At 71.6% G+C, this 44,154-nt stretch carries 49 protein-coding genes; 23 read left to right on the top strand and 26 right to left on the bottom strand.

The window, feature by feature from the left end:
- The first annotated feature begins 81 nt into the window (after positions 1 to 81).
- The 4 genes from ABFC67_RS07525 to ABFC67_RS07540 all read left to right on the top strand — a co-directional run bounded on the left by ABFC67_RS07525 (position 82) and on the right by ABFC67_RS07540 (position 3,507).
- Positions 82 to 465 (top strand): DUF423 domain-containing protein, encoded by a 384-nt coding sequence (locus tag ABFC67_RS07525; protein WP_346737428.1) that lies wholly within the window; start codon positions 82 to 84, stop codon positions 463 to 465.
- A gap of 86 nt (positions 466 to 551) precedes the next feature.
- Positions 552 to 1,226, top strand: coding sequence for a DNA-3-methyladenine glycosylase 2 family protein (locus tag ABFC67_RS07530; protein WP_346737377.1), 675 nt, complete (start codon positions 552 to 554; stop codon positions 1,224 to 1,226).
- A gap of 4 nt (positions 1,227 to 1,230) precedes the next feature.
- Positions 1,231 to 2,865, top strand: coding sequence for a sulfotransferase (locus ABFC67_RS07535; protein ID WP_346737378.1), 1,635 nt, complete (start codon positions 1,231 to 1,233; stop codon positions 2,863 to 2,865).
- A gap of 18 nt (positions 2,866 to 2,883) precedes the next feature.
- Positions 2,884 to 3,507, top strand: coding sequence for a class I SAM-dependent methyltransferase (locus ABFC67_RS07540; protein WP_346737379.1), 624 nt, complete (start codon positions 2,884 to 2,886; stop codon positions 3,505 to 3,507).
- A gap of 374 nt (positions 3,508 to 3,881) precedes the next feature.
- Here the strand turns inward: ABFC67_RS07540 and ABFC67_RS07545 are convergent, their stop codons facing one another.
- From ABFC67_RS07545 to ABFC67_RS07555, 3 genes are all read right to left on the bottom strand, one after another.
- Entirely contained in the window at positions 3,882 to 4,442 is a 561-nt protein-coding gene (locus ABFC67_RS07545) for a D-alanyl-D-alanine carboxypeptidase family protein (protein ID WP_346737381.1), read from the bottom strand.
- A 93-nt stretch (positions 4,443 to 4,535) separates the two neighbouring features.
- Positions 4,536 to 5,468, bottom strand: coding sequence for a hypothetical protein (locus ABFC67_RS07550; protein WP_346737382.1), 933 nt, complete (start codon positions 5,466 to 5,468; stop codon positions 4,536 to 4,538).
- Entirely contained in the window at positions 5,465 to 6,889 is a 1,425-nt protein-coding gene (locus ABFC67_RS07555; protein WP_346737383.1) for a transglutaminase-like domain-containing protein, read from the bottom strand. Before ABFC67_RS07555 ends, ABFC67_RS07550 begins: the two co-directional genes overlap by 4 nt.
- Positions 6,890 to 6,975: 86 nt before the next feature.
- Here ABFC67_RS07555 and purT point away from each other — a divergent pair, with 86 nt between their 5' ends.
- The 9 genes from purT to mddA all read left to right on the top strand — a co-directional run bounded on the left by purT (position 6,976) and on the right by mddA (position 13,272).
- On the top strand, positions 6,976 to 8,157 hold the full coding sequence (purT, locus tag ABFC67_RS07560; RefSeq protein WP_346737384.1) for a formate-dependent phosphoribosylglycinamide formyltransferase: 1,182 nt from the start codon (positions 6,976 to 6,978) through the stop codon (positions 8,155 to 8,157).
- Between the two features lie 133 nt (positions 8,158 to 8,290).
- Entirely contained in the window at positions 8,291 to 8,869 is a 579-nt protein-coding gene (locus ABFC67_RS07565) for a hypothetical protein (protein WP_346737385.1), read from the top strand.
- Between the two features lie 166 nt (positions 8,870 to 9,035).
- Positions 9,036 to 9,638: a hypothetical protein gene (locus ABFC67_RS07570; protein ID WP_346737386.1), complete on the top strand. Its 603-nt coding sequence runs from the start codon at positions 9,036 to 9,038 to the stop codon at positions 9,636 to 9,638.
- 106 nt (positions 9,639 to 9,744) lie between these two features.
- Positions 9,745 to 10,278: a GNAT family N-acetyltransferase gene (locus tag ABFC67_RS07575; RefSeq protein WP_346737387.1), complete on the top strand. Its 534-nt coding sequence runs from the start codon at positions 9,745 to 9,747 to the stop codon at positions 10,276 to 10,278.
- Positions 10,279 to 10,384: 106 nt separating this feature from the next.
- Entirely contained in the window at positions 10,385 to 10,636 is a 252-nt protein-coding gene (locus ABFC67_RS07580; RefSeq protein ID WP_346737388.1) for a hypothetical protein, read from the top strand.
- A gap of 124 nt (positions 10,637 to 10,760) precedes the next feature.
- Positions 10,761 to 11,153 carry a hypothetical protein gene (locus ABFC67_RS07585; RefSeq protein WP_346737389.1) on the top strand — a complete coding sequence of 131 codons (393 nt, stop codon included), beginning with the start codon at positions 10,761 to 10,763 and terminating at the stop codon, positions 11,151 to 11,153.
- Between the two features lie 5 nt (positions 11,154 to 11,158).
- The gene (locus ABFC67_RS07590) at positions 11,159 to 11,659 is read left to right on the top strand and encodes a GNAT family N-acetyltransferase (RefSeq protein ID WP_346737390.1); all 501 of its coding nucleotides are present in this window, start codon (positions 11,159 to 11,161) and stop codon (positions 11,657 to 11,659) included.
- 90 nt (positions 11,660 to 11,749) lie between these two features.
- Positions 11,750 to 12,280 carry a GNAT family N-acetyltransferase gene (locus ABFC67_RS07595; RefSeq protein ID WP_346737391.1) on the top strand — a complete coding sequence of 177 codons (531 nt, stop codon included), beginning with the start codon at positions 11,750 to 11,752 and terminating at the stop codon, positions 12,278 to 12,280.
- Between the two features lie 257 nt (positions 12,281 to 12,537).
- Positions 12,538 to 13,272, top strand: coding sequence for a methanethiol S-methyltransferase (gene mddA, locus ABFC67_RS07600; protein ID WP_346737392.1), 735 nt, complete (start codon positions 12,538 to 12,540; stop codon positions 13,270 to 13,272).
- A 41-nt stretch (positions 13,273 to 13,313) separates the two neighbouring features.
- On the opposite strand, the gene ABFC67_RS07605 is transcribed toward mddA, so the two are convergent.
- Complete coding sequence (locus ABFC67_RS07605; protein WP_346737393.1) at positions 13,314 to 14,285, bottom strand: AraC family transcriptional regulator; 972 nt, start codon at positions 14,283 to 14,285, stop codon at positions 13,314 to 13,316.
- Positions 14,286 to 14,540: 255 nt separating this feature from the next.
- Here ABFC67_RS07605 and ABFC67_RS07610 point away from each other — a divergent pair, with 255 nt between their 5' ends.
- Complete coding sequence (locus ABFC67_RS07610) at positions 14,541 to 16,214, top strand: AMP-binding protein (RefSeq protein ID WP_346737394.1); 1,674 nt, start codon at positions 14,541 to 14,543, stop codon at positions 16,212 to 16,214.
- A 238-nt stretch (positions 16,215 to 16,452) separates the two neighbouring features.
- Here the strand turns inward: ABFC67_RS07610 and azu are convergent, their stop codons facing one another.
- Together azu and ABFC67_RS07620 are read right to left on the bottom strand one after the other, a co-directional pair.
- The gene (gene azu, locus ABFC67_RS07615; RefSeq protein ID WP_346737395.1) at positions 16,453 to 16,911 is read right to left on the bottom strand and encodes an azurin; all 459 of its coding nucleotides are present in this window, start codon (positions 16,909 to 16,911) and stop codon (positions 16,453 to 16,455) included.
- 77 nt (positions 16,912 to 16,988) lie between these two features.
- Positions 16,989 to 17,624 carry a glutathione S-transferase family protein gene (locus ABFC67_RS07620; protein ID WP_346737396.1) on the bottom strand — a complete coding sequence of 212 codons (636 nt, stop codon included), beginning with the start codon at positions 17,622 to 17,624 and terminating at the stop codon, positions 16,989 to 16,991.
- A 281-nt stretch (positions 17,625 to 17,905) separates the two neighbouring features.
- Here ABFC67_RS07620 and ABFC67_RS07625 point away from each other — a divergent pair, with 281 nt between their 5' ends.
- The 4 genes from ABFC67_RS07625 (at position 17,906) to ABFC67_RS07640 (ending at position 21,177) form a co-directional block, all read left to right on the top strand.
- Complete coding sequence (locus tag ABFC67_RS07625) at positions 17,906 to 18,409, top strand: DUF1648 domain-containing protein (protein WP_346737397.1); 504 nt, start codon at positions 17,906 to 17,908, stop codon at positions 18,407 to 18,409.
- Between the two features lie 168 nt (positions 18,410 to 18,577).
- Positions 18,578 to 19,192 carry a GNAT family protein gene (locus tag ABFC67_RS07630; RefSeq protein WP_346737398.1) on the top strand — a complete coding sequence of 205 codons (615 nt, stop codon included), beginning with the start codon at positions 18,578 to 18,580 and terminating at the stop codon, positions 19,190 to 19,192.
- A gap of 42 nt (positions 19,193 to 19,234) precedes the next feature.
- Positions 19,235 to 19,564 carry a DHCW motif cupin fold protein gene (locus ABFC67_RS07635; protein ID WP_346737399.1) on the top strand — a complete coding sequence of 110 codons (330 nt, stop codon included), beginning with the start codon at positions 19,235 to 19,237 and terminating at the stop codon, positions 19,562 to 19,564.
- Positions 19,565 to 19,665: 101 nt separating this feature from the next.
- Entirely contained in the window at positions 19,666 to 21,177 is a 1,512-nt protein-coding gene (locus tag ABFC67_RS07640; protein WP_346737400.1) for an FMN-binding glutamate synthase family protein, read from the top strand.
- A 29-nt stretch (positions 21,178 to 21,206) separates the two neighbouring features.
- Here ABFC67_RS07640 and ABFC67_RS07645 read toward each other — a convergent pair whose 3' ends face one another.
- The 5 genes from ABFC67_RS07645 to ABFC67_RS07665 form a co-directional block, all read right to left on the bottom strand.
- On the bottom strand, positions 21,207 to 21,659 hold the full coding sequence (locus ABFC67_RS07645; protein ID WP_346737401.1) for a nuclear transport factor 2 family protein: 453 nt from the start codon (positions 21,657 to 21,659) through the stop codon (positions 21,207 to 21,209).
- Between the two features lie 81 nt (positions 21,660 to 21,740).
- Positions 21,741 to 22,442 (bottom strand): arginyltransferase, encoded by a 702-nt coding sequence (locus ABFC67_RS07650; RefSeq protein ID WP_346737402.1) that lies wholly within the window; start codon positions 22,440 to 22,442, stop codon positions 21,741 to 21,743.
- A gap of 301 nt (positions 22,443 to 22,743) precedes the next feature.
- On the bottom strand, positions 22,744 to 23,139 hold the full coding sequence (locus ABFC67_RS07655) for a DUF2007 domain-containing protein (RefSeq protein WP_346737403.1): 396 nt from the start codon (positions 23,137 to 23,139) through the stop codon (positions 22,744 to 22,746).
- Positions 23,140 to 23,148: 9 nt separating this feature from the next.
- The gene (gene tesB, locus ABFC67_RS07660; protein ID WP_346737404.1) at positions 23,149 to 24,018 is read right to left on the bottom strand and encodes an acyl-CoA thioesterase II; all 870 of its coding nucleotides are present in this window, start codon (positions 24,016 to 24,018) and stop codon (positions 23,149 to 23,151) included.
- A 46-nt stretch (positions 24,019 to 24,064) separates the two neighbouring features.
- Positions 24,065 to 24,625 (bottom strand): N-acetylmuramoyl-L-alanine amidase, encoded by a 561-nt coding sequence (locus ABFC67_RS07665; RefSeq protein ID WP_346737405.1) that lies wholly within the window; start codon positions 24,623 to 24,625, stop codon positions 24,065 to 24,067.
- Between the two features lie 199 nt (positions 24,626 to 24,824).
- Between ABFC67_RS07665 and ABFC67_RS07670 the strand changes: the two genes are divergently transcribed.
- From ABFC67_RS07670 to ABFC67_RS07680, 3 genes are all read left to right on the top strand, one after another.
- Positions 24,825 to 25,337, top strand: a complete 513-nt coding sequence (locus ABFC67_RS07670) for an alpha/beta hydrolase (protein WP_346737406.1) — start codon at positions 24,825 to 24,827, stop codon at positions 25,335 to 25,337.
- A 1-nt stretch (position 25,338) separates the two neighbouring features.
- A complete protein-coding gene (rlmKL, locus tag ABFC67_RS07675) occupies positions 25,339 to 27,513 on the top strand; it encodes a bifunctional 23S rRNA (guanine(2069)-N(7))-methyltransferase RlmK/23S rRNA (guanine(2445)-N(2))-methyltransferase RlmL (protein ID WP_346737407.1) in 2,175 nt (724 codons plus the stop codon).
- 62 nt (positions 27,514 to 27,575) lie between these two features.
- Entirely contained in the window at positions 27,576 to 27,971 is a 396-nt protein-coding gene (locus ABFC67_RS07680) for a hypothetical protein (RefSeq protein WP_346737408.1), read from the top strand.
- A gap of 66 nt (positions 27,972 to 28,037) precedes the next feature.
- On the opposite strand, the gene ABFC67_RS07685 is transcribed toward ABFC67_RS07680, so the two are convergent.
- The 13 genes from ABFC67_RS07685 to ccoN form a co-directional block, all read right to left on the bottom strand.
- A complete protein-coding gene (locus ABFC67_RS07685; protein WP_346737409.1) occupies positions 28,038 to 28,508 on the bottom strand; it encodes a DUF6491 family protein in 471 nt (156 codons plus the stop codon).
- Between the two features lie 170 nt (positions 28,509 to 28,678).
- Positions 28,679 to 28,954 carry a hypothetical protein gene (locus ABFC67_RS07690; RefSeq protein WP_346737411.1) on the bottom strand — a complete coding sequence of 92 codons (276 nt, stop codon included), beginning with the start codon at positions 28,952 to 28,954 and terminating at the stop codon, positions 28,679 to 28,681.
- Between the two features lie 190 nt (positions 28,955 to 29,144).
- Complete coding sequence (locus tag ABFC67_RS07695; protein ID WP_346737412.1) at positions 29,145 to 29,603, bottom strand: Rid family detoxifying hydrolase; 459 nt, start codon at positions 29,601 to 29,603, stop codon at positions 29,145 to 29,147.
- A gap of 72 nt (positions 29,604 to 29,675) precedes the next feature.
- The gene (gene mfd / locus ABFC67_RS07700; protein ID WP_346737413.1) at positions 29,676 to 33,290 is read right to left on the bottom strand and encodes a transcription-repair coupling factor; all 3,615 of its coding nucleotides are present in this window, start codon (positions 33,288 to 33,290) and stop codon (positions 29,676 to 29,678) included.
- A 99-nt stretch (positions 33,291 to 33,389) separates the two neighbouring features.
- On the bottom strand, positions 33,390 to 34,019 hold the full coding sequence (locus tag ABFC67_RS07705; protein WP_346737414.1) for a GNAT family N-acetyltransferase: 630 nt from the start codon (positions 34,017 to 34,019) through the stop codon (positions 33,390 to 33,392).
- 84 nt (positions 34,020 to 34,103) lie between these two features.
- Positions 34,104 to 34,832: a sulfite exporter TauE/SafE family protein gene (locus tag ABFC67_RS07710; RefSeq protein ID WP_346737415.1), complete on the bottom strand. Its 729-nt coding sequence runs from the start codon at positions 34,830 to 34,832 to the stop codon at positions 34,104 to 34,106.
- Positions 34,829 to 35,023 (bottom strand): cbb3-type cytochrome oxidase assembly protein CcoS, encoded by a 195-nt coding sequence (gene ccoS, locus ABFC67_RS07715; RefSeq protein ID WP_346737416.1) that lies wholly within the window; start codon positions 35,021 to 35,023, stop codon positions 34,829 to 34,831. Before ccoS ends, ABFC67_RS07710 begins: the two co-directional genes overlap by 4 nt.
- Positions 35,020 to 37,485 carry a heavy metal translocating P-type ATPase gene (locus ABFC67_RS07720; protein ID WP_346737418.1) on the bottom strand — a complete coding sequence of 822 codons (2,466 nt, stop codon included), beginning with the start codon at positions 37,483 to 37,485 and terminating at the stop codon, positions 35,020 to 35,022. The genes ccoS and ABFC67_RS07720 overlap by 4 nt, the downstream gene beginning before the upstream one ends.
- Complete coding sequence (locus ABFC67_RS07725; protein ID WP_346737419.1) at positions 37,482 to 37,691, bottom strand: hypothetical protein; 210 nt, start codon at positions 37,689 to 37,691, stop codon at positions 37,482 to 37,484. The genes ABFC67_RS07720 and ABFC67_RS07725 overlap by 4 nt, the downstream gene beginning before the upstream one ends.
- A gap of 1 nt (position 37,692) precedes the next feature.
- Positions 37,693 to 38,607, bottom strand: a complete 915-nt coding sequence (gene ccoP / locus ABFC67_RS07730; RefSeq protein WP_346737420.1) for a cytochrome-c oxidase, cbb3-type subunit III — start codon at positions 38,605 to 38,607, stop codon at positions 37,693 to 37,695.
- Entirely contained in the window at positions 38,604 to 38,780 is a 177-nt protein-coding gene (locus ABFC67_RS07735; RefSeq protein WP_346737421.1) for a cbb3-type cytochrome c oxidase subunit 3, read from the bottom strand. Before ABFC67_RS07735 ends, ccoP begins: the two co-directional genes overlap by 4 nt.
- On the bottom strand, positions 38,777 to 39,427 hold the full coding sequence (gene ccoO / locus ABFC67_RS07740; protein ID WP_346737422.1) for a cytochrome-c oxidase, cbb3-type subunit II: 651 nt from the start codon (positions 39,425 to 39,427) through the stop codon (positions 38,777 to 38,779). Before ccoO ends, ABFC67_RS07735 begins: the two co-directional genes overlap by 4 nt.
- A 10-nt stretch (positions 39,428 to 39,437) precedes the next feature.
- Entirely contained in the window at positions 39,438 to 40,904 is a 1,467-nt protein-coding gene (gene ccoN / locus ABFC67_RS07745; RefSeq protein WP_346737423.1) for a cytochrome-c oxidase, cbb3-type subunit I, read from the bottom strand.
- Positions 40,905 to 41,110: 206 nt separating this feature from the next.
- Between ccoN and ABFC67_RS07750 the strand changes: the two genes are divergently transcribed.
- Positions 41,111 to 42,019, top strand: coding sequence for a cation diffusion facilitator family transporter (locus ABFC67_RS07750; RefSeq protein ID WP_346737424.1), 909 nt, complete (start codon positions 41,111 to 41,113; stop codon positions 42,017 to 42,019).
- A gap of 60 nt (positions 42,020 to 42,079) precedes the next feature.
- Here the strand turns inward: ABFC67_RS07750 and ABFC67_RS07755 are convergent, their stop codons facing one another.
- Positions 42,080 to 42,604 carry a Slp family lipoprotein gene (locus ABFC67_RS07755; RefSeq protein ID WP_346737425.1) on the bottom strand — a complete coding sequence of 175 codons (525 nt, stop codon included), beginning with the start codon at positions 42,602 to 42,604 and terminating at the stop codon, positions 42,080 to 42,082.
- A gap of 128 nt (positions 42,605 to 42,732) precedes the next feature.
- On the bottom strand, positions 42,733 to 43,578 hold the full coding sequence (gene rlmJ, locus ABFC67_RS07760; RefSeq protein WP_346737426.1) for a 23S rRNA (adenine(2030)-N(6))-methyltransferase RlmJ: 846 nt from the start codon (positions 43,576 to 43,578) through the stop codon (positions 42,733 to 42,735).
- A gap of 210 nt (positions 43,579 to 43,788) precedes the next feature.
- Here rlmJ and ABFC67_RS07765 point away from each other — a divergent pair, with 210 nt between their 5' ends.
- Positions 43,789 to 44,148, top strand: coding sequence for a hypothetical protein (locus ABFC67_RS07765; RefSeq protein ID WP_346737427.1), 360 nt, complete (start codon positions 43,789 to 43,791; stop codon positions 44,146 to 44,148).
- Positions 44,149 to 44,154 lie beyond the last annotated feature (6 nt).

Genomic DNA, 44,154 nt, shown 5'->3' on the forward strand with positions numbered 1-44,154 from the left:
GGCGATGCCGGCGACGACGGCCGCGCCGGCGCCCGTGCCCGCCCTGGTGCTGGCGCCGTCGACGGACGGCGCATGAGCCGCATGCGCGGCCACGGCATCGCGGTCGGCGCGGCCGGCGCCAGCGCCGTGCTGCTCGGCGCGTTCGGTGCGCACGCGCTGGCCGGCGTGCTCGGCGCCGGCGGACTGTCGCTGTGGCACACCGCCAACGGCTACCACTTCTGGCATGCGCTGGGCATGGCGCTCGCCGTGCTGAGCGCGCGCGAAGGCCGCCGCGCGTGGCGGCTGGCGCTGTGGCTGTTCGGCCTCGGCCTGCCGCTGTTCTGCGGCAGCCTGTACGCGCTCGCGCTGGGCGCGCCGCGCTGGGTCGGCGCGATCGCGCCGCTGGGCGGGCTCGCGTTCGTGCTCGGCTGGCTGGCGCTGGGCAACGCGCTGGGGGCGGGGTTTCCGCGCGCCCCGTCGGAGTGAAGCCGCCCCGCAAGCGCCCCGGCGGCCCACTGGCGCCTGCGCCGGCGCCTCGCGACAATGGGCGCCGGCCCACGGAACTGTCGCCCATGCCCGCTGCCCGCCCCATTCCGCGCGGCTTCGATGTCGCCGCCGCGCAGGCCCACCTGGCGAAGCGCGATCGCCGCCTGGCGACGTGGATGCGCCGGATCGGGCCGATCGAGCGCGACTTCGCCCAGCCGTTCCAGCCGGTCGACGCGCTGGCGCACGCGATCCTGTACCAGCAGCTTTCCGGCAAGGCGGCGGCGACGATCGTCGGCCGCGTGCTGGCGCTGATGCCGCGCAGGCGCATCGACGCCGACGGCATCGCCGCGCAGTCCGACGAGGCGCTGCGCGGCGCCGGCGTGTCGCGCAACAAGATCGCCGCGCTGCGCGACCTCGCCGCCAAGGCGCAGCAGGGCGTCGTGCCGGACGCGCGCGGACTGGCGCGCATGTCCGACGCCGACGCGATCGGGCAGCTGACCCAGGTGCGCGGCATCGGCCGCTGGACCGTCGAGATGCTGCTGATGTCGCGGCTCGGCCGGCCGGACATCCTGCCGGTCGACGACCTCGGCATCCGCAAGGGCGCGCAGGTCGTGCACGGCTGGGACGCGCCGCCGAAGCCGCAGGCGCTGGCCGAGTTCGGCGAGCGCTGGGGACCGTACCGCACGCTGGCCAGCTTCTATCTCTGGCGCGTGGTCGAGGCGGCGCAGCAGGCCGCGCCGACGCGCTGCTCGCAGGACTGAACGCATGAACGCCGCCGCGCCGCTGGTTCCCGACGCCCTGCTGGCCGACTTCCACGCGCTGGCGCCGCGCGACGCCGCGGCCGCGTTCCGCGCGCTGGTCGGGCGCCTGGAAGCCGCGCGCGCGCCGGCCCCGGCCTGGGAGCGCGTCGTCGCCGGACTGATCGGCGGCGGCTTCGCGGTGGCGGCCACCGCGCTGGCCGAGCGCGGACTGGCGTTCCATCCGCACAACGCCGGGCTGCGCTACCTGCTCGGCAACGCGCTGCGCCTGCAGGGCGAGCGCGTCGCCGCCGAGCGCGAGCTGCGCGCCGCGCTGGCCGCGCAGCCGCAGCACGGCGACGCCGCACTGTCGCTGGCGCACCTGCTGCGCGAACAGGGGCGGCTGAACGGCGCGGCGGCGGCGGTGCAGATCCGCTGGAAGCACGCGCCGCGCACGCGCGACGAGGCGCTGGGCGCGGCCACCTTCCTGAAGGAATGCCAGCATCACGCCGAGGCGCTGGAGGTGTGCACGGAAGCGCTGAAGCAGGTCGGCGACGCCGCCGCGCTGCACGCGCTGACCGGCGAGCTGGCGCTGGCGCTCGGCCGCTTCGAGCAGGCGCGCGTGCAGTTGCGCCGCGCGGTCGAGATGGACCCGACGCAGGCGTCGTCGTGGCTGCGCCTCGCCGCCGCGCACAAGTTCCGCAACCGCGACGACGTCGACCTCGTCCTGCTCGAACGCGCCGCCGCCCAGGGCCTGGCGAATGCGGACGCGCGCGTCTGCGTCGGCTTCGCGCTGGGCAAGGCCTACGCCGACCTCGGCGACGTTCCCGCGGCGGCAGGCGCGCTGCGCGAGGCCAACGCGGCGATGGCCGCGCGCGCCGGCTGGTCGTCGAAGCTGTGGCAGAACTTCGTGGAGCGCCAGGTGCGCGCCGCGCCGCTGGCGCCGGTGGCGGTGCCGGACATCGTGCCGGTGTTCGTGGTCGGCCTGCCGCGCACCGGCACCACGCTGGTGGCGACGCTGCTCGGCAAGCATCCGCAGGTGCGCAACCGCGGCGAGCTGAACTGGCTGGCCGCGCTGGCCGCGCACGTCGAGGGGCAGCGCTGGTCGCCGGCGTCGCTGGCGCAGTCGGCCGCGCTGTTCGCCGCGCAGTTGCGCCAGGACGACGTCTCCGCGCGCTGCTACATCGACAAGAACCCGCTGAACTTCCGCCACCTCGGCCTGGCCGCCGCGCTGTTCCCGAACGCGCGCGTGATCCACTGCCGGCGCAACCGTCGCGACACCGCGCTGTCGATCTGGAGCCAGCACTTCGCGCACGCCGACAATGGCTACGCCTACCGCTTCGAGGACATCGCCGCGTTCGCCCAGGGCCACGACCGCCTGATGACGCACTGGCGCGCCACGCTGCCGCTGCCGGTGTACGACCTCAGCTACGAGAAGCTGGTGGCGCGCCCCGACGAGACCGTCGCCGACCTGCTGCGTTTCCTTTCGCTGGAAGCGCCATTGGCGCCCGCGCCCGTGGAGGCGAGGCCGCAGGCGATCGCCACCGCCAGCGTCTGGCAGGCGCGCCAGCAGGTGTACTCGAGTTCGGTCGGGCGCTGGCGCGCCTGGGCCGATCATCTACCCGAGCTGCTCGACGCCTTCCCCAACGAGCGCGCCAGCTGAGCACACGCGAATACGCCGATGAGCAACGAACGCACCGAACACTGGCAGCAGGTCTATGCCACCAAGGGCAGCGACGCGGTGAGCTGGTACCGCCCGCATCTGGACACGTCGCTGCGTTTGCTCGAACGCGCCGGCCTGGGCGCGGGCTCGCGGCTGATCGACGTCGGCGGCGGCGCCTCGACCCTGGTCGACGACCTGCTGGCGCGCGGGCTCACTGCGGTCACCGTGCTGGACATCGCCAAGTCGGCGCTCGACGCCGCGCGGCAGCGCCTCGGCGCGCGCGCCGAGGCGGTGACCTGGCTGGCGGGCGACGTCACCCGCGTTGCGTTGCCGGCTGCGGCCTACGACCTGTGGCACGACCGCGCGGTGCTGCACTTCCTCGTCGATCCCGCCGACGTGACCGCCTACGTCGCGCAGGTGCGCCGCGCGCTCGCGCCCGGCGGCCACGCGGTGATCGGCGGCTTTGCCGGCGACGGTCCCGAGCGCTGCAGCGGCCTGCCGGTCGCGCGCCGCGACGCGGCGGACATCGCCGCGCTGCTCGGCGCCGGCTTCGAGCTGCTGCACGCCGAACGCGAGGCGCACGTCACGCCGTGGGGCGCGCCGCAAGCCTTTGCCTACGCCTTGCTGCGCAAGTCCGCGTAGGGTGGAATCGCCGCGCAGCGGCGCTTCCGCCGTGGTGTCCGCGGCTGCACGTGACATGCGGCGGAAGCCGCTGCGCGGGTTCCGCCCTACGTTGCTTTTGCATGGCGAACGCGAGCCGCACCAGACGCCGTGGGGCGCGCCGCAATCCTTTGCCTACGCCCTGCTGCGCAAGTCCGCGTAGGGTGGAATCGCCGCGCAGCGGCGCTTTTGCCGTGGCGCCCGCGCCTGCACGTGACATGCGGCGGAAGCCGCTGCGCGGATTCCGCCCTACGTTGCGGAGGAATCCCATGGACGCGGATCGACGCGGGCCGCGGAATCCTGTCCGCGCACGTCCGCGTCGCCCCGCATTGCTCCTGGTAGCGTGAAGGGCGGGCTCAGCGCGCGTGCCAGCACCAGTGCCACGGCTCGTAGGCGATGCCGTGCGGATTGCCGCGCGGGAACGACAGCCGGAAGCCGTAGCGGTGCGCGTGCCGGTGCAGCCATCGATAGGCGGGCGAGTCCTCGAAGTCTTCCTCGAGCGGCGTGCAGCCGGGCGCGGTCAGGTCCAGCGCGCGGCCCGAGTGGTGCTCGCTGTAGCCGGGCGCGGCGCTGACGCGCAGGATCGTGGCGATATCCAGGCCGCGTTCGCGTTTGCGTTCGAGGATGCCGAGCTGGTACGCCACCGAGCGGAACGCCGACACCACCTGCAGCTCGACGCCCTGCTCGTTCGCGCCGCCGCGCATGCGCGCGAACGCGGCCGCCGCGCGCGGCGCAAGCCACTGCGGACGGCCGTGGATGTCGGCGCCGATGAAGGCCAGTTGCGACGGCTCGCGCACCGGGCGCAGCCCGTGCAGTCGTCCGTAGTTGCGCGGCACGCCCAGCGCGCGCGCGCGCTCCAGCAGCGCGCGCCAGTCCTCGGTGCGCGGCGGCGGTTGCGGCTGTGTCACGACTTCCATGCGGCTAGCTTAGGCGGCGCCGCGCGCGGCGTCACCTGCGGCGCGGTGTCCGCACGGGCCGCCTCGCGCTGCGCGTCGGGATCGCCGCCCCGCTCAATGCGTCGGCGGCGCGCCCGGGTCGAAGCGCAGCAGCGGCACCGGCAGGCCTTCGCCGGTGACCAGCAGGCTGCGCCCTTCGCGGTCGAAGCCGATCGCCTCGGCCTGCGGCAGCAGCGGCAGGCGCAGCAGCGCGGGCGCGGCGGTGAAGGCCTGCGCCCAGCTTTGGCCGTCCGCGCGCGTGAACACGTAGGCGTTGCGGTAGGTGAGCAGCGCGGCGCGGCGGCCGGGCGGGTCGATGTCGAGGCCGGTCGGCTCGTGGCCGTAGCGCGCGGCGTTGAGCTTCAGCGCGCGCTCGGCGGCGGTCGGCTTCGGGATGGCGGTGATGGTGGCGATGCGCGTCGCCACCTGCTCGCCGTCGCCGCGCGGGCGCAGCGGCAGCGAGTAGACCTGCGGCCGGTCGGTGCGCTTGGTGACCAGGATCACCGTCTGCGTCGTGACGTCGACGCCCACCGCCTCGCAGTCGTGCGCGCCGTCGGGGAAGCGGTAGCGGAGCTTCCACGCCGGCGCGACGCGCGCGTGCACGGGCAGCGGCAGCGCGGGCTCCGCGATCACCACCAGTTCGTAGTGGCCGCGCGTGGCGGCGTTGTCGCCGCTGTCAGCGACCATGAGGTACGGCGTGCCGTCCAGCACGAACGAGGCGATGTCCTCCCAGTCCACGTTGGCGGCGTCGTCGACGCGCACCTGGCCGAGCAGCGCGCCGCGCGCGTCCAGCGCGTACAGGAACGGCTCGTTGCCGGAATCGTCGTGCACCCAGTAGCGGCCGTCGGCGCGGCGTGAGGCGGCGATGCCGCTGATCTCGTCGAGGCGCAGGTCGGCGATGGTGCCGGCCACCTGCGGCGGGCCGAATGGCGCCTCGGCGAATGTCTGCGCCTGCGCGATGGCGCTGCCGAGCACGCAGCCCAGCAGCGCGACGAGGATGCGCCTCACTGCACGTCCTCGACGCGCTCGATGCGCAGCTTGCCCAGCGCGCCCAGGCCCGCAAAGAAGCGCCACGGATCGCCGTCGCCGACGCCGAGCGCGATGTGGCCGGCGTCGAAGCCGTCCAGCGCGGCGTCGTAGCTGCGCCAGCGGCCGTCCACCCAGGCCTGCACCCAGGCGTGCGGCACGAACACGTGCGCCTGCGCGCCGAATTGCGGCACGTACACCAGCCCGTCCAGCACGCGCGCCGGGATGCCCAGCGAACGCGCCAGCGCGGCCAGCAGCACGGCGTGCTCGGTGCAGTCGCCCTCGCGCGTCTGCATTACTTCCAGCGCCGAGGCGTAGCCGACGCTGAGATCCTTGCTGCGCACGTAGCCGTGCACGAAGGCTTCCAGCCGGCGCATGCGCGTGGCCGCGTCGGCCGCGCCCAACGTGGCGTGCCCGGCCAGCTCGCGCAGCGCCGGCGCGTCGGATTGCAGCCAGTCGTTGGCGGCGGTGTCGGCGCGCGTCGGCGGCGCTTCCGCGCCGGCGCGCGCCGTGCCGATGCGCAGGCGCAGCGTGCCGTCCGCCTTCTCCGCGCGCTGCTCGTCGGTGTTCGGCAGATCCAGTGCGGAACCGTCGGCGGTGGCGAGCGTGTAGCGCAGCGCGCCGGCGCGCTCGTTGGCGCTCAGCGCGCGCGGTGACGCGGCCAGCGTCGCGGTGAGGATGTCGGCGGACTGGTTGGGCGCCAGCGCGCAGGCGCGCGAGCAGGCCAGCGCGTCCAGGCGCAGGCCGCCGATCGGCAAGGTCATCTTCTGCGCATCGCCGGCGGCGTCGGTCCACACCGTCGCTTGCGTCGCGCCGCCGCCGATCTCCAGCGACTGCCGCACCTCGGTGAGCGTGCGCCGGCCTTCGGGCAACTCCACGTCGACCGCGCCCTGCACCAGGCCGCTCAGCGTGACGATCTGCACCGCGCTGGGATCGAACGCCGGCACCGTGTAGTGCGCGCCCTTGGCGCTGCCGGCGCGCAGCGCGGCGAGGCGCTGGCCTTCGGCGAGCCGCGCGCCGTCCGGCCAGTCCAGCGTGCGCGTGCGCGCCTGGCCGCCGACCTCGGTGCGCACCTCGAAGCGGCCATCCGGCAGGCGCTTGCCCTCGACGGTGCTGGCCACGCCGGACAGCTCCGTGCGCGAGCGGAACGCCAGCGGCGCGCCTGCGCGCGTCTCCACGCTGGCTTCCTCGTTGCGCATCGCCACCGAGGTGCCGGCGCGGTCGAGCACGATGTCGAGTGTCTGCGTAGTGGTGACGCGGTCGCCGTCGACCGCGCGCGTCTCGTGCAGGTGGCCGATCTTGCGGCCCTCCAGCAGCACGGTCATCCAGGTGTCGCTCGCCGGTGCGGCGAACGCGGGCAGGGCGGCGACGAGCAGGGCGAGGGCGGCGAACAGGCGGCGCATGGCGGTCTCCGGAGTCGGCCTATTCTGCCAGCGCGGCGGCGTCGGGCCAGCGGGTAGAATCGCCGCAACCCCACTGGAGTTCCCGCATGAAGCCGTTCGGCACGCCCTACACCGATACCGCGATCCGCGTGATGCTGCTCGGCTCGGGCGAGCTGGGCAAGGAAGTCGCGATCGAGCTGCAGCGCTTCGCGGTCGAGGTGATCGCGGTGGACCGCTACCCCAACGCGCCGGCGATGCAGCTCGCGCACCGCAGCCACGTGATCAACATGCTGGACGGCGCGGAGATCCGCCGCGTGATCGAGCTGGAAAAGCCCGACCTGGTGGTGCCGGAGATCGAGGCGATCCACACGCCGACGCTGGTCGAGCTGGAGAAGGGCGGATTGCGCGTGATCCCGACTGCGCGCACCGCGTGGCTGACCATGGACCGCGAAGGCATCCGCCGCCTCGCCGCCGAGACGCTGAAGCTGCCGACCTCGCCGTACCGCTTCGTCGACACCGAGGACGAATACCGCGCCGCCGTCGCCGCGCTCGGCCTGCCGTGCGTGGTCAAGCCGGTGATGAGCTCGTCCGGCAAGGGCCAGAGCACCGTGCGCAGCGCGGACGAGATCGGCCCGGCCTGGGAATACGCACAGTCCGGCGGGCGCACCGGCAAGGGCCGCTGCATCGTCGAGGGCTTCGTCGACTTCGACTACGAGATCACCCTGCTCACCGTGCGCCACCGCGACGGCACCAGCTTCTGCGCGCCGATCGGACACCTGCAGGAGCACGGCGACTACCGCGAGTCGTGGCAGCCGCAGCCGATGAGCGCCAAGGCGCTGGCCGAGGCACAGCGCCAGGCCAAGGTGCTGACCGACGACCTCGGCGGCCGCGGCGTGTTCGGCGTCGAGTTCTTCGTCAAGGGCGACCGCGTGGTCTTCTCCGAGGTCAGCCCGCGCCCGCACGACACCGGCCTGGTCACGCTGATCTCGCAGGACCTCTCCGAATTCGCCCTGCACGCGCGCGCCATCCTCGGCCTGCCGATCCCGGTCATCCGCCAGTTCGGCCCTTCGGCGTCGTGCGCCGTGCTCGCCGAAGGCGAAGGCAACCGCCCGCGCATCCACGGCATCGCCGACGCACTGGCCGAACCCGACACCATGCTGCGCTGGTTCGGCAAACCCGAAGTCAAAGGCAAGCGCCGCATGGCGGTGACGCTGGCGCGCGGCGAGGATGTCGATGCGGCGCGCGCGAAGGCGCGGAATGCGGCGGGGAGGTTACGGGTGGAGCTTTGAGGGGCAGGAGGATCGGTCGATGTATGGCGTGGATTCGGTGGGGTATTCAAACGCTCGTAAGTTAATCTGCCACCGTTTTCTTGTCGTTGTTCTTCGCTCAATTGCTGTTCTACATAGATAGGACGAGAGCCAAATGAGTGCTAGGGCCTTTGCAGCGCAGCTCAGAGATACCGTCGTAGATCTCAAGGCGAAGGGGACATTAACTATCGGTTGCGATACCCTGATCGCATACTTAGATGAAGTGTTGAAGTCGCCCTCCGCTGAAATCACGGAACCGGACTTGGCGAGGTACAGAGCCGAGCTAGAGCTTTGGGTGGAACGGCACAGGAATAGTCATTCGGCGAGCCTAGAGCTGTTCCGCTCGGTGATCGAATCCGGCCAAAATGCGATCCGCTCTTCGTTTCTGTTAAATGGAGGGGCCGCTGTTGCTGTGCTCGCATTCATCGGCCATCTGGCGGAGCATGAGCCAAGCAAGGTGTCAGTGTTTTCTGAGAGCCTCCTCTTCTTCGTGATCGGCGTGTTCACAATTGCGGTTACTTCTGGGGTGACGTACCTGAGTCAATGGCTCTATGCCGCCGAGGATGGCGATTGGAAGGAGAGGGCCGGCCGCTGGCTCAATATCGCTGCAATTGTGATAGGTTTATCGTCGTATGGATGGTTCATACTTGGAATGTGTCGTGCCTACACTAGTTTCAAGGACTTCGTGCATTAGCGCGTAGGGTCGGTTGAGCGCGTAGGATGGGCTGAGCGCAGCGAAACCCATCTTCTTGCGGGCGCGTCGGGTTCCGCTGAGCAGGAAACCGGGTATCACCGGATCATGATGGCGATGGAAGAAATGGATTGTGCGCTCGAATATTGAGCTGCATTCGGAGTGCAACATGCAGGGGTACATCGGCTACTTTGGCTTGGAGTCGTGGTGGCTGGAAGAGTTGGAACCACACGAACGCGAACTGATCTGCCAGCGCTACAGCGAGCGTGGCACATCGAACAGTGGTCAGCAATTGCTAGAGGAGACTCGATTCTCCTTCGTTGGAATGTCGCCGGTGCAATTCCTTAATGGTGTCGCAGGCTGCTTTCGCAAGGATGGCGAGCGAGACTTTGCCTACAGGGTTATAGATAAGGCGCAAGCATTAATTACAAGCGATACGCAAATTCTTGACGTGCATTTTCTCATGATGACAAAGATCGAGTTAACGTATCGAGACGTTCGATCTCCAGACGGCATCGAGAGGTGCATTGCGGCGTGCCGCGAGCAAATTGCGATTGCGCCGCAAGCCGCAAACGCATTTCAAAGTGAATATGCGGGACCACTGGTAGAGCACACGGGCTACAAACGGCTCGTCATGCTGCTGGAGGGCATCGGATATTACATCGAGTGTGTGCGAATTTGTGAGGAGGCATTGGCGGCCGGATGGTCGGGTGACTGGGAGAAGCGTGCTGCTAGGTGTCGGGCACGTACCAACCTCGTCGATGGGATCTAATCGTTCGGAATGGAGAGAAAAATGGGGTTAGGTTTATTTTTCGCTTGATTAACGCTCTGGGTTGGTGGGTTAAGCGATTGCATAGAGCATGACCGAAGGAAATGCCGTGACCGCAAGCCTGGACATTCGTGAAATCCGGCGGGAAGAGTTCGGGGTGCTCGGCCGGTTGATGGTCGAGGTGTACTCGCGGCTCGAAGGTTTTCCTTCGCCGGACGAGCAGCCGCGCTACTACGAGATGCTGGCCGACATCGGGCGCTTCACCGAGCGCAGCGGCGCGAAGGTGCTCGTGGCGGTGCTGGGCGGACGCGAGGTGGTCGGCGGCGTCGTGTATTTCGGCGACATGGCCGAGTACGGTTCGGGCGGGATCGCGACGACGATCCGGGACGCCTCGGGTATTCGCCTGTTGGGCGTCGATCCCAGGCATCGGGGCATGGGCGTCGGCAAGGCGCTGACGCGTGCCTGCATCCGGCTCGCCGAAGACGCGGGGCACGCGCAGGTGATCCTGCATACGACGCAGGCGATGCAGGTCGCCTGGGGCATGTACGAGAAGCTGGGCTTCGTGCGCGCGACGGACCTGGACTTCATGCAGGAGGCGCTTCCGGTGTTCGGCTTCCGGCTGCGGCTGGACACGCGCGCGTAGGCGACCCCACGGCGTGGGCGGCAATCGGCGCAATCGCGCAATCGCGCAATCGGAGACGGAGGCAATTAAGTAGGACGTTGATCACGTGTCCACCCGCGTTCGCCGCTTGCTGTATCTGATCGCCGCGCTGACGCTGCTGCTGGTAGCTGCGTGGTCCGCACTCTGGATGCTCTCGTCGTACAGCATGGCGTTTGCGGATTGCCAGGGTTCGTTCTCGCTGTTCGCCGAGCAATTCCGCTGCCGCCAGCCGCAGTTGACAGTGATACTCGGGGTCTCGTCGCTTCTTCTGGCTGCGCTGCTGCTCGCGTTGCGTGCGTGCATTCGGTCACAAGTAGGACGGGTCGAGCGCAGTGAGTAGGATGGGTTGAGTACAGCGAAATCCATCTGCTTGCGAGATGCGCCGGGTTGCGCTGCGGTCAACCGCCCGACGGGCCTCGGATCGGACGAATCCACACGCAGGTTGTTCTTCCGAAGGGGTGCGCATGAAGCCCATCAAGTCGTACTGGCTGCTGCTCGCCGCGGCGGCGAGCTTTTTCGCCGTCGGCATCCCGTACTGGCTGGTGCCATATCACGAGCTCAACCTTCCGAGCGGCTTGCTGACACCGGGGTTGGCCCTCGTCGCTGCCGCCCCGCTGCTGCTGCGCATGTTCCGCCTGGCTTCGTTTTGGCGGGCCACGCTCATGATCGGCGGGTCGGTCGGCGCGGTGGTCATGTCTCGCGTGCTGGTCGATGTCGTGCGCGATGCCACGTCCCACAATCTGTGGCCGATCGAACTCGTCATTGCGCTGGTGGTCGGCCTCGGCTGCGCGCTTGCCGGAGCCGTCGTTGGTACGCTGATGGCCAGGTTGCTGGCCAATGACGCCGAGGGTCATTGAACGTGATGAGCGTACGCGCAGCCGAGAGCGCCGACATCGCGCCCTTGGCGCAGCTCTGGTACGACGCCTGGCAGGACGCGCACGCGCAGATCGTGCCGGCGGAACTGGCGCGGCACCGCACGCTGGAGAACTTCCGGCAGCGGCTGGAAGCGGGACTGCCGCGCGTGCGCGTGACCGGGCCGGTCGGCGCGCCCAGCGGCTTCTGCGTGGTGAAGGGCGATGAGCTGGACCAGATCTTCGTCGCCCGCAGCGCGCGCGGGCAAGGCGTGGCGGCGGCGCTGATCGACGATGCCGAAGCGCGCATCGTCGCCGCCGGTTTCGACACCGGCTGGCTCGCCTGCGCGATCGGCAACGCGCGTGCGGCGCGGTTCTACGAGAAGCGCGGCTGGCGGCGTGCGGGCAACATGGTCGCCAGGCTGGAGATCCCAACGGGCGTGTTCGATCTTGAGGTCTGGCGCTACGAGAAGGCGCTTCGCGTTTGCGGGAAGATTGAACAAACCGACTGACGTCATGCCCGCGAAAGCGGGCATCCATTGCCAACATCGGGATGGGTTCCCGCTTTCGCGGGAATGACGGCTTGTCCAGGGGCTTCTTGGATGACGATCAGGCCACTCGACAACACCGACGCCGCGGCCTACCAGCGCCTGCGCCTGCTCGCACTGCGCGAGAGCCCGACCGCGTTCAGCGCCAGCTACGAGGATGAAGCCGGGCGCGCGCTCGACGACGTCGCGGCGCGCATCGCGCCGGCGGCGGATGGATCGGTCTGCATGCTCGGCATTTTCGTGCAGGACGAGCTGGCCGGCTTCGTCGCCATCATCCGCCCGCAGCGGGCGAAGCTGCGCCACGCCGTCGAATTTGCCGGCATGTACGTCGCGCCGGCACATCGCCGGCGCGGCCTGGGGCGCGCGCTGCTGGAAGCCGCCATCGCCCATGCGTGCTCGCTCGACGGCGTGCGCCACATCAAGCTCGGCGTCAACGCGGCGAACACCGCCGCCGTCGCGCTGTACCGCGCGGTGGGTTTCGAGCGTTACGGCACCGAACCGGACGCGCTGTGCGTGGACGGCACGTTCTACGACGAGGAACGCTACCTGCTGCGGATGGGCGACGGGTTGCCCACGGGCGTCTGAATCGACGCGCACGCCAACCCGACCGCGCTGCGCCGGTTCGGCGCCGGCCCCGTGAACCTTTTCCCGCGCGGGCGGCATCGTCCGGGGAGGGGTGTCGCGTTCGCCAGTCCGGCTTCGCCTGCCGGCCGGGGGCCGGCGCGAGAGGCGGAGCCGGCCGCCTTGCCGCGGCGTCCGGGTCAAACATCGCGGCGGGCAGGCAAATACAGGCGTCGCGAGGACGCCGAGAATGCCCGGCTCTGCCAACCGAGGAGCAACCCATGGGACTCATCGTCTTCGTCTACGGCGTGTTCGCCTACCTGTCGGGCGTGGCCGCGCTGCTGTACCTCATCCTGTTCGTGGGCAACCTGTGGGTTCCGATGACCATCGATTCGGTGGCCACGGGATCGCCCTCGCAGGCCGTGTTGGTGGATCTCGCCCTGATCGCGCTGTTCGGGCTGCAGCACAGCGTCATGGCTCGCCCGAGCTTCAAGGCCTGGTGGACACGCGGCGTGCCCGAGTCGATCGAGCGCAGCACCTACGTGCTGGCCACCGCGCTGGTGACGGCCCTGCTGTGCTGGCAGTGGCAGCCCATCGCCGGCACCGTCTGGAGCGTGGAGTCGCCTGCCGCCCGGCTGCTGCTGCAGGGCCTGTTCTGGTTCGGCTGGGTTCTGCTGCTCCTTTCCACCTTCATGATCAACCATTTCGACCTGTTCGGCCTGCGCCAGGTCTACCTGCGCCTGAAGCGGCGCACCTACACCCCGGTGCCGTTCGTGGAGATGGCCGTGTACAAGCTGATACGCCATCCCATCATGCTCGGACTGCTGCTGGGCCTCTGGTCGACGCCGGACATGAGCTACGGCCACCTGCTGTTCGCGGTGGGGGCCACGATCTACATCTTCATCGGCATCTGGTTCGAGGAACGCAACACGCGCGAGGCATTGGGCGCGGCTTACGAGCGCTACCGCCGCGACACGCCCATGCTGCTGCCGCTGCCGAGGCGCAAGGCGACCTGAACCTGGTTGCGGGGCGGGGCACCGCCGGGGCCGCGGGCTCGCTAGTGCGGGCTCGCGGCCCTTTCGTTGCGGCGCCAGGCGGCGGGCGGGACGCCGAACTCGCGCTTGAACGCGCGGTTGAACGCGGCTTCCGATTCGTAGCCGCAACGCTCGGCGATGCGGCCGATCGCTTCGGGCCCCGAGCGCAGCGCCTTGGCCGCCAGCCCCAGGCGCCAGCGCGTCAGGTACCGCATCGGCGGCTCGCCGATGAACTGGGCGAAGCGCTCGCCGAGCGCGGAACGCGACAGCGCCGACTCGCGCGCGAGGTCGTCCACCGTCCACGCGCGGCCGGGCTCGGCGTGCAGCAGCGCCAGGGCCTTGCCCACGTGCGGATCGCGCAGCGCCGCGAGCCAGCCGGTCTGGCCCGGCGCGAGCGTCGCGGTGTAGTGGCGCATGGCTTCCACGAAGATGAGTTCCGAGAGCTTGGCCAGCAGCGAGCTGGCGCCGGGGCGCTGCGCGCGCGACTCGCTGACGCCCACGCGCAGCAGTTCCACCAGCCAGGCGGCGTTGGGATCGTCCATCACCGGCACCCGCAACATGCGCGGCAGAGAGTTGAACAGGGGCTGGCTCACGCGGCGGTCGAAGGCGAGATAGCCGCAGACGAAGCGCGTCACGGCGCCGCCGCCGCCGTAGCGGATCACCGGCAGCGAGGCGGTGGGATCGCGCGGCAAGCCTTCGGTGCGGATGGCCGGGCACGCGAGGTCGCTACCGAGGAGGTGCGGGTAATCGCCCGAGAAGAGCACCAGGTCGCCGGCGTGCAGCTCCACCACTTCGTCGCCGTCCGCGAGCCGCGCCTTGCAGCTCCCCTCGACCAGGAAATGGAAGAATGCGAAGTGCTCGGAGGTGTCCAGGGCCTGCCTGGCATCGGGCAGGCCGTAGCTCGCCTCGGCGCACCAGGGCGCCGTGAATTCGCCGTCCAGATACACCGCGCCTTGCAGGTGTATGCCGGCGAGGACTTTCGACAATGCGTCCACGGGACTCCGCAACCTCCGGTTGGCCGCGTGCCGGCACCACGCAGCGGCACGGCTTGCGCGAAATATCGTCGCAAAACCGGGGCCGCAGCGCACTTTCCGGGCCAAGCATCCAGGCGCCGCTGCCGCGCGGCCTGGCCGGATGCGGGCGCGGGCGCGCGGCGTTGGCCCGTCGCCGCAGCCGCAACGCATTGTTTACGGCCCCCGGGCGCATACTGGACACAAGCGCTCCAAGCGTGCTCCCGAAGCGCGGCACCCATGTCCAGGCCATGGCTCGCCCAATATCCGCCCGGCGTTCCGGCGGAGATCGATCCCGACGCGTTCGCGTCGCTGAAGGACGTGCTGGCCGCGTCCTGTGCGCGCTTCGCCGATCTGCCGGCTTATCGCTCGATGGGCACGGCGATGACGTACCGGCAGCTCGACGACGCGAGCCGCGCGTTCGCCGCCTGGCTGCAGAAGGTGGGCCGGCTGCAGCGCGGCGACCGCGTCGCCCTGATGATGCCCAACCTGCTGCAGTACCCGGTGGCGCTGTTCGGCGTGCTGCGGGCGGGCATGGTGGTGGTCAACGTCAACCCGCTGTACACGCCGCGCGAGCTCGAGCACCAGTTGAACGATTCCGGCGCCACGGTCGTCGTGGTGTTGGAGAACTTCGCGCACACCCTGGCGCAGGTCATCGAATCCACGCAGGTGCGTATCGTGGTCACGACGCAGGTGGGCGACCTGCTGCCGCCGCTCAGGCGGCTGCTGACGAACGCCGTGGTCAAGTACGCCAAGCGGATGGTGCCGCCGTGGCGGCTGCCCGGTGCAGTGGACTTCAACCGCGCGCTGGCCGCCGGCCGCGCGCAGGCGTTCGACGAGGTGGCGCTCGGCCACGACGACCTCGCGTTCCTGCAATACACCGGCGGCACCACCGGCGTGGCGAAGGGCACGATGCTTACGCACGGCAACATGGTGGCCAACGTGCTGCAGGTGACCGCCTGGGTGTCGCCCAACCTGCGCGACGGCGAGGAGACGGCGGTCATGCCGCTGCCGCTCTATCACGTGTTCGCGCTGATGGGCTGCCTGTGCTTCCTCGGCATCGGCGCGCAGACGGTGCTGGTGGCCAACCCGCGCGACATGCCGGCGTTCATCAAGACGCTCAGGCAGGCGCGTTTCACCGCGATCATCGGCGTAAACACGCTGTTCCGCGCCCTGCTCGATGCGCCCGGCTTCGCCGACGTCGACCTGCGTTCCCTGAAGCTCGCGGTGGCCGGCGGCATGGCCGTGCAGCGCGTGGTGGCGCAACGCTGGAAGCAGCGCACGGGCGTGCCGCTGGTGGAAGGCTACGGCCTCACCGAGAGTTCGCCGGTGGCGATCGCCAACCCGGTCACCATCGAGGAATGGAGCGGCCAGATCGGCGTGCCGATCCCGAGCACCGAGGCAGCCGTCCTCGACGATGACGGCGCGCCTGTCGCGCTGGACGAGGTGGGCGAGATCTGCCTGCGCGGCCCGCAGGTGATGCGCGGCTACTGGAACCGGCCCGAGGAAACCGCCGAGGTATTCACCGCCGACGGCTGGCTGCGCACCGGCGACATGGGCTCGATGGACGAGCGCGGCAACATCCGCATCACCGACCGCAAGAAGGACATGATCGTGGTGTCCGGCTTCAAGGTGTTCCCCAACGAGGTCGAGGACGTGCTGGCGCTGCATCCCGGCGTGCTGGAGGCCGCGGCGATCGGCGTGCCCGATGTGCGCTCGGGCGAGGCGGTCAAGGTGGTGGTGGTGCGCAGGGACGCGATGCTGACCGAAGGCGACGTGCTCGCGCACTGCAAACAGCACCTGACCGCCTACAAGGTGCCGCGCATCGTCGAGTTCCGCAACGAGCCGCTGCCCAAGACCAACATCGGCAAGATCCTGCGGCGCGCGCTGCGCGAAGGTGCCGCCGCCGCCTGAGGAGCCCGCGGGCAAGCCATCATTCCCGCGAAAGCGGGACCGCGAGGCAGGCAGCCGCGGCGACGCCGCGGGCGGCGCGAAGGGCACGCCGCAGGAGCCGTGCGTCATCCCCGCCGCTGTTTTCGATAGGTGCCCGCTTTCGCGGGCATGACGCTCGTCGATTCGTCCGGACCTGCCCCGGGGCACGACGCGGGCCGGGCGCGGCGGCGGAGCCCCCAGCGCCGCCGCGCCCGCCGGCTCACTTGGTGACGACCAGCTTGCCCTTCATCACGGTCCAGTGGCCCGGCACCGCGCAGAAGAAGCTGTAGTCCTCGCCCGGCTTGAGCTTGCTGCCCGGGAACTTGGTCGTGGTGCTCTCGCCGCCGCCGATCAGCTTGGTCGCGGCGATCACCTTCGCGTCGCCCTGGGGCACGTAGCCGGCGGCGACGCCGGCCTTCGCGGCGGCGGTGGTCACCTCGGTCATGTCGGCGGTCTTGCTGATGACGACGTTGTGGCCCATCACCGCCACCGGCAGCTTGCCCGTGTGCGTGAGCTGGACGGTGATCGTCGGGCACGCGGCCGAGACCGTGGCAGTGTTCTTGTCGAACTGCATCTGGTCGTTGGCGTCGAGCTTGATCGTGCAGTTGGGCGCGGCCTGGGCGATGGCGGCGGCGCACAGCAGCGCCAGGCCGAGCAGGGTGCGTGAAGCGTGTTTCATGGGATGACTCCGTGGTGGGGGAGGGGAGGTGGCGATCGGAACGGTTGCCGATGGCGTTCGCGCGACAGGCGATGGCCTTAGTGCGCGCCGTGCGGCTGCCGGCTCTGCGCGGCGCTGGGCCGCTCCGCCACGCGCTCGAACCAGGGCGTGATGCGCGGCAGGCGGCGGTCGAACGGCTGCCGCACCGCCATGCCGAAATCCAGCCACACGTACAACCAGATGTCGGCGGCGGTGAAGCGCGGGCCGCACAGGTACGGGCCGTCGCCCAGCATGCCGTCGAGCCAGACCAGGCGATCCTGCGCGATGCGCTTGAGCCCGGCGGCCGCTTCGGGCGCGACCGGGATGCGGTTTTCGAAGCGCGCCAGGCCTTCGGCGTAGTGGTAGGCGTTGTGGATGAACTCGGTGACGTTGAGCTCGACGCGGCGCCACCACTGCCGCGTCTGCGCGCGCTCGGCGGCGCTGCTGCCGATCAGCGCGGGCGTCGGGTGCAGTTCCTCGAGGTATTCGGCGATCGCCACGGACTCCGCCAGCGACGTGCCGTCGTCGCACTGCAGCGCCGGCGTCTGCCCGGCCGGGTTGATCGCCAGGAACGGCGGCCGGCGGTTGTCGCCGGCGAACACGTCCACCGTCACGGCGGGCAGCGCCAGGCCCTTCTCCAGCAGGAACATGCGCAGGCAGCGCGGGGCGGGGCTATCGGCGTCGTACAGCAGCATCGCGTTCTCCTTGCACGCTTGTGCGCGAACGGACGCAGGTGCGCCGGCGCGCGCCCGCGGCGGCGAAGGGCGATGCGTTTCGCCGCGCGGGACGACACCGCACAGGCTAGACCCGCGCGCAGCGGACGTGGATGATCCGGGTCAATCGGGGTGACGATCGTAAGGATCGGAATCGCTTCGGCCCGCCGATGCAGGCTTGTCGCCGCAACGGCGTGCGCGAAGCGCTGACGTATCGCTGGTCGGTACGCAGCGCCTGGCCCCTCGTTTGACAGGTGGACGTCGTGAAATCCGATGCGTTGTCGAAATTTTTCCCGGTATTCGTGCTGGCGGCCGCCGCTTTCGTCTGGCTCTCCGGGCAGTCGATGCCTGCCGTGGTGGCGTCGCATTTCGGCGCGTCGGGCCAGGCGGACGCGTTCGCGCCGCGCGAGGGCTACGTGCGCTTCATGACGGCGCTGGTGCTGCTGCTGCCCGTGCTGGTGGTCTACCTGCCCAACTGGCTGCTGGCGCGCGTCGGTTTCGCCGTCAACCTGCCGAACAAGCGGTATTGGATGGCGCCCGAACGGCGCGAGGAAACCCTGGCCTACCTGCGCGGCAACGCATTCCGCCTGGGCTATCTGCTGGTCGGCCTGCTCGCCTACGTGCACTGGCTGGTCGTGCGCGCGAACGCGGCGGTGCCGCCGGCGCTGGACGCGGCGTGGCTGGTCGGCGGGCTGGTGGCGTTCGTGGTCGGCGCAGGCGCGTGCGTGCTGGCGCTCGTCCGGCGGTTCGCGCGCGTTCCCGGCTGACGCACACGCTGAACCCGCTGCGGCTTCCCGCCCGCGGCGGCAACGTCGCGGCGGCGTGCGCCCCTGCATCGCGGACATCGCCGCGTCCCGCCACCGAATCGGCAGACGACGCGCAGGCATCCCGCGGTATGCTGCGCGCCTCGCCGAACCGCGCCGGGAACTTCGATCGTGTCTGCTCCACTATCGACCGTCTCGCTCGCAGGTACCATCGTCCGCCTCGACCCGCTGACCCTCGCGCACGCCGCGCCGCTGGCCGAGGTCGGCCTGCATCCGGAGCTGTGGGCGCTGCAGCCGCGGCCGGTGGAAACGGAAGTCGACATGCGCCGCTACGTCGAGCTGGCGCTGGACGACCAGGCGCGCGGCGTCAGCCTGCCGTTCTCGGTCGTGCATCGCGGCGACGAACGCGTGATCGGCTCGACGCGCTACATGGACATCGCCATGGTGCATCGCCGCCTGGAGATCGGCGCCACCTGGATCGCGCCGGCCTGGCAACGCAGCGGCGCCAACGTCGAAGCCAAGCTGCTGCTGCTCGCGCATGCGTTCGAGACGCTCGGCGTGCAGAAGGTGGTGTTCAAGACCGAGACGCTGAACGCGCAGTCTCGTCGCGCCATCCTCGCACTGGGCGCGGTCGAGGAAGGCACCTTCCGCAAGCACCTGATCGCCGACAACGGCCGCGTGCGCGACATGGTCTATTTCTCCATCCTCGATACGGAATGGCCTGCGGCGCGCGATCGCCTGCGGGAACGGTTGCAACGCCACGTGCAGCCGCAGCCGAACACCTGACCGCGCCACGCGCATGGAACCTCCCACGCCGCAGGAATCGACATGCAGCTTTCCGATATTCCGTTCGGCACCACCGACTGGTCGGGCATCGAGCGCACCGAGCACAAGGGCGAGCGCGGCATGGCCTATTGGCGCACGCGCCAGTTCGGCGGCGTGCGCGTGCGCATGGTCGAGTACACGCCCGGCTATTTCGCCGACCACTGGTGCTGCAAGGGCCACATCCTGCTGTGCCTGCAAGGCGAGCTGCACACCGAACTCGAGGACGGCCGCAGCTTCACGCTGAAACCCGGCATGAGCTACCAGGTTGCCGACCAGGCCGAGCCGCATCGCTCTTACACCGACGTCGGCGCGACGCTGTTCATCGTCGACTGAGGCGCCGAGGCGACCTGCGTCGCCGCGCGCGTCGCGCTACCATCGAACCTTGCGCAACGCGACGCCGCCGCGCTGGCACGTCGGCGACGAAGGAGGGAGCGATGGAAGCCGGACTCTCGCGCTGGGTGCTGTTCGCGATCGAGCTGATGGCAGGCCTGTTCCTGCTGGCGCTGGTCGTGCTGCTGGTGTGCGGCGCGGTGCTGTACGTGCTCGACCGCAGCCAGACCGGCAATGCGATCCGCCGCAACTTCCCGGTGATCGGCCGCTTCCGCGCGCTGTTCGAGCACCTCGGCGAGTTCTTCCGCCAGTACTTCTTCGCCTTCGACCGCCAGGAACTGCCGTTCAACCGCGCTGAGCGCACCTGGGTGTACCGCGCGGCGGAGAACGAGGACAACACGCGCGGCTTCGGCTCGACGCGCGACCTCAGCATCGAGGGCACGCCGTTCTTCGCCAACAGCGCGTTTCCGGAGCTGGAGAAGGATGCGGTCGAGGCGCACCCGATCACGATCGGCCCGTATGCGCGCCAGCCGTACAGCCACGCCGCGTTCTTCAACATCTCGGCGATGAGCTTCGGCGCACTGTCGGTGCCGGCGGTGCGCGCGCTGTCGCGCGGCGCGGCCAAGGCCGGCATCTGGCTGGACACCGGCGAGGGCGGGCTGGCGCCGTACCACCTCGAGGGCGGCTGCGACCTGGTGTTCGAGATCGGCACCGCCAAGTACGGCGTGCGCACGCCCGACGGCAGGCTGGACGACGCCAAGTTGCGCGAGGTGTGCGCGCACGCGCAGGTGAAGATGGTCAGCCTCAAGCTCGGCCAAGGCGCGAAACCGGGCAAGGGCGGGCTGCTGCCGGGCGTGAAGGTGACGCCGGAGATCGCCGCGATCCGCGGCATTCCGGCGGGCCGGGACTCGCAGAGCCCGAACCGCCATCCCGAGATCGGCAACGTGCGCGAGCTGCTCGACATGGTCGCGCACGTGCGCGAAGTGTCCGGCAAGCCGACCGGCTTCAAGGCGGTGCTGGGCGACGTCGACTGGATCGCCGAGCTGTGCGAGGAGGTGGGGAAGCGCGGCGTCGAGAGCGCGCCCGACTTCATCATCGTCGACGGTTCCGAGGGCGGCACCGGCGCCGCGCCGCAGACGCTGATGGAGGGCGTCGGCCTGCCGCTGCGCGAGGCGCTGCCGATGCTGGTCGATACGCTGATCGCCGCCGGCCTGCGCGAGCGCATCAAGGTGATCTGCTCGGGCAAGTGCATCACCGCCTACGAGGTGGCGTGGGCGCTGTGCATGGGCGCCGACTTCGTCAACTCGGCGCGCGGCTTCATGTTCGCGCTGGGCTGCATCCAGTCGCTGCAGTGCAACCGCAACACCTGCCCGACCGGCATCACCACCCACGACCCGCGCCTGCAGCGCGGCCTGGTGGTGCCGGACAAGGCCGAGCGCGTCGCCTGGTACGCGAAGAACGTGATGCACGAGGTCGGCACGATCGCGCACAGTTGCGGCGTGCCCGAGCCGCGCGAACTGCGCCGCTCGCATTGCCGCGTGGTCTGCGACGACGGCCTGTCGCGCCGCCTCGACGCGCTGCATCCCTATCCGACGCCGCGCACGCACGCAGCGTGAGCGCGGCGGCTCGGCCGCGCAGGCGCCGCTCAGCGCATGGCCGTGCTGGCCGCGTCGTGGCGCGCGGTCTCCTGCGCCGACACCGCGCGCCAGCGGCCGGCGCGGCGCACGAACACGTCGGTGAACGGCACCTCCACGGTCCAGCCTTGGATGTCGGAATGGACCACGTTGATGCCGTTGGCGATCGCGCAGTCGCCGTAGATGCGCACGCGCAGCTCGCGCAGCGTCTGGGTGGAGCCGGGCGGCGTGTTGCCGCCGGCCAGCGCGTCGGCCTTGCTGCGGAACGTGCCGTTGGCGGACACGTCGACGAAATCGTCGGCGAGGATGCGCTCCAGCGTCGCGCGGTCGTGCGCTTGTGCGGCGCTCAGCCAGAGGTGTTCGAGGCGCTCGATCTCGTCGCGCTCGTGCGTCGCGCCTGCGGCGCGCGCGGCGGCGATCGGCAGGGCGGTCGCGCACAGGAGCGCGAGGACGAAGGTGCGCATGGCTGCGGGCATCGTCGGAACCTCCACGGAGAAGGGCGGCTGGCGGAACGCGCGCGGCGGCCGACGCCAGCGCCGATTTGCCTACAGCGGCTCCCAGCCGCCGCCGCGCAGCACTTCCAGCGGGCGGAAGCGGCGCTTGTAGTCCATCTTCGGATGGCGATCGATCCAGAAGCCGAGGTAGAGGTGCGGCAGCGCGCGCTCGCGGGCGAGCTGGATCTGGCGCAGCACCGCGTAAGTGCCGAGGCCGCGCGCGGCTTCTTCGGGATCGAAGAAGGTGTACACGGCGGAGACGCCGGTCGTGCACACGTCGGTGACCGCGACGGCCAGCAGCCGGCCGTCCTTGCGCAGTTCGAGGAACAGCGTCGGGCTCCACGGCGCGGTCAGGAAGCGGGTGAAGTCCTCGTCGCTGGCGTCGTCCATGCCGCCGCCGCGATGGCGGCCGTGCAGGTAGCGCGCGTACAGCGCGTGGCGCTCGGGGGTGAAGCCGGGCGCGGCGGGAACCAGTTCGAGGTCGGCGTTGCGCGCCAGGCAGCGGCGCTGGCTGCGGTCGGGCTCGAACGCGTCGACCGGGATGCGGCACGGCACGCAGGCGCGACAGCCGGGGCAGTGCGGAATGTAGACGTGGCCGCCGGCACGGCGGAAGCCGCGGCCCAGCGCGGTGGCGTACAGCTCGGGCAGGTCGGCCGCGGACGGATCCAGCACCAGGTTCTGCGCCGTGCGGCCGCGGAAGTAACCGCAGCCGTGGGGCAGGGTCTGGAGCAGCCGAACGCGGTCGGAGCGCATGGGCGGATTCTAGCCACATGCGGGGCCGGGCTGCAGCGGGCGGGCGTCACGGAAGCGAGGGCCGCGAGCCTGCCATTTTTCCCGGCGCGGGCGCAGGCCGCCGGGGGGGGCGCACCTCGTCCGCGGCAAGGCGCGCTGCGCGCGTCCCCCTCCCTCCAGCCCCGTTGAGGAGAGGGAGACAAGCGCCGCCGCCGCATTGATTTCCAGGCGCCCCCACGGGGAGCGGGGTGGGCGAGGCGCGCCGCCCGCGGGAAGGACGCGCTTTACCGCGGGAAAACGTACGCGGACGGACGCGGCGGTTTCAGAACACGCCCATCATCTTCAGCACCACCAGCAGGAACATGGCGCCCACCGCCGCTACCAGCGCCATGCGCACGCGCGCGGCGACGTAGGCGTGGCGCGCCGGGCCGGGCGCGCCGGGTTGGCGTTGCGCGGCCAGCTCGTTGGCGTAGCGCGTGGCCGGCTCGATGCCGATCTCGCGCAACACCTTGCGCGCGCGGGTCTGGTCCTCGGCGCGGGTGATCCACACCTTCGGCCAACCCTCGCCGGTGTCGCGCGCCGAGTAGCTGAAGCGGCTGTAGCTGGCCCGCTCGTAGACGCGGCGGTCGGTCACCGTGGTCTCGATGCCGTGCTCGGCGAGGAGCTGCACGACCCGCTCGATGTTCTCCGGGCGCGGCGAGGTGTAGATCTGACGCATGCGGCTATTTTACTCCGTCGCTCGCAGGCGGATCAGGCCTTCCTGCGCGGTCGAGGCGACCAGGCGGCCGTCGCGGCTGTAGACGCTGCCGCGCGCCAGGCCGCGCGCGCCCGACGCGCTGGGGCTGTCGCAGGAATACAGCAGCCATTCGTCGGCGCGGAACGGGCGGTGGAACCACATCGCGTGGTCGAGGCTGGCCATCTGCAGTTCCGGCGTGAGGTAGGAGATGCCGTGCGGCAGCGTGGCGGTGCCGATCAGGTGGAAGTCGGACGCGTAGGCGAGCAGCGCGCGGTGCAGCACCGGCGAATCGTCGACGCGGTCGCGCAGGCGGAACCAGACGTGCTGCAGCGGCGGCCGCTTGGCCGGCCGCAATTCGTCGCGCGGCCAGACGTGGCGGAATTCGAAGCCGCCCTGCATGCCCAGCCAGCGCTGCAGCTTCACCGGCAGGTGCGCGAATTCCTCCGCCGGCAGCGGCTGCGGTGGCGCCAGGTCTTCCGGCATCGGCACCGCGGGCATCGAGAGCTGGTGCTCGACGCCGGGTTCGGCGACCTGGAACGACACCGCGCAATTCAGGATCGGCTGGCCGTGCTGGATCGCCACCACGCGCCGCGCCGAAAAGCTGTGGCCGTCGCGCGCGCGTTCCACCGAGTAGACGATCGGCGCGTCGACGTCGCCGGCACGCAGGAAGTAGCCGTGCAGCGAATGCGCCTGGCGCTCGCCGTTGACGGTCTGCTGCGCCGCCGACAGCGCCTGCCCGAGCACCTGTCCGCCGAATACGTAGCGCGTGCCGATGTCGCGGCTCTGGCCGCGGAACAGGTTGTCTTCCAGACGCTCGAGCGCGAGCAGGTCGAGCAGTTCGGCGACGACGGGCAGGGGCATGGGGCGCGATCCGCGAAAAACGGCCTGCCAGTATAGCGGGCGATCGTTACGGCTTCAGGCGCTCGAGGCCGCTGTCGGCCAGCACCTCGGCCCAGGGGAACAGCGGCCCGGGGTCGCGCTTGCGATGGACGCGCCTGGCCGCGTCGTCGCTGGCCGCCACCTCGGCGGTGTCGAGGTCCTCGTGGCCGGCGATCAGGCGCAGGTCGGGATACTCGTTGCGCAGACGGCCGAGCAGTGCGCGCAGGCTGGCGATCTGCGCCGCCGTGTACGGCTCGGTCATCGCCTGGCGGCGCGAATCCAGCCAGTCCGGATAGCGGCCGGTGTTGACCAGTTCGATGCCGATCGAGCGCGGGTTGTAGCCGCGCGTGTGGTGGGCGACGCGCGTGCCGGCGACGAAGCGGTACACGTTGCCGTCGCGGTCGATGTAGTAGTGGCCGCTGTTGCCGGTGCCGTCCGCGTACAGCACCTTCTCGCCGTAGCTGCGCGCGGCGGCGAGATCGGGCAGCTCGGTGCAGTGGATCACGACGAGGTCGACCGCCGACGCGGGGCGCGCTTCGAGCCGCGTCTCGTAGGGCAGCGGCCAGTCCAGAATGACGGGTGCGGGCATGCGCCGAGTGTGGCATGTGCGCCGCACGCGCGGGTAGGGCGGGCCACGACCCGCCGGCGCCGGGCTTGGCCGCGCCGGGCGCGTGCTAGCATGCGCGCATGCCCAGAAGACTTCCCGCGCCGGCCCGACCGCTGGCGGCATTCTCGCGTCCTCGCCGCGCGGCGCCGCGCGTGCGCCCGGCCGCGGCCGGATGCGCCGCATGAGCGGCCTCGTCGTCCTCTCGCACGGCCTGGAAAGCGGGCCGGACGCGACCAAGGTCAGCGCCTTGGCCGCCGTCGCCGAATCGCTCGGCTGGCGCACGCTGCGCCCGGACTACCGCGACCTCGACGCACGCGGCCTCGCCGCTGCGGCGCAGCCGCGCCTCGAGCGCCTGGTCGCGGCGATCCCGCGCGGCGAGCGCGTGCTGCTGGCCGGCTCCAGCTTCGGCGCGTTCGTCTCCGGGCTGGCCTCGCTCGAGCGCGCGGTCGCCGGCCTGTTCCTGCTGGCGACGCCGCCCGAACTGCCCGGCTATGCGCGGCCGTTCGCGATGGCGCCGCGCGTGCGCGCGATGCTGGTGCACGGCTGGCGCGACGAGTTGTGCCCGGTCGATGCGGCGATCGCGATCGCGCGCGGCCACGGCGCCGACCTGCTGCTGCTGGACGACGACCATCGGCTGTCCGCGCACGTCGAGGACATCGCCGCGCAGTTCCGTCTGTTCCTCGGGTCGCCGTGACGTGACCGCGTTCTTCGCGACCTGCCCCAAGGGCCTCGAATACCTGCTGCGCGACGAGCTGGCCGCGCTCGGCGCCGACGCGCACGAGGCGCTGGCCGGCGTGCGCTTCGAGGGCACGCTGGAAACCGCCTACCGCGCCTGCCTGGAGTCGCGCCTGGCCAGCCGCGTGCTGCTGCCGCTGGCCGAGTTCGACGCGCCGGACGCCGACGCGCTGTACGCCGGCGTGCGCGCGGTCGACTGGTCACGGCACCTCGCCGCCGACGGCAGCTTCGCCGTCGACGCGGTGTGCGCGCAGAGCGCGCTGACGCACAGCCAGTTCGTCGCGCTGCGCGTCAAGGACGCGGTGGTCGACCAGTTCCGCGAGCGCTTCGGCGCGCGTCCGGACATCGACGTCGAGCGTCCCGACGTGCGCCTCAACCTGCGCCTGAAGAAGGATCGCGCCACGCTGTCGCTGGATCTCGCCGGCACGCCGCTGCATCGGCGCGGCTGGCGCCAGGGCCAGGGCGAGGCGCCGCTGAAGGAGAACCTCGCCGCGGCGATGCTGCTGCGCGCGCAGTGGCCGGCGATCCACGCCGCCGGCGGCGCGCTGCTCGATCCGATGTGCGGCTCCGGCACGCTGCTGATCGAGGGCGCGTTGATGGCGGCCGGCGTCGCGCCCGGCCTGCGCCGCGACTACTTCGGCTTCCTTCGCTGGCGCGGCCACGACGCCGCGCTGTGGCAGCGCCTGCGCGGCGATGCCGAGGCGCGCGCCGCGGAGGGGCTGCGCGGGCTGCGCGCCTGCTTCTTCGGCAGCGACGCCGATGCGGCGATGATCGCCGCCGCCAAGCGCAACGCGCAGGCCGCGGGCGTCGCCGGCTTCGTCAAGCTCGAGCGCCGCGACGTGGCGCATCTCGAGCGCCCCGCCGGGCTCGACGCGCCGGGCCTTGTGATCACCAATCCGCCGTACGGCGAGCGCCTCGGCGAGCGCAGCGCGCTGCCGGCGCTGTACCGCGCGCTGGGCGAGCGCCTGCGCGAAGGCTTTCCCGGCTGGCGCGCCGCGGTGCTGACCTCCGACGCCGAGCTGGGTCACGCGATCGGCCTGCGCGCCGAGAAGCGCTACACGCTGTACAACGGCGCGCTGGAGTGCGCGCTGCTGTGCTTCGACCTGACGCCGCGCGAAGAGGCGCCGCGCGAAGCGAAGCCGCTGTCGGCCGGCGCGGCGATGGCGAAGAACCGCATCCTCAAGAACGCGCGCCACCTGCGCAAGCGCCTGGTGCGCGAAGGCATCACCTGCTACCGCGTCTACGACCAAGATCTGCCCGAATACGCCGCGGCGATCGACGTCTATACGGCCGTACCGGAAACGGCGCCGCAGGCGTCGCCGCTGCCCTGGCTGCACGTGCAGGAATACCAGGCCCCGGCCGACGTGCCCGAACACGTCGCGCGCGATCGCCTGCGCGATCTGGTGCGCGCCGCGGGCGAGGCGCTGGAGGTGCCGCGCGAACGCATCGCGGTGAAGCAGCGCCGGCGCGGCAAGGGCGGCGCCAAGTACGGACGCTTCGACGAACGCGGCGAATTCCTGCTGGTGGAGGAGGGCGGGCTGCGCTTGCGCATCAACCTCACCGACTACCTCGACACCGGCCTGTTCCTCGACCACCGCCTGGTGCGCGCCAGGGTGCGCGAGCTGGCGCGCGGCCGGCGCTGCCTCAACCTGTTCGCCTACACCGGCACGGCCAGCGTCTACGCCGCCGCCGGCGGCGCGCTCGAGACGGTCAGCGTGGACCTGTCCGCGACCTACCTCGACTGGGCCTCGCGCAATCTCGCCCTGAACGGCTTCAGCGGACACGCGCATCGTCTCGTGCAGGCCGACGCACTGGACTTCCTCGCCAACGAGCGCGGCCGCTACGGCCTGATCTACGTCGATCCGCCGACCTTCTCCAACTCCAAGCGCGCCGACGACTTCGACGTGCAGCGCGATCACGCGCGCCTGCTGGCCGCCTGCGGGGAACGGCTGGAACGCGACGGCGTGATCGTGTTCTCGAACAACTTCCGCCGCTTCCGCCTGGACGCCGAGGCGCTGGCAACGCGCTTCGTGATCGAGGACTGGAGCCGCGCCAGCATCCCGTTCGATTTCGGGCGGCGCGCCGACATCCACGGCTGCTGGCTGCTGCGCCCGCTCGCCTCCGGATCGGGTTAACAAGCGTTTCAGTGGCGATTCAGCGCTGCGGCGCAAGCATCCTTCGCAAACGGAGGTGGCGCATGAACATGCAGCGTGTACGGGTGGCCGGGTTGGCCGCGTTTGCCCTGGCGGCGTTCGCGCTGACGCCGTCGGCGTTCGCGCGCGGCCACGTCAGCGTGGGCGTCGGCATCGCGTTGCCGGGCCTCAGCATCGGCTATTCCGACTGCCATCATTGCGGCGGGCGCGGCTACTACGGCGGTTATTACGGCGGCTACTACGGCGGCGGCTGGTACCGTCCGGCCTACGTGGCGCCGGCACCGGTCTATTACGCGCCGCGGCGGGTGTACTACGCGCAGCCGGTGGTGGTCGAACGCGTCTACGAGACGCGCCGCGTCTACCGCGACGACGACGATCGCTACGACCGCCGCTACCGCGACGACGACCGCCGCGGCCGCTACTACGACGACGGCGACTGAGAGCCGCGAGGCCGTCTCCCCGATACCCCGCGCGGCCCGGTCGGCGACGATCGGGCCGCGGCGTTTTCAGCCGCCCTTGAGCAGCGCCTTGTAGCCGTCCTTGTCCAGCGGCCGCACGCTGGCGACGCGGCACAGCATGCCGCTTTCCGGCACCACCGTTTCGCCGCTGTCGCCGCACATGCGGCCGTCGGTGGATGGCGTCGGGCGGAACATCAGCATGCCGCCGTCCCTGAGGCCGTCGCAGTCCACGTCGAGCTTGACGTGGTAGTAGCCGTCGCCGGTCTGCACGGCGATGTCGCGCGCATCGACCGCCGTCCAGTGGCGGATGCGGCCTGGGTCGAGGCACATCGAAACCGGGCGCAGCGGCCCGTCGGCCGCGGCGACCGGCGCGGCGTTGGTGGCGGATCCGGTGCCGGCCGGCTGCGGAGCGGCGGCGGTACTGGCGGTTGCGGCGGGATCCTGCGCGGACGCTGCGGCGGCGAGGCCGAGCGCGCACGCGCAGGCGGCGGTGACCAGGGTACGGCGTATGGCGGGCATGCTCCCCTCCGCATGGCCATGGGGCTCGGAGGCGCTTCGCCGCCCCACCCCGGGTCGACGCTGCTGCGGCAGACCTGCGGACAGGCGCCCGGCGCCTCGTGGGGCAAGCATACCCCGATGGGTTCCGGCATGCAGGCCGCGATCGCGGCGCGACGACGAACGCGCGGCGGTCAGCGCCGCCTGACCGCGCGGCCGAGGCGCTGCTCCATCTTCGCCAGCGTGGCGCCGTAGTAGCGGCGGTAGCCGTCCGCGCTCATCCAGCCGGCGGGGCAGGCGACGCTGCGCACGTCCGCGGCGTCGAACCAGAGGAAGCGATAGCGGCCGCTGCACGGATCGCGCAGGCGCACGCGCGCCCGTGCGCCCTCGACCGCGCGCACGCGGCCGATGCGGCCGTCGGGCACGCGCACGCAATCGCCGAAGGCGGGAAGCGCCGGCTTGCGGGGCATGCGCCGATCATCCGCGCGCGCCGGCGCGACGTCCAGCGGCGGCGCGACCGCGCCATCGCGGCGCGTCCGCGCCGGAATCCCCGATGGGTGCACTGCGCCGGTCGGCGCGGGCGCTGCGTGCGCTGCGCGCACGTCGGCAGCAGGCAACGTGCGCGGAGCGCATGCTGCGGCAGGTGCGGGTGATCCGGGATCACCTGCCCGTGGCGGCGATGCACTCGACCTCGACGCGCGCGCCCAGCGCCAGGCCGCTGGCCGCCATCGCGCTGCGCGCCGGCAGGTGGGCCTTGAAGTAGCCGCGGTAGACCGCGTTGAACGCGGGCCAGTCCTTGATGTCGGCGAGGAACGCCGTGCACTTCACCACGTCGTCCATCGACGCGCCGCTGGCGGCGAGGATCGCGCGGATGTTTTCCATCGCCTGCTTCGCCTCGGCCGTGATGCCGCCGGGCGCCAGCGTGGTGGTGCCCGGCAGGTTGCCGATCTGGCCGGACAGGAACAGCAGGTTGCCGGCGCGCACCGCATCGGAGAACGGCAGGTCGTGCTGTGCGGTGGCCGGCGCGCGGTAGAACCGCGGCGTGTCGGCGGCGCGCAGCGGTGCGGCGAAGACCAGTGTGGCGAGGGCGGCGAGGGCGATGCGTGGCGGCAGCGGCATGGCGGCGTCCCGGTGGCGTGCGTGGCACCCTAACGCGGACGCGCGCACCGCGCCAGCGCGACGGCGCCGGGCTCAGGCGGCCTTGCGCAGGCCCAGCGTGTCGAGCAGTTGCTGCGCGGCGCGCAGGCGTTCGGCGGCGCCGGGCAGCTCCATGGCGACCTTCAGCTTGTCCTGGCCATCCAGCCTGTAGGTGCGCGGCTGCTGCTGGATCAGGCGGATCACCGACAACGGGTCGACGTTCGGCTTCTCGCGGAAGGTCACGCGGCCGCCGGCGGGTCCGAAGTCGAGCTTGCGGATGCCGAGCGGGGTGGCGCGCAGCTTCAGCTCGGTGATCGCGAACAGGTGCTTGACCGCATCCGGCAGCAGGCCGAAGCGGTCGATCATCTCCACCTGCAGCTCGCGCAGCGCCTCGGCGTCGGGCGCGCTGGCGATGCGCTTGTACAGCGTCAGGCGCGCGTGCACGTCGGGGAGATAATCGTCGGGGATCAGCGCCGGCAGGTGCAGCTCGACTTCGGTTTCGTGCTCGCTGCTGAGATCGAAATCCGGCACCTTGCCGCTCTTCAACGCGCGCACCGCGCGCTCCAGCAGTTCGGTGTACAGCGAGAAGCCGACTTCCTGGATCTGCCCGGACTGCTCCTCGCCGAGCAGTTCGCCGGCGCCGCGGATCTCGAGGTCGTGGGTGGCCAGGGTGAAGCCGGCGCCCAGTTCCTCCAGCGAGGCCAGCGCCTCCAGGCGCTTGCCGGCGTCGGCGGTCATCGCGCGGCGGTCGGGCACGACGAGATAGGCGTAGGCGCGATGGTGCGAGCGGCCGACGCGGCCGCGCAACTGGTGCAACTGCGCCAGGCCGAAGCGGTCGGCGCGGTTGATCACGATGGTGTTGGCGGTCGGGATGTCGATGCCCGACTCGATGATGGTGGTGCACACCAGCACGTTGAAGCGCTGGCGGTGGAAGTCGAGCATCACCTGTTCCAGCTCGCGCTCGGGCATCTGCCCGTGCGCGATGCGGATGCGCGCGTCGGGGATCAGCGCCTGCAGCTCGCGCGCGGTCTTCTCGATGGTGTCGACCTCGTTGTGCAGGAAGTACACCTGGCCACCGCGCGCCAGCTCGCGCTGGAACGCCTCGCGGATCAGCGCGGGGTCGTGCTGGGCGATGAAGGTCTTCACCGCCAGGCGATGCGCCGGCGGCGTGGCGATGATCGACAGGTCGCGCATGCCCGCCATCGCCATGTTCAGCGTGCGCGGGATCGGCGTCGCGGTCAGCGTCAGCAGGTCGACCTCGGCGCGCAGCTTCTTCAACTGCTCCTTCTGGCGCACGCCAAAGCGCTGCTCCTCGTCGACGATCACCAGGCCGAGGTCCTTGAACTTCACGTCCGCCTGCAGCAGCCGGTGCGTGCCGATCATCACGTCGATCCGGCCGTCGGCGAGCCTGGCCAGCGCGGCCTCGATTTCCTTTTTCGACTTGAAGCGCGAGATCACCTCGACGCGGATCGGCCAGTCGGCGTAGCGGTCGCGGAAGTTGTCGTAGTGCTGCTGGGCGAGCAGGGTGGTCGGCACCAGCACGGCGACCTGCTTGCCGGCGCTGGCGGCGACGAATGCCGCGCGCACCGCCACCTCGGTCTTGCCGAAGCCGACGTCGCCGCAGACCACGCGGTCCATCGGCCGCGGCGCGGCGAGGTCGGCGATCACCGCCTCGATGGCGGTGAGCTGGTCGGGCGTCTCCTCGAACGGGAAGGTCGCGGCGAACTGCTCGTACAGCGTGCGGTCGACGGCCAGCGCGGTGCCCGCGCGCGCCTCGCGCTGCGCGTAGATCGCCAGCAGCTCGGCGGCGACGTCGCGCACCTTTTCCGCGGCCTTGCGCTTGGCGCGTTCCCAGGCGTCGCCGCCCAGCGCGTGCAGCGGCGCCAGCTCCGGCGCGGTGCCGGTGTAGCGGCTGACCAGCGCCAACTGCGCGACCGGCACGTACAGCTTGGCGCCCTTGGCGTATTCGATGGCGAGGAACTCGCCGGGCATGCCGCCGACGTCCAGCGCGACCAGGCCCTGGTAGCGGCCGACGCCGTGGTCGACGTGCACGATCGGCGCGCCCAGCGCCAGCTCGGTGAGGTCGCGGATCACCGCTTCCGGATCGCGCGCGGCAGTGCGGCGGCGGCGGCGTTCCTGGCGCACTCGCTCGCCGAACAGCTCGCGCTCGGTCAGCACCGTCAGCGCCGGCGCGGCCAGCGCGAAGCCCTGCTCCAGCGGCGCGACGGTGATGGCGAAGCGCGGCGCGCCCGCGGCGCTCGCCCGCTCGCCCTGCCCCTCTCCCAAGCGGGGATAGGGGATTGCATCCGCGGCGACTCCCGTGCCCGTCTTCTCCGGCGGGGGAGCGAGGGTCGAACCCGTGGTCGCCATCTTGTCTCCCTCTCCCCGGCGGGGAGAGGGCTGGGGTGAGGGGGGAGCGGCGAAGCCGCTCCAGCTTTCCGCAACGACCGGACGCAGGTCCGCGACGGCGAGCTGCTCCAGCAGCGCCTCGCGGCGGCCGGCGGTTTCGGCGGCGACCAGCACGCGCCCGGGATAGGCGTCGAGGAAGCGCTTCAGTCCTTCGGCCGGCGCCTCGCCCTTGCGGTTGATCGGCAGCTCCGGCGCGGGCTGCGTGCCGAGCGCGACCGCGTGCGCGTGATCGGCGCCGACGATGTCGACGCGCAGCGGCTTGTTCAGCGCCTCGCGCAGCTTCTCCACCGGCAGGTACAGCTCGTCGACCGGCAGGATCGGCCGTTCGATGTCGTGCGCGCGCTGCTCGTAGCGCTCCTGCGCCTGCGCGCGGAAACGCTCGGCCGCGTCCAGCGCGCCCTCGCCCAGCACGAACAGCGCGTCGTCGCCGAGGTAGTCGAACAGCGTCTCGGTGCGCTCGAAGAACAGCGGCAGGTAGTACTCGATGCCGCCGGGGGTCACGCCCTCCTTCATGTCCTGGTAGAGCGGACAGCGGCGGATGTCGATCAGGAAGCGCTCGCGCAGGCGGTTGCGGAAGCCCTTGGCCGCCTCGTCGGTGAGCGGGAACTCGCGCGCCGGCAGCAGCTCGACCGCCTCGACCTGCTGCTGCGAGCGCTGCGTCTCGGCGTCGAAGGTGCGGATCGAGTCGATCTCGTCGTCGAACAGCTCGATGCGATACGGCTCCGCCGCGCCCATCGGGAAGATGTCGATCAGCGCGCCGCGCACGGCGAAGTCGCCGGGTTCGGCGACCTGCGGCACGTGGCGATAGCCGCTGGATTCGAGGCGGCGCTGTTCGCCGGCGAGGTCGAGTTTCTGCCCGCGCCGCAGCGCCAGCCCGGAGCCGGCGATGAAGCTGCGCGGCGCGAGGCGCTGCAGCAGCGTGGCGACCGGCACCACCAGCATGCCGCGGCGCACCGACGGCAGCCGGTACAGCGTGGCGATGCGCTGCGAGACGATCTCGGGGTGTGGGCTGAACAGGTCGTAGGGCAGGGTTTCCCAGTCCGGGAAGTGCAGCACCGGCAGCTCGGCGCCGGCGAACACCGCCAGTTCGTCCTCGAGCGTGCGTGCGCGCTGGGTGTCGCGTGCGACGAACACCACCGGACCCGCGTGCCGGCGCGCCGCCCCGGCCACCGCCAGCGCCAGCGCGGAGCCGTGCGGCGCGGCCCAGTAGCGGCGCTGTTTCGGATCGGTCGGCAGCGGTGGCGTGATCAGCTCGGGCATGGGTACGGCAAACGCAGTGCGGCGCCGGTCGCCGTCGGGCGGCCAGCGCGGGCACAGAAGCGCAATTCTACCGCGAAGCCGCGGTACGGCGCGCCGCGCTCACAGCGCCAGCGCGACCTTCACCGTGCCGGCGTCGCCGGGCACCAGGCTGCGCCGGAAGCCGAGCTCCTCGCACAGTTCCAGCATGCGGTGGTTCTCGGCCAGCACGTAGCCCCACAGCTCGGCCAGGCCGCGCCGGCGGCATTCCTTGATCAGCCGCGCCATCAGCAGCGCACCCAGGCCGCAGCCGGTCCAGTCGCGCTCGACCAGGATCGCGAACTCGGCGCTCTCGGTGGTGGCGTCGATGTAGACGCGCGCCGCGCCGTGGATCTCGGCGCGCTGCGGCGGCGCGTCCTCGGTGAGCACGAAGGCGGCTTCGCGCTCCCAGTCGATGTCGCACAGGCGCGCGGCGGTGCTGTCCGACAGCGTGGTCAGCACGTGCAGGAAGCGCATGCGCACCTCGTCGGGGGACAGCCGCTGGAAGCAGCGCTGCAGCGCCGCGCGGTCGGCGGCGCGGATCTGGCGCAGGCGCAGCAGGCGGCCGTCCTCGAGGCGCACCAGTTCGCCGCGCTCGTCCGCGGCCGGCGGCGGCGTCTGGAAGCGGGTGCGGGTGGGCGGCGGCAGCGCGGCGGCGTGGATCGGCACGGGCACGCCGTAATGGTCGCGGATGGAGGAAGAGCTCGCAGTCATGCGCGTATGCTGCATTGCGACATTGGAGCAAACCACCTAACCCGGACGCGCCCGGTTCAGGGCGGTTTCACGCGCGCGGCGCGCTCAGTGCGCGCCCGTCGCGCAATCGAACGGCAGCAGCGCGACCGGCACGCCGAGGTGCGCCAGCCACGGTCCGGCCAGGGTCAGGCCGGCCATGGTCAGCAGCGCCGCCGCCACGCCGCGGCGCAGCGCGGTGCGCTGCAGCAGGCGCGGCAGCAGGCTGCCGCCGAACGCCGCGGCCAGCATCGAGGGCAGCGTGCCCAGGCCGAACGCGACCATGGTCGCCGCGCTGGTCCACGGGCTGAAGCTCGACCAGGCCAGCAGCAGCACGGTGTAGACGAAGCCGCACGGCATCCAGCCCCAGATCAGGCCGAACGCCAGCGCCTTGGTCGCGCGATCCACCGGGAACAGCGCGCGTGCGCGCGGCGCGAGGCGCATCCACAGGCGCGTGCCGACGAAGCGCTCGGCGACGCCGTGGCCGCCGGACAGGGCGAACGCCGCGGCGACTAACGCCGCCGCGGCGAGGATGCGCAGGACCAGCCGCACGCGGGTCTGGTCGAGCGCGCCGTAGAGCAGCGCGCCGAGCGTGCCGAACGCCAGCCCGGCCAGCGCGTAGCCGCCGATGCGGCCGAACTGGTAGGCGACCAGCAGGTGCGGGCGCGGGCGACCGTTGGCGCCGCGCCTGGTGGCCAGCGCCAGCGCGCCGGAGATGCCGCCGCACATCAGCACGCAGTGGCCGGAGGCGGCCAGGCCCAGCAGCAGCGCGGCGGCGATGGTCGGCGTGCCGGTCATGGCGCGTCGTCCTGCGGCGCCGCGTCGTCGCGCGACGTGGCGGCTTCCGGCGGCGGATCCTCGGTCAGCGGCAGCAGGCGCGGCGTGTCCATGTCGTCGAACTGGCGGTGGTTGACCGCCCAGAAGAACGCCGCGCCGGCGCCGACCATCAGGATGATCGACAGCGGGATCAGCACCACCAGCACGTTCATGCGATGGCCTCGCGGGCGTGCGCGTCGCGGCGGCGGCCGATGCGCAGCGCGTTCAGGATCACCAGCAGCGAGCTGGCCGACATGCCGATCGCGGCCAGCCACGGCGGCACGAAGCCCAGCGCCGCGACCGGCACCACGGCGAAGTTGTAGGCCGTCGCCCAGCGCTGGTTCTGGCGCAGCACGCGCAGCGTCTGCTGCGCCAGCCGGCGCGCGGCGGGCAGCGCGTCCAGATGCTCGCCGCTGAGCACGATGGCGCTGGTCGCCTGCGCCAGTTCGGCGCCGTGGCCGAGGCTGACCGCGACGTCGGCGCCGGCCAGCACCGGCGCGTCGTTGACGCCGTCGCCGACCATCACCACGCGCGCGCCGCCGCGGCGCAGCGCTTCCAGGCGCGCGAGCTTGTCCTGCGGGCGCTGGCGCGCATGCCAGCGCGTGATGCCGAGCGTCGCGGCCAGCGCTTCGACCTTGGCCGGCGCGTCGCCGCTGAGGATCTCGACGGTCAGTCCCTGCGCGCGCAGCGCCGCGACCGCGGCGCCGGCGTCGGCGCGCGGGCGCTCGGCGAAGTGCAGCGTCGCCAGCGCGCCGGAGGCGTCGGCCAGCACCACCGCGTCGGCGCGCGCATCGAGTGCGGCTTCGGCGGCGCCGGCGAGGGCAAAGTCGGGGCGGCCGAGGCGCAGCCGGCGGCCGTCGACCACGCCTTCGAGACCGAGGCCGGCGCGCGCGACGGCGTCTTCCGCCTGGCGCAGCGGCAGCGTCGCTGCGGCCGCGGCGATCGCCTGCGCGACCGGATGCCGGCTGCCGCGCGCCAGCGCCGCGGCCAGCGCCAGCGCGGCATCGGGCGCCAGCCCGGCGCGCGCGTCGATGCGGTCCAGCGCCAGCGCCGGATCGGTCAGCGTGCCGGTCTTGTCGAACACCACGTGGGTCGCCGCGGCCAGCGCCTCGACCGCGTCCGGGCGCACCACCAGCACGCCGCGTCCGGCCAGCACCGCCAGCGCGCGGGTGATCGCCGCCGGCACCGCCAGCGCGAACGCGCACGGGCACGACACCACCAGCACCGCCAGCGACGCGGTGAACGCGCGCGCCGGATCGACCAGGCTCCACAGCAGCGCGGTCAGCGCGGTCAGGGCCAGCACGCGCGCGACGAAGCGCGCCGCGGCGCGCTCGCCGGCGGCGGCGAGGCGCGGACGCGCGGCCTGCGCGCGCGCGGTCAGCGCGACGATGCCGGCCAGCACGGTGTCGGCGCCGACGCGCTCGACGGCGACGCGCGCCGGTCCCTCGACCACCACGCTGCCGGCGACCAGCGCATCGCCGCGGCGCTTCGCCACCGGCTCGGATTCGCCGGTCAGCAGCGCCTCGTCGACGCGGCAGGCGTCGCTTTCCAGCACGCCGTCGGCGGGCACCGCGGCGCCTTCGGCGACGTGCACGCGGTCGCCGGGCACGAGTTCGATCGCGCCGACGCGCTCCAGCGCGCCATCCGTGCGCACGCGGTCGGCGCAGGCCGGCGCCAGCCGCGCCAGCGCGTCGGTGACGTCGCCGGCGCGGTGGCGCGCGCGCATTTCGAGGTAGCGCCCGGCGAGCAGGAAGAACACGAACATGCTGACCGAGTCGAAGTACACCTCGGCGCCGCCGCGCAACGCCTCGACCAGGCTGGCGGCATAGATCAGCGCGATCGCCAGCGCCACCGGCACGTCCATGCCGAGACGGCGCGCGCGCAGCGTGCGCCAGGCGCCGGCGAAGAACGGCTGCGCTGCGTACAGCACCACCGGCGTCGCCACCAGGAAGCCGAGCCAGCGGAAGAAGTCGCGGGTGACCGCGTCCATGCCGTCGAACGCGCCGATGTACAGCGCGACCGCGTACATCATCGCCTGCATCGCGCCCAGCCCGGCGACCAGCAGGCGTTTCTGCGCGGCGTGCGATTCGTCGCGGCGCGCGTCGTCCAGCGCCTGCGCGTCCAGCGGGCGCGCGCCGTAGCCGGCGCGGGTCAGCGTGTCGAGCAGGGCGGGCAGCGGCGTGCGCGTCGCGTCCCACTCGATGCGCGCGCGCCGCGCGGCGGCGTTGACCTGCACCGCGGCGACGCCGGGCAGGGCGCCGACCGCGCGTTCGATCAGCCACACGCAGGCGCTGCAGCGCATGCCGTCGACCAGCACGCAGACCTCGCTGCGGCCGTCCTCGCGCGTGCGCACGACGTGGCGCGCCAGCTCCGGGCGCGCCCACGGCGACGGCGCCGCGGAGGGCTCGGCGGCGCGCGCCGCGGGTTGGTCGCGCAGGCGGTAGTAGGCACCGAGGCCGAGGCGGTCGATCCATTCCGCGGCGGCGCTGCAGCCGGGGCAGCAGAACGGGCGGCGCACGCCGGCGATGTCGGCGTAGCGCGTGGCGGCGGGGTCGAGTCGCTCGCCGCAGTGCCAGCAGGCGTGCGCCGGCGCCGCAGCGTGCGGTCGCGCCGTGGCGACCGCCGCCGCGTTCATGGCGCGGCCTGCGAAGCCGGCGGCGCCGGCGGGGTGCGCGCCACCGGCACCCGCAGTACCTGCGCGCCTGCGACCGGCAGCGGCTCGTCGGCATAGCGCGCGGCGATCACGATCGTCGCCACGCACGCGCCCAGCGTCAGCAGCGCGATCGCCGCGGCGAACCACAGCAGCGGCGTGCGGTACCAGGGCAGCGGCGTGGCGGACATGTCACTGGCTCGTGGCCGGCGCGCGGTGCGCGTTGGCGTAGACCCAGGCGGCGACGGTGCGCGCATCGTCCTCGCCGAGGCGCGCGCGCCACGCCGGCATCTGCCCGCCGCGTCCGTGGCGGATGGTTTCCTCGACGGTGGCGAGATCGCCGCCGTACAGCCAGATGTGGTCGGTGAGGTTGGGCGCGCCCACCGCCTGGTTGCCCTTGCCGTCGGCGCCGTGGCAGGCGGCGCAGACGGTGGTGAAGATCGGCTGCGCGGCGGCCGCCTTGGCGGCGTCGTGCGGCGCGCCGGACAGGCTCAGCACGTAGTTGGCGAGGTTGGCCACGCCGGCCTCGCCGAACGCCTCGCCGAACGGCGGCATGGTGCCGTGGCGGCCGTCGAGGATGCTGGCGAGGATGGTGTTGCCGTCGCCGCCGTACAGCCAGTCGGCGTCGCTGAGGTTGGGCGCGCCGAGCAGCGGATTGCCGTGCGCCTGGCGGCCGTGGCAGGCGGAGCAGTTGTCCTCGAACAGGCGCCCGCCGAGCTGCACCGCCTGCGGGTCGTGGGCGAGCTGCTCGACGGTGTAGAGCTTGAAGCGCTGCATCAGGTCGGCAAGCTGCACCTGGTTGGCGGCGGTGTCGCGCGCCAGCTCGCCGTGCGCGGTCCAGCCCAGCAGGCCCTTGAAGCGGCCGAAGCCGGGGTACAGCGCCAGGTAGGTGAATCCCGCGGCGAACATGCAGGCCGACATCACGAACCACCAGCGCGGCAGCTTGCGCACGCCCTCGCGCAGCACGCCGTGCGCCCACACGTGGCCACTGGTGCCGTCGGGCAGCGTCGGGATCTTGACCCGCGTGCCCCACAGGAACAGGAACAGGGTGATGCCCATGTTCAGCACCACCAGGAACATGACCCATGCCGACCAGAACATGCTCATGGCCGATCGTCCTTCTCGTCGTTGCCGTCCGCGCTGCCTTCCAGCGGCAGGCGCGCGAGGCGGTCGAATGCGTGCTTGTGGCGTGCGTTCCAGGCCCAGATCCAGATGCCTATGAAGGTCAGCATCAGGAGCACGGTGATCACGCCGACCAGGTGGCCCCAGATCGGATTCATCGCGCGCCCGCCTGCGCCGTGGCCGGCGCGTGAGGCTCGTTGTCGACGCCGAGGCCCTGCAGGTAGGCGATCAGCGCGTCCATCGCGGTCTTGCCCTTGAGCGCCTCGGGCGCGGCGGCGATCTCGGCGTCGCTGTACGGATCGCCCAGCCGGCGCAGCGTGCGCATGCGCGCCTGGATGTCGGCGGCGTCGATGGTTTCCCTGGCCAGCCACGGGAACGCCGGCATGTTGGAGTCGGGCGCGACCGCGCGCGGATCCATCAGGTGCAGGCGTTGCCAGGTGTCGGAATACTTGCCGCCGACGCGCGCCAGGTCCGGGCCGGTGCGCTTGCTGCCCCACTGGAACGGGTGGTCGTAGACCGACTCGCTGGCCACCGAGTAGTGGCCGTAGCGCTGGGTCTCGAAGCGCAGCGCGCGGATCATCTGCGAATGGCACAGGTAGCAGCCTTCGCGCACGTAGATGTCCTTGCCGGCCAGGCGCAGCGGGTCGTAGGGCTTGACCCCTTCGGCCGGGTGCACCTTGTGCGCCTCCATGAACAGCGGCGTGATCTCGGCCAGGCCGCCGAGCGAGACCATGATCGCGATCAGGATGCCGAGCTTGCCGGCGTGCTTCTCGATCGCCTCGAAATACTTGTATCCACCAGCCATGACGCGCTCCTCAACCGGCCGCCGGCAGCGGCGCCGGCACCTGGTGCGGTACCGGTTCGGGAATCGGCACCGGGATGGGCGTGATCAGCCGCTTGCGCGCGTGCGCCGCGGTGTGCCACAGGTTCCACGCCATCACCAGCATGCCGGACAGCACCAGCACGCCGCCGAGCATGCGCGTGATGTACAGCGGGTGCACGGCGCGCAGGCTGTCGAGGAAGCTGTAGGTCAGCGCGCCGTCGGGCTGCGTCGAGCGCCACATCACGCCCTCGGTGATGCCGGCGGCCCACATCGAGATCACGTACAGCAGCAGGCCGCAGGTGTGCAGCCAGAAGTGCAGCTCCATCGCCCGCGTCGAGTGCATCGCCGGGCGGCCGAGCGCGCGCGGCGCCATCGCGTACAGCGAGCCGATCGTGATCATCGCCACCCAGCCGATCGAGCCGGAGTGGACGTGGGCGATGGTCCAGTCGGTGTAGTGCGAGAGCGAGTTGACGGTCTTGATCGCCATCATCGAGCCCTCGAAGGTCGACGCGGCGTAGAACACCAGCGACAGCACCATGAACTTGGCTGCCGGATCGGTCTTCAGCTTGTGCCAGGAGCCGTTGAAGGTGAGCAGGCCGTTGGCGGCGGAGCCCCAGCTCGGCATCAGCAGCACCAGCGAGAACGCCATGCCCACCGACTGCACCCAGTCCGGCAGCGCGGTGTACATCAGGTGGTGCGCGCCGGCCCACATGTACACCGAGATCAGCGCCCAGAAATTGACGATCGAGAAGCGGTAGCTCCACAGCGGCTGTTGCGCCTGCCGCGGCACGAAGTAGTACATCATGCCGAGGAAGCCGGCGGTCAGGAAGAACGCCACCGCGTTGTGGCCGTACCACCACTGCACCATCGCGTCGACCACGCCCGAGTAGATCGGGTAGGACTTGGTCAGCGATACCGGCAGCGCCAGGTTGTTGACGATGTGCAGCAGGCCGACCGCGACGATGAACGCGCCGTAGTACCAGTTCGCCACGTAGATGTGCTGGATGCGCCGCCGCGCCAGGCTGCCGAAGAACACCGTGCCGAAGCTCACCCACACCACCGCGATCAGGATGTCGATGAACCACTCCGGCTCGGCGTATTCCTTGCTCTGGGTGATGCCGAACGGCATCGTCGCCATCGCCAGCACGCAGACCAGTTGCCAGCCCCAGAACGTGAACGTGGCCAGCCGGTCGAACGCCAGCCGGGTGTGGCCGGTGCGCTGCACCACGTAGTAGCAGGTGCCCATCAGCGCCGAGCCGCCGAAGGCGAAGATCACGCCGAAGGTGTGGTCGGGGCGGATGTGGCTGAAGGTCAGCCACGAGGTGTTGAAGTTGAGCGCGGGCCAGGCCAGTTGCGCGGCCGCGAACACGCCGATGGACATGCCGACGATGCCCCAGACGGCGGCAGCGAGCAGGAACAGGCGTACGACCCGGTCGTTATAGGTCTCGGTGGGATGCATGGGGAGGTTCCCGAAGCGCCGGGCGGCGGCATTGTGCCGATGCCGTAGCTTGCGCAGGTTGATGTACGTCAATGATGCGCCCGAATGCCGGGAGGGAGGGTGCGGCAATTGGTCGCGTCGCCATGACCTGGGGCAGGCGGCCGCGGCTGCATGCGGGCGCAGCGCTGCTAGACTGCGCGGCCTCCGCCGCCGCCGCCGCCCCGTCGATGTCCGCACCCGCCAATTCGCTGAAGGCGATCTTCTTCGCGCTGGGCGCGAACTTCGCTATCTTCCTCGCAAAGCTCGCCGCCGCGTTGCTGACCGGCTCGGGCGCGATGCTGGCCGAGGCGGTGCATTCGCTGGCCGATTGCGGCAACCAGGGGCTGCTGCTGCTCGGGCTGCGCCAGGCGCGGCGTCCGCCGTCGCCGGACTATCCGCTCGGCTGGGGCAAGTCGCTGTACTTCTGGTCGTTCCTGGTCGCGCTGCTGCTGTTCAGCGTCGGCGGCATGTTCTCGATCTACGAGGGCCTGCACAAACTGGCCGCGCCGGAACCGATGAAGTGGCCGTGGCTGGCGGTCGGCGTGCTCGCCTTCGGCGTGATCGCGGAAGGCTTCTCGATGTGGGGCTGCCTCGGCGAGATCGACAAGTCGCGCGGCGGCGCCAGTCTGTGGCGCTGGTTCCGCGACAGCCGCGCCAGCGAGCTGATCGTCGTGTTCGGCGAGGATCTCGCCGCGCTGCTCGGCCTCGGCCTCGCGCTGCTGGCGGTGCTGCTGACCGTCGCTACCGGCAACCCGATCTACGACGCGCTCGGCACGCTGGCGATCGGCGTGCTGCTGGTGGTGATCGCGGTGTTCATCGCGATCGAGGTCAAGGCGCTGCTGATCGGGCAGAGCGTGGAGCCGGCGCGCAAGGCCGAGATCCTCGGCTTCCTCGAGGCGCGCGCGGAGATCGGCCGCGTGTTCAACCTGATCACCCTGCAGCTTGGCCCCGACGTGATGGTGGCGGTCAAGGCGGAGATCGCCCCCGAACACGTCGCGCGCGGCGTGGTCGGGGCGATCAACGCGGTCGAGCGCGACCTCAAGGCGCGCTTCCCGGAAGTGCGCTGGAGCTTCTTCGAGCCCGACGTTGCCGATTGAGCGCGCGTCGGCCGGGTAGCGCGCGCTGCGCGCACGGCCGCTGGGCCCGGGCGTCGCGCGTCAGCGCCAGCCCTTGATCACGCCGATGCCGATGCCGAAGTGCACGTCCGGCTTGCGGCTCTGCAGCTCGTCCGGGGTCCACAGGTGGGCCTGGCCGACCTGCACCAGCGGGAACACATAGTCGTGGTCGCCGACCTTGCCGGCGCGGGTGCCGTTGAGATGCCCGATCAGGGTCATGAAATGCCCCTCGGGATAGTCGTAGCGCTCGACGTAGCCCGGCATCACCGCGAGGAAGCGCCCGCTGGCCGGCTGCGCTCCCAGCGGGCGCTGCGAGCCGTCCAGCGGGTAGGCCAGCACCTCGATCTCGCTGCGATCCGGATAGTTGTTGACCGCGATGATGCGGCCGCCCCACACCACCTCGGCGTTGCCGTAGCGTTCGGGCGCATCGGCGACCTGCTGCGGCGGCACCGTCAGCGTGGTCGGCGAGACCTTGTAGATCGGCGCGGGCGCGCAGGCGGCCAGCATCAGCAGGGCGGCCGGCGCGAGCAGGCGCAACGGAGCACGGAACATGGCGTACGAACGCATGGTGGCGGCCTCGTGGTGTCGGGCGATCCGGCGCGGCCGGACCGCGCGCCTATCTTCCGCTTCCTTCATCCGGAATCCCATAGGGCGGGCGGCTGCGGGGCGCGCGGGCGATGCCTCGCGCTTCCGCCCTACGCCCGCTCGCCGGTCAGGCGTTCCAGGCGCTGCTGGCCGCCGTCCGGCGCCAGCAGGCGCGCCAGCGCGGGCAGGATCGCGGCGAGCCGGCGCTCGAACTGCCATGGCGCGTTGACGATCGCCATGCCCGCGCCGTTCAGGCGCAGCGCGGTGTTGTCGGGATGCACCAGCAGCTCGGCGACCCACACGTTCTTCATGCCGCTCGCCGCCAGCCAGCGGTGGAACGGCAGCACGTGGCGGCGCAGCTTGATCGGATACCACACCGCGTAGACGCCGCCCGGCCAGCGCTTCCAGGCGTCGGCCAGCGCCGCCTCGATGGCGCGGAATTCGTCCTCCTGCGCCTCGAACGGCGGATCGATCAGCACCAGGCCGCGCTTCTCCGCCGGCGGCAGCAGCGCCTTCAGCGCGGCGTAGCCGTCGCGCTGGTGCACGTGCACGCGCTTGTCGTCGCGGAACAGCGCGCGCAGGCTGGCCGCTTCCTCCGGATGCAGCTCGCACAGCACGGCGCGGTCGTCCGCGCGCAGCGCCTGCGCGGCGAGCAGCGGCGAGCCGGGATACACGTCCAGCGCGTCGCCCGCGTTCAGCGCGCGCACCTGGTCGAGGTAGCGCTGCAGCGGCGGCGGCAGCGCGTGCGCGGCGGCGAGGCGCAGCACGCCGCCGGCGGCTTCGCCGGTCTTGCGCGCTTCCTCGCCGCCCAGCAGGTAGCGGCCGCTGCCGGCATGGGTGTCGAGGTAGCACAACGGCGCCGGCTTCGCCTGCAGCGCCTCGATCAGGCCCAGCAGCACGGCGTGCTTGAGCACGTCGGCGAAGTTGCCGGCATGGAAGGCGTGGCGGTAGTTCATGCGTCCCGATGGGGTGGCGGACGCGCAAGTATAGGCAACCCCCGTGCGAGCGGGCCGGATGGAGCGATTCCGTGGGGGCGGCTGCGGCATCTGCGCCGCGGTCGCGGTTGAAACCGCGACCGCGAGAAGGCAGACGGCTGGCGCCGCGGCGTCGGGCGTGGGGCCGGCTCCGGCGTTGAGCACGGCCGGCGGCGCGGCTAAGCTGCGGGCATGTTCTCCCGTCGCCGCCGCTGCCTGTTCCTGCTCGGCCTGCTGGCCGTGCTGCTGCAGGCGTTCGTGCCGGCGTTGGCGATGCCCGTCGCCGCGCACCGCGGCGACGCACACGCGCATGCGATGTCCGCCGCGATGGGCGGGCACTGCACGGAGCGCTCCGCGCACGGCTGCTGCGCCCATGGCCAGGGCGGCGATTGCGCGTCGATGGGCGGCTGCGCGCCGTCCGTGGTCGCTCTCGCGCTGGCGCTTCCGCCGCCGCTGGCGCCGCCGCGCGCCATGCGCGCGCGCTGGCCGGCGCACGCCGCCGCGCCGACGGCGCTACCCACCGCGCCACCACTACAACCACCAACCACCTAACGCCCT

Origin of the sequence: Mizugakiibacter sp. (genome assembly GCF_039680435.1) — a bacterium.
GTDB lineage: Bacteria > Pseudomonadota > Gammaproteobacteria > Xanthomonadales > Rhodanobacteraceae > Mizugakiibacter.

Bases quoted from the DNA above. Each gene is read 5' to 3' on its own strand.
- tesB (WP_346737404.1), bottom strand. From the start codon at position 24,018: ATGCCCCTGCCCGTCGTCGCCGAACTGCTCGACCTGCTCGCGCTCGAG.
- ABFC67_RS07570 (WP_346737386.1), top strand. From the start codon at position 9,036: ATGCAGGGGTACATCGGCTACTTTGGCTTGGAGTCGTGGTGGCTGGAA.
- ABFC67_RS07590 (WP_346737390.1), top strand. From the start codon at position 11,159: ATGAGCGTACGCGCAGCCGAGAGCGCCGACATCGCGCCCTTGGCGCAG.
- ABFC67_RS07635 (WP_346737399.1), top strand. From the start codon at position 19,235: ATGCAGCTTTCCGATATTCCGTTCGGCACCACCGACTGGTCGGGCATC.
- ccoP (WP_346737420.1), bottom strand. From the start codon at position 38,607: ATGAGCATGTTCTGGTCGGCATGGGTCATGTTCCTGGTGGTGCTGAAC.
- ABFC67_RS07710 (WP_346737415.1), bottom strand. From the start codon at position 34,832: ATGACCGGCACGCCGACCATCGCCGCCGCGCTGCTGCTGGGCCTGGCC.
- ABFC67_RS07705 (WP_346737414.1), bottom strand. From the start codon at position 34,019: ATGACTGCGAGCTCTTCCTCCATCCGCGACCATTACGGCGTGCCCGTG.
- mddA (WP_346737392.1), top strand. From the start codon at position 12,538: ATGGGACTCATCGTCTTCGTCTACGGCGTGTTCGCCTACCTGTCGGGC.
- ABFC67_RS07650 (WP_346737402.1), bottom strand. From the start codon at position 22,442: ATGCGCTCCGACCGCGTTCGGCTGCTCCAGACCCTGCCCCACGGCTGC.
- ABFC67_RS07645 (WP_346737401.1), bottom strand. From the start codon at position 21,659: ATGCGCACCTTCGTCCTCGCGCTCCTGTGCGCGACCGCCCTGCCGATC.
- ABFC67_RS07535 (WP_346737378.1), top strand. From the start codon at position 1,231: ATGAACGCCGCCGCGCCGCTGGTTCCCGACGCCCTGCTGGCCGACTTC.
- ABFC67_RS07545 (WP_346737381.1), bottom strand. From the start codon at position 4,442: ATGGAAGTCGTGACACAGCCGCAACCGCCGCCGCGCACCGAGGACTGG.
- ABFC67_RS07725 (WP_346737419.1), bottom strand. From the start codon at position 37,691: ATGTCCGCCACGCCGCTGCCCTGGTACCGCACGCCGCTGCTGTGGTTC.
- ABFC67_RS07655 (WP_346737403.1), bottom strand. From the start codon at position 23,139: ATGCGTCAGATCTACACCTCGCCGCGCCCGGAGAACATCGAGCGGGTC.
- purT (WP_346737384.1), top strand. From the start codon at position 6,976: ATGAAGCCGTTCGGCACGCCCTACACCGATACCGCGATCCGCGTGATG.
- rlmJ (WP_346737426.1), bottom strand. From the start codon at position 43,578: ATGAACTACCGCCACGCCTTCCATGCCGGCAACTTCGCCGACGTGCTC.
- ABFC67_RS07595 (WP_346737391.1), top strand. From the start codon at position 11,750: ATGACGATCAGGCCACTCGACAACACCGACGCCGCGGCCTACCAGCGC.
- ABFC67_RS07765 (WP_346737427.1), top strand. From the start codon at position 43,789: ATGTTCTCCCGTCGCCGCCGCTGCCTGTTCCTGCTCGGCCTGCTGGCC.
- ABFC67_RS07525 (WP_346737428.1), top strand. From the start codon at position 82: ATGCGCGGCCACGGCATCGCGGTCGGCGCGGCCGGCGCCAGCGCCGTG.
- ABFC67_RS07755 (WP_346737425.1), bottom strand. From the start codon at position 42,604: ATGCGTTCGTACGCCATGTTCCGTGCTCCGTTGCGCCTGCTCGCGCCG.
- ABFC67_RS07685 (WP_346737409.1), bottom strand. From the start codon at position 28,508: ATGCCCGCCATACGCCGTACCCTGGTCACCGCCGCCTGCGCGTGCGCG.
- ABFC67_RS07585 (WP_346737389.1), top strand. From the start codon at position 10,761: ATGAAGCCCATCAAGTCGTACTGGCTGCTGCTCGCCGCGGCGGCGAGC.
- ABFC67_RS07640 (WP_346737400.1), top strand. From the start codon at position 19,666: ATGGAAGCCGGACTCTCGCGCTGGGTGCTGTTCGCGATCGAGCTGATG.
- ABFC67_RS07565 (WP_346737385.1), top strand. From the start codon at position 8,291: ATGAGTGCTAGGGCCTTTGCAGCGCAGCTCAGAGATACCGTCGTAGAT.
- ABFC67_RS07670 (WP_346737406.1), top strand. From the start codon at position 24,825: ATGAGCGGCCTCGTCGTCCTCTCGCACGGCCTGGAAAGCGGGCCGGAC.
- ABFC67_RS07680 (WP_346737408.1), top strand. From the start codon at position 27,576: ATGAACATGCAGCGTGTACGGGTGGCCGGGTTGGCCGCGTTTGCCCTG.
- ccoO (WP_346737422.1), bottom strand. From the start codon at position 39,427: ATGGCTGGTGGATACAAGTATTTCGAGGCGATCGAGAAGCACGCCGGC.
- mfd (WP_346737413.1), bottom strand. From the start codon at position 33,290: ATGCCCGAGCTGATCACGCCACCGCTGCCGACCGATCCGAAACAGCGC.
- azu (WP_346737395.1), bottom strand. From the start codon at position 16,911: ATGAAACACGCTTCACGCACCCTGCTCGGCCTGGCGCTGCTGTGCGCC.
- ABFC67_RS07720 (WP_346737418.1), bottom strand. From the start codon at position 37,485: ATGAACGCGGCGGCGGTCGCCACGGCGCGACCGCACGCTGCGGCGCCG.
- ABFC67_RS07540 (WP_346737379.1), top strand. From the start codon at position 2,884: ATGAGCAACGAACGCACCGAACACTGGCAGCAGGTCTATGCCACCAAG.
- ABFC67_RS07530 (WP_346737377.1), top strand. From the start codon at position 552: ATGCCCGCTGCCCGCCCCATTCCGCGCGGCTTCGATGTCGCCGCCGCG.
- ABFC67_RS07695 (WP_346737412.1), bottom strand. From the start codon at position 29,603: ATGCCGCTGCCGCCACGCATCGCCCTCGCCGCCCTCGCCACACTGGTC.
- ABFC67_RS07750 (WP_346737424.1), top strand. From the start codon at position 41,111: ATGTCCGCACCCGCCAATTCGCTGAAGGCGATCTTCTTCGCGCTGGGC.
- ABFC67_RS07665 (WP_346737405.1), bottom strand. From the start codon at position 24,625: ATGCCCGCACCCGTCATTCTGGACTGGCCGCTGCCCTACGAGACGCGG.
- ABFC67_RS07555 (WP_346737383.1), bottom strand. From the start codon at position 6,889: ATGCGCCGCCTGTTCGCCGCCCTCGCCCTGCTCGTCGCCGCCCTGCCC.
- ABFC67_RS07620 (WP_346737396.1), bottom strand. From the start codon at position 17,624: ATGCTGCTGTACGACGCCGATAGCCCCGCCCCGCGCTGCCTGCGCATG.
- ccoN (WP_346737423.1), bottom strand. From the start codon at position 40,904: ATGCATCCCACCGAGACCTATAACGACCGGGTCGTACGCCTGTTCCTG.
- ABFC67_RS07610 (WP_346737394.1), top strand. From the start codon at position 14,541: ATGTCCAGGCCATGGCTCGCCCAATATCCGCCCGGCGTTCCGGCGGAG.
- ABFC67_RS07735 (WP_346737421.1), bottom strand. From the start codon at position 38,780: ATGAATCCGATCTGGGGCCACCTGGTCGGCGTGATCACCGTGCTCCTG.
- ABFC67_RS07690 (WP_346737411.1), bottom strand. From the start codon at position 28,954: ATGCCCCGCAAGCCGGCGCTTCCCGCCTTCGGCGATTGCGTGCGCGTG.
- ccoS (WP_346737416.1), bottom strand. From the start codon at position 35,023: ATGAACGTGCTGGTGGTGCTGATCCCGCTGTCGATCATCCTGATGGTC.